This is a genomic window from Kitasatospora sp. NPDC094028 (assembly GCF_049543595.1).
GTDB lineage: Bacteria > Actinomycetota > Actinomycetes > Streptomycetales > Streptomycetaceae > Kitasatospora.
The window spans coordinates 126,161-180,672 of record NZ_JBMVFA010000012.1 but is presented as its reverse complement, the minus strand read 5'-3'; the positions used below and the strand labels follow the sequence as shown (position 1 = coordinate 180,672).

General features: G+C 74.1%; 54 protein-coding genes (1 of these 54 cut by a window edge). 30 read left to right on the top strand and 24 right to left on the bottom strand.

Features of this window, described 5'->3' with window-relative positions; translation table 11 throughout:
• Positions 1-131 precede the first annotated feature (131 nt).
• Positions 132-1,868, top strand: coding sequence for an amidase (locus ACPC54_RS20420; RefSeq protein WP_498966507.1), 1,737 nt, complete (start codon positions 132-134; stop codon positions 1,866-1,868).
• A 153-nt stretch (positions 1,869-2,021) separates the two neighbouring features.
• Here the strand turns inward: ACPC54_RS20420 and ACPC54_RS20415 are convergent, their stop codons facing one another.
• From ACPC54_RS20415 to ACPC54_RS20405, 3 genes are read right to left on the bottom strand one after another with little or no spacing between them, the layout of a single operon-like run.
• A complete protein-coding gene (locus ACPC54_RS20415) occupies positions 2,022-2,933 on the bottom strand; it encodes a 5-oxoprolinase subunit C family protein (protein WP_498966505.1) in 912 nt (303 codons plus the stop codon).
• Between the two features lie 26 nt (positions 2,934-2,959).
• Positions 2,960-3,577, bottom strand: coding sequence for a 5-oxoprolinase subunit B family protein (locus tag ACPC54_RS20410; RefSeq protein ID WP_498966504.1), 618 nt, complete (start codon positions 3,575-3,577; stop codon positions 2,960-2,962).
• Positions 3,578-3,629: 52 nt separating this feature from the next.
• On the bottom strand, positions 3,630-4,373 hold the full coding sequence (locus ACPC54_RS20405; RefSeq protein WP_498966503.1) for a GntR family transcriptional regulator: 744 nt from the start codon (positions 4,371-4,373) through the stop codon (positions 3,630-3,632).
• Positions 4,374-4,566: 193 nt separating this feature from the next.
• Between ACPC54_RS20405 and ACPC54_RS20400 the strand changes: the two genes are divergently transcribed.
• From ACPC54_RS20400 to pcp, 3 genes are read left to right on the top strand one after another with little or no spacing between them, the layout of a single operon-like run.
• On the top strand, positions 4,567-5,298 hold the full coding sequence (locus ACPC54_RS20400; RefSeq protein WP_498966501.1) for a DUF969 domain-containing protein: 732 nt from the start codon (positions 4,567-4,569) through the stop codon (positions 5,296-5,298).
• Entirely contained in the window at positions 5,295-6,263 is a 969-nt protein-coding gene (locus tag ACPC54_RS20395; RefSeq protein ID WP_498966500.1) for a DUF979 domain-containing protein, read from the top strand. Before ACPC54_RS20400 ends, ACPC54_RS20395 begins: the two co-directional genes overlap by 4 nt.
• 58 nt (positions 6,264-6,321) lie before the next feature.
• Positions 6,322-6,963 carry a pyroglutamyl-peptidase I gene (gene pcp / locus ACPC54_RS20390; protein WP_498966499.1) on the top strand — a complete coding sequence of 214 codons (642 nt, stop codon included), beginning with the start codon at positions 6,322-6,324 and terminating at the stop codon, positions 6,961-6,963.
• Positions 6,964-7,023: 60 nt separating this feature from the next.
• Here the strand turns inward: pcp and ACPC54_RS20385 are convergent, their stop codons facing one another.
• The 3 genes from ACPC54_RS20385 to ACPC54_RS20375 all read right to left on the bottom strand — a co-directional run bounded on the left by ACPC54_RS20385 (position 7,024) and on the right by ACPC54_RS20375 (position 9,692).
• Positions 7,024-7,770, bottom strand: coding sequence for a hypothetical protein (locus tag ACPC54_RS20385; protein ID WP_498966498.1), 747 nt, complete (start codon positions 7,768-7,770; stop codon positions 7,024-7,026).
• Between the two features lie 156 nt (positions 7,771-7,926).
• On the bottom strand, positions 7,927-8,703 hold the full coding sequence (locus ACPC54_RS20380) for an ABC transporter permease (RefSeq protein WP_498966497.1): 777 nt from the start codon (positions 8,701-8,703) through the stop codon (positions 7,927-7,929).
• Positions 8,700-9,692 (bottom strand): ABC transporter ATP-binding protein, encoded by a 993-nt coding sequence (locus tag ACPC54_RS20375; RefSeq protein ID WP_498966565.1) that lies wholly within the window; start codon positions 9,690-9,692, stop codon positions 8,700-8,702. Before ACPC54_RS20375 ends, ACPC54_RS20380 begins: the two co-directional genes overlap by 4 nt.
• A gap of 250 nt (positions 9,693-9,942) precedes the next feature.
• Between ACPC54_RS20375 and ACPC54_RS20370 the strand changes: the two genes are divergently transcribed.
• A complete protein-coding gene (locus tag ACPC54_RS20370; RefSeq protein ID WP_498966496.1) occupies positions 9,943-11,160 on the top strand; it encodes a sensor histidine kinase in 1,218 nt (405 codons plus the stop codon).
• Positions 11,160-11,822, top strand: a complete 663-nt coding sequence (locus ACPC54_RS20365; RefSeq protein ID WP_498966563.1) for a response regulator transcription factor — start codon at positions 11,160-11,162, stop codon at positions 11,820-11,822. The genes ACPC54_RS20370 and ACPC54_RS20365 overlap by 1 nt, the downstream gene beginning before the upstream one ends.
• Before the next feature lie 81 nt (positions 11,823-11,903).
• On the opposite strand, the gene ACPC54_RS20360 is transcribed toward ACPC54_RS20365, so the two are convergent.
• Positions 11,904-12,467, bottom strand: coding sequence for a TetR/AcrR family transcriptional regulator (locus ACPC54_RS20360; RefSeq protein WP_498966495.1), 564 nt, complete (start codon positions 12,465-12,467; stop codon positions 11,904-11,906).
• A 102-nt stretch (positions 12,468-12,569) separates the two neighbouring features.
• Here ACPC54_RS20360 and ACPC54_RS20355 point away from each other — a divergent pair, with 102 nt between their 5' ends.
• The 3 genes from ACPC54_RS20355 (at position 12,570) to ACPC54_RS20345 (ending at position 15,759) form a co-directional block, all read left to right on the top strand.
• A complete protein-coding gene (locus ACPC54_RS20355; RefSeq protein ID WP_498966493.1) occupies positions 12,570-13,766 on the top strand; it encodes an MFS transporter in 1,197 nt (398 codons plus the stop codon).
• Between the two features lie 12 nt (positions 13,767-13,778).
• Positions 13,779-14,171, top strand: coding sequence for a nuclear transport factor 2 family protein (locus ACPC54_RS20350; RefSeq protein ID WP_498966492.1), 393 nt, complete (start codon positions 13,779-13,781; stop codon positions 14,169-14,171).
• Positions 14,172-14,397: 226 nt separating this feature from the next.
• Complete coding sequence (locus ACPC54_RS20345) at positions 14,398-15,759, top strand: DUF1254 domain-containing protein (RefSeq protein WP_498966491.1); 1,362 nt, start codon at positions 14,398-14,400, stop codon at positions 15,757-15,759.
• Positions 15,760-15,920: 161 nt separating this feature from the next.
• Here the strand turns inward: ACPC54_RS20345 and ACPC54_RS20340 are convergent, their stop codons facing one another.
• The 5 genes from ACPC54_RS20340 to ACPC54_RS20320 form a co-directional block, all read right to left on the bottom strand.
• Positions 15,921-16,637 (bottom strand): flavodoxin family protein, encoded by a 717-nt coding sequence (locus ACPC54_RS20340; protein ID WP_498966489.1) that lies wholly within the window; start codon positions 16,635-16,637, stop codon positions 15,921-15,923.
• A 222-nt stretch (positions 16,638-16,859) separates the two neighbouring features.
• On the bottom strand, positions 16,860-19,685 hold the full coding sequence (locus ACPC54_RS20335) for an alkaline phosphatase family protein (protein ID WP_498966488.1): 2,826 nt from the start codon (positions 19,683-19,685) through the stop codon (positions 16,860-16,862).
• 90 nt (positions 19,686-19,775) lie between these two features.
• Positions 19,776-21,146, bottom strand: coding sequence for an ABC transporter permease (locus tag ACPC54_RS20330; RefSeq protein WP_498966486.1), 1,371 nt, complete (start codon positions 21,144-21,146; stop codon positions 19,776-19,778).
• On the bottom strand, positions 21,143-22,171 hold the full coding sequence (locus ACPC54_RS20325) for an ABC transporter ATP-binding protein (RefSeq protein WP_498966485.1): 1,029 nt from the start codon (positions 22,169-22,171) through the stop codon (positions 21,143-21,145). Before ACPC54_RS20325 ends, ACPC54_RS20330 begins: the two co-directional genes overlap by 4 nt.
• A gap of 101 nt (positions 22,172-22,272) precedes the next feature.
• A complete protein-coding gene (locus ACPC54_RS20320) occupies positions 22,273-22,638 on the bottom strand; it encodes a hypothetical protein (RefSeq protein WP_498966483.1) in 366 nt (121 codons plus the stop codon).
• A 236-nt stretch (positions 22,639-22,874) separates the two neighbouring features.
• On the opposite strand from ACPC54_RS20320, the gene ACPC54_RS20315 reads away from it, so the two are divergent.
• The 3 genes from ACPC54_RS20315 to ACPC54_RS20305 all read left to right on the top strand — a co-directional run bounded on the left by ACPC54_RS20315 (position 22,875) and on the right by ACPC54_RS20305 (position 26,688).
• A complete protein-coding gene (locus ACPC54_RS20315) occupies positions 22,875-23,894 on the top strand; it encodes a hypothetical protein (RefSeq protein ID WP_498966481.1) in 1,020 nt (339 codons plus the stop codon).
• 84 nt (positions 23,895-23,978) lie between these two features.
• Positions 23,979-25,964, top strand: a complete 1,986-nt coding sequence (locus tag ACPC54_RS20310) for a DNA/RNA helicase domain-containing protein (protein ID WP_498966480.1) — start codon at positions 23,979-23,981, stop codon at positions 25,962-25,964.
• A 145-nt stretch (positions 25,965-26,109) separates the two neighbouring features.
• On the top strand, positions 26,110-26,688 hold the full coding sequence (locus tag ACPC54_RS20305; protein ID WP_498966478.1) for a GNAT family N-acetyltransferase: 579 nt from the start codon (positions 26,110-26,112) through the stop codon (positions 26,686-26,688).
• A 56-nt stretch (positions 26,689-26,744) separates the two neighbouring features.
• Here ACPC54_RS20305 and ACPC54_RS20300 read toward each other — a convergent pair whose 3' ends face one another.
• The 3 genes from ACPC54_RS20300 to ACPC54_RS20290 form a co-directional block, all read right to left on the bottom strand.
• A complete protein-coding gene (locus ACPC54_RS20300; protein WP_498966476.1) occupies positions 26,745-26,999 on the bottom strand; it encodes a hypothetical protein in 255 nt (84 codons plus the stop codon).
• 794 nt (positions 27,000-27,793) lie between these two features.
• Positions 27,794-28,903, bottom strand: a complete 1,110-nt coding sequence (locus tag ACPC54_RS20295) for a DUF6745 domain-containing protein (RefSeq protein ID WP_498966474.1) — start codon at positions 28,901-28,903, stop codon at positions 27,794-27,796.
• A 147-nt stretch (positions 28,904-29,050) separates the two neighbouring features.
• Complete coding sequence (locus tag ACPC54_RS20290) at positions 29,051-29,377, bottom strand: DUF8820 family protein (protein ID WP_498966472.1); 327 nt, start codon at positions 29,375-29,377, stop codon at positions 29,051-29,053.
• Positions 29,378-29,578: 201 nt separating this feature from the next.
• On the opposite strand from ACPC54_RS20290, the gene ACPC54_RS20285 reads away from it, so the two are divergent.
• The 8 genes from ACPC54_RS20285 to ACPC54_RS20250 all read left to right on the top strand — a co-directional run bounded on the left by ACPC54_RS20285 (position 29,579) and on the right by ACPC54_RS20250 (position 37,883).
• On the top strand, positions 29,579-30,568 hold the full coding sequence (locus tag ACPC54_RS20285; protein WP_498966470.1) for an STM4015 family protein: 990 nt from the start codon (positions 29,579-29,581) through the stop codon (positions 30,566-30,568).
• 68 nt (positions 30,569-30,636) lie between these two features.
• Positions 30,637-31,563 carry an STM4015 family protein gene (locus ACPC54_RS20280; RefSeq protein ID WP_498966468.1) on the top strand — a complete coding sequence of 309 codons (927 nt, stop codon included), beginning with the start codon at positions 30,637-30,639 and terminating at the stop codon, positions 31,561-31,563.
• A gap of 14 nt (positions 31,564-31,577) precedes the next feature.
• Positions 31,578-32,696 (top strand): STM4014 family protein, encoded by a 1,119-nt coding sequence (locus ACPC54_RS20275; protein WP_498966466.1) that lies wholly within the window; start codon positions 31,578-31,580, stop codon positions 32,694-32,696.
• 53 nt (positions 32,697-32,749) lie between these two features.
• The gene (locus ACPC54_RS20270; protein ID WP_498966561.1) at positions 32,750-33,601 is read left to right on the top strand and encodes an STM4013/SEN3800 family hydrolase; all 852 of its coding nucleotides are present in this window, start codon (positions 32,750-32,752) and stop codon (positions 33,599-33,601) included.
• The gene (locus ACPC54_RS20265; protein WP_498966465.1) at positions 33,598-34,932 is read left to right on the top strand and encodes an STM4012 family radical SAM protein; all 1,335 of its coding nucleotides are present in this window, start codon (positions 33,598-33,600) and stop codon (positions 34,930-34,932) included. Before ACPC54_RS20270 ends, ACPC54_RS20265 begins: the two co-directional genes overlap by 4 nt.
• An 11-nt stretch (positions 34,933-34,943) precedes the next feature.
• Entirely contained in the window at positions 34,944-35,846 is a 903-nt protein-coding gene (locus ACPC54_RS20260; protein ID WP_498966560.1) for an STM4011 family radical SAM protein, read from the top strand.
• Positions 35,847-36,130: 284 nt separating this feature from the next.
• Entirely contained in the window at positions 36,131-37,297 is a 1,167-nt protein-coding gene (locus tag ACPC54_RS20255) for a methyltransferase (protein WP_498966463.1), read from the top strand.
• A gap of 202 nt (positions 37,298-37,499) precedes the next feature.
• On the top strand, positions 37,500-37,883 hold the full coding sequence (locus tag ACPC54_RS20250; protein WP_498966462.1) for a VOC family protein: 384 nt from the start codon (positions 37,500-37,502) through the stop codon (positions 37,881-37,883).
• A gap of 96 nt (positions 37,884-37,979) precedes the next feature.
• Here the strand turns inward: ACPC54_RS20250 and ACPC54_RS20245 are convergent, their stop codons facing one another.
• Complete coding sequence (locus ACPC54_RS20245) at positions 37,980-38,696, bottom strand: rhomboid-like protein (RefSeq protein ID WP_498966460.1); 717 nt, start codon at positions 38,694-38,696, stop codon at positions 37,980-37,982.
• A gap of 278 nt (positions 38,697-38,974) precedes the next feature.
• On the opposite strand from ACPC54_RS20245, the gene ACPC54_RS20240 reads away from it, so the two are divergent.
• From ACPC54_RS20240 to argG, 3 genes are all read left to right on the top strand, one after another.
• A complete protein-coding gene (locus tag ACPC54_RS20240) occupies positions 38,975-39,706 on the top strand; it encodes a rhomboid-like protein (protein WP_498966459.1) in 732 nt (243 codons plus the stop codon).
• A gap of 211 nt (positions 39,707-39,917) precedes the next feature.
• Entirely contained in the window at positions 39,918-40,706 is a 789-nt protein-coding gene (locus tag ACPC54_RS20235) for an SAM-dependent methyltransferase (protein WP_498966457.1), read from the top strand.
• Positions 40,707-41,065: 359 nt separating this feature from the next.
• The gene (gene argG, locus ACPC54_RS20230; RefSeq protein ID WP_498966456.1) at positions 41,066-42,478 is read left to right on the top strand and encodes an argininosuccinate synthase; all 1,413 of its coding nucleotides are present in this window, start codon (positions 41,066-41,068) and stop codon (positions 42,476-42,478) included.
• 164 nt (positions 42,479-42,642) lie between these two features.
• Here argG and ACPC54_RS20225 read toward each other — a convergent pair whose 3' ends face one another.
• From ACPC54_RS20225 to ACPC54_RS20215, 3 genes are all read right to left on the bottom strand, one after another.
• Positions 42,643-43,449 (bottom strand): hypothetical protein, encoded by an 807-nt coding sequence (locus ACPC54_RS20225; RefSeq protein WP_498966454.1) that lies wholly within the window; start codon positions 43,447-43,449, stop codon positions 42,643-42,645.
• Complete coding sequence (locus tag ACPC54_RS20220) at positions 43,446-44,015, bottom strand: RNA polymerase sigma factor (protein ID WP_498966453.1); 570 nt, start codon at positions 44,013-44,015, stop codon at positions 43,446-43,448. Before ACPC54_RS20220 ends, ACPC54_RS20225 begins: the two co-directional genes overlap by 4 nt.
• 247 nt (positions 44,016-44,262) lie before the next feature.
• The gene (locus ACPC54_RS20215) at positions 44,263-44,736 is read right to left on the bottom strand and encodes a MarR family winged helix-turn-helix transcriptional regulator (RefSeq protein WP_498966452.1); all 474 of its coding nucleotides are present in this window, start codon (positions 44,734-44,736) and stop codon (positions 44,263-44,265) included.
• Between the two features lie 167 nt (positions 44,737-44,903).
• On the opposite strand from ACPC54_RS20215, the gene ACPC54_RS20210 reads away from it, so the two are divergent.
• On the top strand, positions 44,904-45,314 hold the full coding sequence (locus tag ACPC54_RS20210; RefSeq protein ID WP_498966451.1) for an organic hydroperoxide resistance protein: 411 nt from the start codon (positions 44,904-44,906) through the stop codon (positions 45,312-45,314).
• A gap of 117 nt (positions 45,315-45,431) precedes the next feature.
• On the opposite strand, the gene ACPC54_RS20205 is transcribed toward ACPC54_RS20210, so the two are convergent.
• The gene (locus tag ACPC54_RS20205) at positions 45,432-45,860 is read right to left on the bottom strand and encodes an SHOCT domain-containing protein (RefSeq protein ID WP_498966449.1); all 429 of its coding nucleotides are present in this window, start codon (positions 45,858-45,860) and stop codon (positions 45,432-45,434) included.
• A 149-nt stretch (positions 45,861-46,009) separates the two neighbouring features.
• Between ACPC54_RS20205 and ACPC54_RS20200 the strand changes: the two genes are divergently transcribed.
• Positions 46,010-46,381 (top strand): hypothetical protein, encoded by a 372-nt coding sequence (locus ACPC54_RS20200; protein WP_498966447.1) that lies wholly within the window; start codon positions 46,010-46,012, stop codon positions 46,379-46,381.
• A gap of 113 nt (positions 46,382-46,494) precedes the next feature.
• Here the strand turns inward: ACPC54_RS20200 and ACPC54_RS20195 are convergent, their stop codons facing one another.
• Positions 46,495-47,145, bottom strand: coding sequence for a LamG domain-containing protein (locus tag ACPC54_RS20195; RefSeq protein ID WP_498966446.1), 651 nt, complete (start codon positions 47,143-47,145; stop codon positions 46,495-46,497).
• Positions 47,146-47,351: 206 nt separating this feature from the next.
• Entirely contained in the window at positions 47,352-47,981 is a 630-nt protein-coding gene (locus ACPC54_RS20190) for a CBS domain-containing protein (protein ID WP_498966444.1), read from the bottom strand.
• 400 nt (positions 47,982-48,381) lie between these two features.
• Between ACPC54_RS20190 and ACPC54_RS20185 the strand changes: the two genes are divergently transcribed.
• On the top strand, positions 48,382-50,367 hold the full coding sequence (locus ACPC54_RS20185; RefSeq protein WP_498966442.1) for a hypothetical protein: 1,986 nt from the start codon (positions 48,382-48,384) through the stop codon (positions 50,365-50,367).
• Here the strand turns inward: ACPC54_RS20185 and ACPC54_RS20180 are convergent.
• Positions 50,351-51,556: an FAD-dependent monooxygenase gene (locus ACPC54_RS20180; protein WP_498966441.1), complete on the bottom strand. Its 1,206-nt coding sequence runs from the start codon at positions 51,554-51,556 to the stop codon at positions 50,351-50,353. The genes ACPC54_RS20185 and ACPC54_RS20180 overlap by 17 nt on opposite strands.
• Positions 51,557-51,679: 123 nt before the next feature.
• Between ACPC54_RS20180 and ACPC54_RS20175 the strand changes: the two genes are divergently transcribed.
• Together ACPC54_RS20175 and ACPC54_RS20170 are read left to right on the top strand one after the other, a co-directional pair.
• Complete coding sequence (locus ACPC54_RS20175) at positions 51,680-52,411, top strand: TetR/AcrR family transcriptional regulator C-terminal domain-containing protein (protein WP_498966439.1); 732 nt, start codon at positions 51,680-51,682, stop codon at positions 52,409-52,411.
• A gap of 48 nt (positions 52,412-52,459) precedes the next feature.
• Positions 52,460-53,254 carry a HEAT repeat domain-containing protein gene (locus tag ACPC54_RS20170; protein WP_498966558.1) on the top strand — a complete coding sequence of 265 codons (795 nt, stop codon included), beginning with the start codon at positions 52,460-52,462 and terminating at the stop codon, positions 53,252-53,254.
• Positions 53,255-53,276: 22 nt separating this feature from the next.
• Here ACPC54_RS20170 and ACPC54_RS20165 read toward each other — a convergent pair whose 3' ends face one another.
• Positions 53,277-53,642, bottom strand: a complete 366-nt coding sequence (locus tag ACPC54_RS20165) for a hypothetical protein (protein WP_498966438.1) — start codon at positions 53,640-53,642, stop codon at positions 53,277-53,279.
• Positions 53,643-53,877: 235 nt separating this feature from the next.
• Here ACPC54_RS20165 and ACPC54_RS20160 point away from each other — a divergent pair, with 235 nt between their 5' ends.
• Both ACPC54_RS20160 and ACPC54_RS20155 read left to right on the top strand, forming a co-directional pair.
• Complete coding sequence (locus ACPC54_RS20160) at positions 53,878-54,147, top strand: GlsB/YeaQ/YmgE family stress response membrane protein (RefSeq protein ID WP_498966436.1); 270 nt, start codon at positions 53,878-53,880, stop codon at positions 54,145-54,147.
• An 84-nt stretch (positions 54,148-54,231) separates the two neighbouring features.
• On the top strand, positions 54,232-54,512 hold the 5' portion of the coding sequence (locus tag ACPC54_RS20155; RefSeq protein ID WP_498966435.1) for a hypothetical protein. Its footprint extends 43 nt past the window's final position; 281 of the gene's 324 nt are visible here — the first part of the coding sequence; its start codon is at positions 54,232-54,234; its stop codon lies off the right edge, out of view.

Genomic DNA, 54,512 nt, shown 5'->3' with positions numbered 1-54,512 from the left:
CCCCGCCACGCGCTCCCCCGCCGGTTCGCTCTCCCTTGCTGGAACGTTCCAGCAGTGTCTACGATGCGCCGCGCTGGAACGTTCCAGCAAGGGCTGCGCCCGTCCGAGCCGAGCACCTGGGAGACACCCCCATGACCCGCGGATTCGATGTCGTGGAGACCGGAATCGCCGACCTCCGCGCGGCACTGGAACAGGGCGCGACCACCGCGGTCGAACTGCTCGACGCCTACCTCGCCCGGATCGACGCCTACGACCGGCCCGGCACCGCCACCGCGCTCAACGCGCTGGTCGTGATGAACCCGGACGCCCGTGCCGAGGCCGAGGCCTCCGACGCCCGCCGCGCGCGCGGCGAGACGCTCGGCCCGCTGGACGGCATCCCCTACACGGCCAAGGACAGCTACCTCGCCAAGGGGCTCACCGCCGCCGCCGGTTCGCCGGCCTTCGAGCACCTCGTCGCCCAGCGCGACGCCTTCGCCATCGAGCGGCTGCGCGCCGGCGGGGCCGTCCTCATCGGCCTCACCAACATGCCGCCGATGGCGAACGGCGGCATGCAGCGCGGCCTGTACGGCCGCGCGGAGAGCCCGTACAGCGCCGACTGGCTCACCAGCGCCTACGGCTCCGGTTCGTCCAACGGCTCGGGCACCGCGACGGCGGCGTCCTTCGGCGCGTTCGGCCTCGGCGAGGAGACCTGGTCCTCGGGCCGGGCGCCCGCCTCCAACAACGCCCTGTGCGCCTACACGCCCAGCCGCGGCGTGATCTCGGTACGCGGCAACTGGCCGCTCGTACCGACCATGGACGTCGTGGTCCCGCACACCCGCACCATGGCCGACCTGCTCGAACTGCTCGACGTCGTGGTGGCCGACGACCCGGACACCCGCGGCGACCTGTGGCGCGCCCAGCCGTGGGTGCCGCTGCCCGCCGCCTCCCGGGTCCGCCCCGCCTCCTACCCGGCGCTCGCGCCCGCCGACCCGGCGGCGGCCCGCGCCGCGCTCGCCGGCCGGCGCGTCGGCGTCCCCAGGATGTACATCAACGCCGACCCCGACGCCGGCACCAACCCCGAGGGCGGCATCGGCGGCCAGACCGGCGAGCGGATCGACACCCGGCCCTCGGTGATCGACCTGTGGGAGGCCGCGCGCCGCGACCTGGAGGCGGCCGGCGCCGAGGTGGTCGAGGTCGACTTCCCCGTCGTGACGAACTACGAGTCCGACCGCCCCGGCGCGCCCTCCCTGCTCACCCGGGGGCTGGTCGGCCGGGACTTCCTCACCGTCGAGATCGAGGACCTGTCCGCCTGGGCCTGGGACGACTTCCTGCGGGCCAACGGCGACCCGCGGCTCGACACCCTGGCCGAGGTCGACGGCGACCGCATCTGGCCCCCGCACGAGGGTGAACTCCCCGGCCGCTACGCCGGGTTCGAGGACTCGATCGGCGACTACCCGCGCTTCGTGCGCGAGCGCCCGTACGCGTCCTTCACCGACATGCCGCACCTGGAACAGGGACTGCGCGGGCTGGAGGAGACCCGCCGGATCGACCTGGAGGACTGGATGGACGAACTCGGCCTGCACGCCGTGGTCTTCCCCACGGCCGCCGACGTCGCCCCGGCCGACATGGACGTCAACGAGGCCTCCGCCGACCTCGGCTGGCGCAACGGCGTCTGGGTCGCCAACGGCAATCTGGTGCCCCGTCACCTCGGCATCCCGACGGTGACCGTCCCCATGGGCACCATGACGGACACCGGCATGCCGGTCGGCCTGACCTTCGCGGGCCGCGCCTACGACGACAACGCCCTGCTCACCCTCGCCGCGGCCTTCGAGGCGACGGGCAGTCGGCGCACGGTGCCGCCCCGCACGCCCCGGCTCCCGGCGGAGTGACGACGACCGGCGCGCGGCACCGCCCCCGCGGTGCCGCGCGCCGGCCCCTACCTGCTCGGCGACACACGGAAGTTCGGTGCCCGTCAGGGCCGGGGGCCGGGCCGGGGGCCGGGCCGGGGGCCGGGCTGGGCGGCGGCCTCCCAGGTGGGGCCGTCAGCGCAGTCGGGCGGGGGCGAAGCGGACCGGGATCCCGGGGGCGGCCTGGGCGGCCGCCGGGAGGGCCGCGGCGGGGACCACGCCGACGACGGGGTAGCCGCCGGTGGTCGGGTGGTCCGCGAGGAACACCACCGGGCGGCCGTCCGGCGGCACCTGGACCGCGCCCAGGACCATGCCCTCACTGGGCAGTTCGCCCTCCCGGGCGCGCGCCAGCGGCGGTCCGTCCAGGCGCAGGCCGATCCGGTTGCTGGTCGTCGAGACGTGGTAGACGGCGCGCGCGAGGGCGCCGAGGGCCCCGGCGGTGAACCAGTCGTCGCGCGGGCCGAGCAGGAGCGGCAGGACCAGCCCGGCGGGCGGGGCCGCCCAGGGCAGCACGTCCGCCCCGGCCGGCTGGCCGACCGGGGCACCGAGCGGCAGGTCGTCCCCGGCGGACAGCGGCGCGGGGCCCAGGCCGGAGAGCAGGTCGGTCGAACGGCTGCCGAGGACCGGGGCGGTGGCGATCCCGCCCGCGAAGGCGAGGTAGCTGCGGACCCCCCGGGTCGCGGGGCCGACGTCGAGCCGCGCCCCGGCGGGCAGCCGGACCGGGGCACCCCAGGCGGCGGGCCGGCCGTCGACCCGTACGGCGCAGGGCGCCCCGGTCACGGCCACCGTCACCGGCCGGTGCACCCGCACCGCGCAGCCGAGCACCGTGGTCTCCAGGGCGGCCGCCCCGGCGGGGTTGCCGACCAGCCGGTTCGCCAGCCGGTGGGCCGGCCGGTCGAGCGCGCCGGAGCGTGGCACGCCCAGGTGGGCGTGGCCCGGCCGGCCGAGGTCCTGGACGGTCGTCAGCAGGCCCGCGCCGACGACCGTGACGGTCGCGGTCTCCCCGGTCGCGGTCTCCCCGGTCACGTCCTCACGTCTTCTCTCCACGTCCGTTCCCCTCGCGTCTGCCCCGGTCATGCGTCCTCGATGACGAACCGCACCCGCGCCCCGGGGGCGAACAGGGCGGCGGGCTCGCGCCCGGCGTCCCACAGTGCGGCCCCGGTGCGGCCGATCAGCTGCCAGCCGCCCGGGGACGAGCGCGGGTAGACACCGGTGTACGGGCCGGCCAGCGCCACCGAGCCGGCCGGGACGGCGCTGCGGGGCACCGCCCGCCGTGGCACGTGGTACCGCTCGGCGAGGCCGGTGAGGTAGCCGAAGCCGGGGGCGAACCCGCTGAAGCCGACGCGGAATTCGGTCGCGGAGTGGATGCGTGCGACGGCGTCCCGCGCGACGCCCCAGAGCGCGGCGACCTCCGCCAGGTCCGCGCCGTCGTAGCGGACCGGGACGGTCACCACCGGGCCGGCCCGTTCCGGGGCGGGCGGCACGCGCCAGGTGGCCAGTTCGGCGGCCAGGGCGCCCGGGTCCGCCACCCCGTCGATCAGCACGGTCCGTTCGGCCGGGACGATCTCGTCCACCGGCGGCAGGGCGAACGCCGCGCGTCTGCGCAGGAGTTCGGCGTGGAGGGCGGCGGTGCGGTCGGCGTCGGCGAGTTCGACCAGCAGGGCGTGCGGGCCGACTCTCAGCACTCTCATGCGGGGGCCCCGGCGCGCGCCCCGGCCGCTCGCGGCGCCGCCCGGCCGCCCGTCACGGCGCGTCTCCCGGGAAGTGCCCGGCGCCGGGGACGTCCCCGGCGCCCGGGGCCTGCCCGCGCTCCGCCATGGCGCGCACGATCACGGCCCGCGCGTCGTCCAGGTACCCGGTCAACTCGACTTCTGCGTCGTCGATCTCGCCGGACTCCAGCAACCCGGCGAGCGCCTGGTTGCGGCGCAGGAACGGCTCGTGGAACGCGCGGGCGGAGCGGACGGCGGCGAAGGCCAGGCGCAGTTCGGCCATCAGCCGCGCCATGCACTCGTCGATCCGCCCGCTGCCGGCCAGCCCGGCGACGGCCCGGTGGAAGTGCAGGTCGGCGGTGCCGACCGCGGCCCAGTCGCCCAGCTGCTCGGCGGCCTCCGCCCGGACGAGCGCGGCCCGCACCGCGGCCAGGCGTTCCGGTGCCGCGCTGCGCAGCGCGCGTACGCCGGCCATCTCCAGGGCCAGGCGCAGGGTGTAGATGTCGACGACGTCCGCCGGTTCGAGGACCCGGACGAACACCCCGCGGTTGAGCTCGTGGACGACCAGGCGCTGGTCGGCCAGCTGCCGGAACGCCTCGCGGAGCGTGTTGCGCGACACCGCGAGCGCATCGCCCAGCGCTTCCTCCGACAGGCGCGTCCCGGGGACGAGCCGGCCCTCGGTGATGTGCTCGCGCAGCACCTCGGCCACCCGCTGGGCGGCGCTGGCGCGTTCGAGCCGGCTCCGGTCGGCCGCGAGTGCGTCGAAAACCCCGGTCAAGCCTGCCTCCTGCCGCCTCGCGTTCTGTCAGAACGCAATCCTGCCCTGACTCTTGTCGGATTGTTCCACAATCCCCTAGCCTCGCGGCAACCCCCGCGAGGTCGCGGCCCCACCGGGCCGGGCCTCCTGCGTCGTGCGGTGCCGCCGAGAGCCCCGTACACGGCGCGGACCCCTCCGAAAGGCGACCAGGAACATGATCGTTCTTGTCGGCATCCTCATCGTGGTGGCCGGATTCGCCACCCGGCGAAATCCGCTCCTCGTCGTCGGCGCCGCCGGCGTCGTCACCGGCCTGCTGGGCGGGATGAGCCCGATGAAGGTCCTGGAGGCGTTCGGGACGGGCTTCGCCTCCAGCCGTTCGGTGACCGTCTTCGCCGTCACCCTCCCGGTCATCGGCCTCCTGGAGCGCCACGGCCTGCAGAACCAGGCCCGCACCCTGATGAACCGGCTCGCGAAGGTCAGCGCCGGCCGCCTGCTCGCCTGCTACCTGGTGGTCCGCCAGCTCGCCGCCGCCCTCGGGCTCACCGCGCTCGGCGGACACCCCCAGGCGGTGCGGCCGATGATCGCGCCGATGGCGGAGGCCGCCGCCGAACGCCGGCACGGCGCCCTGACCGGCAAGGCCCGCGAACGCCTGCGCTCCTTCGCCGCCAGCGCCGACAACGTCGGCCTGTTCTTCGGCGAGGACTGCTTCCTCGCGGTCGGCTCGATCCTCCTGATCACCGGCTTCGTCAACGCGACCTACCACACCGCCCTGGAGCCGGTGCAGCTCGCCCTGTGGGCCATCCCCACCGCGGTCTGCGCCACCCTCGTCCACGGCCTGCGCCTGCTGCGGCTGGACACCACCCTCGCCCGGGACCTGCGCACCGCTTCCGGCACCCCCACCACCCCCCGCCCCGCCGGCGCCCTCACCGCGGAGGACAGCAAGTGATCAAGGTCGAATGGCTGTACTGGCTCCTCGGCGCCGTCTTCCTCGCGATGGCCGTGCAGATGGCGGCCGACCGCGACAACCCCAAGCGGTTCGGCAGCGCCGCCTTCTGGGGCCTGTTCGGCGCGAGCTTCGTCTACGGCACCCGGGTCGCCGACAAGAGCGCGCCCGCCGCACCCCTGGGCGCGGCCGTCCTGGCCATGATCTGCCTGGGCGGCCTCGGCTTCACCGGCCTGGGCACGCCCAGGACCACCACCCCCGAGCAACGGGCCGCCTCCGCCGCCCGTCTCGGCAGCCGGCTGTTCATCCCCGCGCTCACCCTGCCGCTGGTCGCGCTGATCTGCGCCACCCTCCTCAAGGGCGTGCACCTCGGCGGCGGCCCGCTGCTCCAGTCCGGCGGCGAGGCGCTGCTCGGGCTCGGCATCGGCACGCTCGTCGCCCTGGCCGTCGGCCTCGCCCTCACCCGCGAGCGCAACCCCGTCGTCGCCCTGCACTCCGGCCGCACCCTGGTGGAGGCCGTGGGCTGGGCGCTGCTGCTGCCCCAGCTCCTCGCCGTGCTCGGCTCGATCTTCCAGGCCGCCGGGGTCGGCACCCAGGTCGGCAGGATCACCACCCACTTCCTGCCCGACGGCAGCACGTACGCGGCGGTGGCGCTCTACTGCCTCGGCATGGCCCTGTTCACCGTGATCATGGGCAACGCGTTCGCCGCCTTCCCCGTCATGACCGCCGCCATCGGCTGGCCCGTCCTGATCACCCAGCTGCACGGCGATCCGGCGGTCGTCCTGGCCGTGGGCATGCTGGCCGGCTTCTGCGGCACCCTCGTCACCCCGATGGCCGCCAACTTCAACCTGGTCCCGGCCACCCTGCTCGAACTCAAGGACCAGTACGGGCCGATCAAAGCCCAACTGCCCACTGCCGGCGCCCTGTTGGTGTGCAACATGGCGATCATGTCGCTGTTCGCCTTCTGACCGCCCGCTCCCCGACGACCACAGCCCCGCCACCGCGCCAGAAAGGCCCCACCCGCCCATGACCCGGGTCCTGCTCACCGGCTTCGAACCGTTCGACGGCGCCGCCCTCAACCCGTCCTGGGAGGTCGCCCGCCTCGTCGCCGGCCGCCCGCCCGAGGGGATGACGGTCACCCCCGTCCGGCTGAGCTGCGTCTTCGAGCGGGCGGCCGACGAACTGCGCACGGCCGTACACGGCAGCGACCCCGACGTGGTGGTCTGCCTCGGCCAGGCGACCGGCCGCCCCGACATCAGCGTCGAGCGCATCGCCGTCAACATCGACGACGCCCGCATCCCGGACAACGCGGGCCGACAGCCCATCGACCGGCCCGTCGTCCCCGGCGGCCCCGCCGCCTACTTCGCCACCCTCCCCGTCAAGGCGTGCGTGGCCGCCGTCCGGACGGCCGGCCTGCCGTCCTCGCTCTCCCACAGCGCCGGAACCTTCGTCTGCAACCACGTCTTCTACGCCCTGATGCACCTGCTCGCCACCGAACGCCCCACCACCCGGGGCGGCTTCGTCCACGTGCCCGCCCTGCCCGACCAGGTCCTCGACCGGGCCCAGCCCTCCCTCCCCGCCGCCACGGCCGCGGACGCCCTGCGTGCCCTGCTCACCGCCGCCACCCGCCCCACCGACCTGCGCACGCCGCTGGGGACCGTCCACTGACCCGCCGAGACCCGGCCACGCCGGGGCCCCGGGAGGGCGACCCGGCCGCGCGCCCGGGCCCTACCGGAACGAGGCCGTCCCGTGGCGGCGCATCCTCCGCAGGCCGCCGTACGCCGCCGCGGCCGTCCAGAGCGCCATGATCAGCAGACCGGTCCAGTGCCCGTAGTGGATGCCGGCCTCGGCCCGGGTGCGCAGGGCGTAGCGGCCGGCCCGGTCGGGCAGGAACTGGCCGGCCTCGCGCACGCCGGGGATCGCGGCCAGCCAGGTGGTGCCCAGGAACACCATGGGGGCGAGCAGACCGAGTGCGGCGGTGAAGTTGCCCAGCACGGCGGTCAGGCCGAGGCACAGCACCACCATCAGCGGGTGGTAGAGCACGCCCGCGACGAGGCCGCGGGTCAGGCCCGGGGTGTCGAGGTCCAGACCGGTGGTCACGGCGACGGCGAGGAACGACAGGGTGGTCGAGACCAGCCCGAGGAGCAGCCCCAGGGCGGCGCCCAGCGCGAGCTTGGCGCCGTACAGGCGCTCGCGGCGGGGGACGGCGGTCAGCGAGACGTCGATCATCCCGGTGTTGAACTCCTGCCCGATCAGCAGGATCCCGAGGCAGGCGACGGCCACGTCGCCGAAGTTGAGGCCGAAGTAGAGGGTGTCGGCCGGGTCCTTGCCGGACGTCCCGCCGTGGCCCGCGGCGGCGCCGACGGCGGCGGTGATGCCGACGCTCAGCACCAGCGCGACCAGCGGGGCCGTCCACTGGGAGGGCAGGGTGGTGAACTTGAGCCGTTCGGCGCGCAGGGCGGATGCCATGGTCATCGGGTCCTCGCTTCGCTGGGTTCGCGGGCGGTGCGGGGTGACGGGCCCGGACGGGGGACGGGCCCGGACGGGGGACGGGTTCGGACGGGGGACGGGTTCGGACGGGGTGACGGGTTCGGACGGGGGCGGCGGGTTCGGACGGGGGCGGCGGGCAGGTCAGCTCGCACGCCGCATCGCCCGAAGGCCGCCGTACGCCGCCGCGGCCGTCCAGAGCGCCGTGATCAGTAGGCCCGTCCAGTGCCCGTACGCGACCTGCGGGTCGTCGGCGTAGCGGAGCGCGTACTGCCCGGCCCGGTCCGGCAGGAACTGCACCACCTGCCGCGCCCCGGGAACGCCGCCGAGCAGCGGCGAGAGCAGGAAGACGGTCGGGACCAGCAGGCCCAGGGCGGCGGTGAGGTTGCCCAGCATCGTCGTCACCCCGAGGCAGAACACCACCAGCAGCACGGGGTACAGCACCCCGGCGGTGGCGCTGCGGGCGAACGGGGCGCCGTCCCAGTCCCCCGGGACGGTGGCCGCGTACCCGGCGAAGGCGCCCGCCGTGCCGGCCGCGCCGACGCCGAGGGCGATCAGCGCGCCGAGGGCCAGCTTGGCTGCGTACAGCCGCCCGGGCCGGGGGACGGCGATGCGGGAGACGTCGATCATCCGGGTGTTGAACTCCCCGCCGACCAGCAGGATCCCGAAGCAGGCGAGCGCGGCCTGGCCGAAGTTGAGGCCGTAGAAGACGCCGACCCCGGGGTCGTCCACGAGGCTGTGCTCGGCGCCGCCGAGGACGGCGCCGACCGCGCCGGTGACGCCGGCGGTCAGCAGCAGGGCCAGCACCGGCGGGAGCCAGAGCGGGCGCAGGGTGGTCAGCTTGATCCGCTCGGCGCGCAGGGCGCGGGCGAAACCGCGCAAGGCGGCCGGACCGGCGGTGACGTCGTGAGGTGCGTTCACGCCCGCACCTGCGCCCGGTACTCGACGCTGTCGGCGGTCATCCGCATGAACGCCTCTTCGAGGGAGTCCTGTTGGACGGCGATCTCGTACAGCACCACGCCGTGCGCGGCCGCGAGCGCGGCGATCCGCTCCGCTGCGGCGCCGGTCACCTCCCAGGCGCCGTCCGCCACCGGTTCCGCGGTGACCGGTCCGCCGGCTCCGTCGCCCAGTGCACCCAGTGCACCCAGTTCGCCCAGTTCGCCCGGTTCGCCCAGTGCGCGCGGGGCGTCGTCGCCGCCGAGCAGGGCGGCCAGCTTCGTCGGGTCCACCGCGCGCACCCGGATCCGGGTGCGGCCGTGGCGTTCGATGAAGTCGGTGGTCGCGGAGTCCGCGAGCAGCCGGCCGCGCCCGATGACCACCAAGTGGTCGGCGGTGAGGGCCATTTCGGTCATCAGATGGGAGGAGACCAGCACCGCCCGCCCCTCGGCGGCCAGGTCGCGCAGCAGGGCGCGGATCCAGCGGATGCCCTCGGGGTCGAGGCCGTTCACCGGCTCGTCGAGCAGCAGCGTCGGCGGGTCGCCGAGCAGTGCGGCGGCGACGCCGAGGCGCTGGCGCATGCCGAGCGAGAAGCCGCGGATCCGCCGGCCGGCCGCGTCGGCCAGGCCGACCTGCGCGAGCACCTCGTCCACCCGGCGCTCCGGGAGGCCGTTGCTCGCGGCGAGCCAGCGCAGGTGGCCGCGGGCGGTCCGGCCGCCGTGCAGGGCCTGGGCGTCCAGCAGCGCGCCGACCCGCCGCAGCGGCTCGGCCAGTTCGACGTACGGGCGGCCGTCGACCAGGGCGCGTCCGGCGGTGGGCCGGTCCAGCCCGAGGAGCAGGCGCATGGTGGTGCTCTTGCCCGCGCCGTTCGGGCCGAGGAAACCGGTCACCACCCCGGGCCGGACCTCGAAGGAGAGGTCGTCGACCACCCGCATCCCGCCGTACTCCTTGGTGAGGCCCTGGATCTCGATCACGGCCGTACCGCCCTCCACTCGTCCGTCCTCCTCCGGTGGCGACAGGTGTCCTCCACCGACCGCGCCGGCGACGGGTCTCCCCCACCGACCGCGCCGGCGACGGGTCTCCCCCGCCGACCACCCCATTCGACCGGAGCGGGCCGCTCCCGCGGATCCCGCCGCGGAGGGGGCCGGCCTCCCTCCCGGGAGGGAGCCGACCGGCGGCCGCAGGGGGACGACCGGACCGCCGCCGACCTGGCAGGATGGCCGGATGCCCCGAATCCTCGCGCCACTGCTGGCCGGTGCCACGTACGCCCGTTGGCTGCACCTGCTGATCGGGTGGGTCTTCGCGGGCGTCGTGCTGATGATCTACCCCGGGACGTACCACCGGAGCCTCACCGAGATCCTGGCGGCGAGCATCCCGGTGGACGCCGCGCTGCTCGCGCTGATCGCCCTGCTGCCCGCCGCCCGGCGGGCCGAGGGCATCCAGGCGCGCCTGCTGCTGGTGCCCGACCGGGAGGAGGACATCGCCGCCGAGCCCGCCCGCACCTGGGCCGAACGGCGGCGTACGGCGGCCTGGTTGATCGGGCGGGTCGCGCTCGGTTCGGCGGTCGGGTGCGTGTCGGTGCTCACGCTCACCGCCTGCTACCGGCTGCTGGCCGGCCCCGCACGCGACCTGGCCGGCATCCGACCCGCCTCCCCGGACGTGCCGTTCTGGTACCTGCCGGCGGTTCCCCTGCTGATCCTCGGCTACGGCTGGCTGATGGTCTGCGCAGGGCGCCTCCAACTCGCCATGGCCGTACGGCTGCTGGGCCCGTCCCCGGCCGAGCGGCTGGCCGAGGCCGAACTGCGCGCCGAACGCCTGCTGGAACGCAACCGGTTGGCCCGCGAGCTGCACGACTCCATCGGCCACGCGCTGACGGTGACGGTCATTCAGGCCGGCGCGGCGCGCGAGGTCGGAGACGGGGCGTTCGTCGCCAGGGCGCTCGAAGTCATCGAGGAGACCGGCCGGCAGGCCATGGACGACCTCGAACGCACCCTCGCCCTGCTCGACGAGACGAACGACGGCGCGGCCACCGAGCGCCCCGGCATCGAGCAACTGCCCGCCTTCCTCGACACCGTGCGCGGGGCCGGCAGCCCCGTCCGGGCGTCGATCGACGTGCCGGCCGGCAGACTGCCCGGCGTGCTCTCCCGGGAGTCCTACCGGATCGTCCAGGAGGGCGTCACCAACGCGCTCAAGTACGCGCCCGGCGAGCCGATCAGCGTCCGGATCGCCGTCCGGGAAGGGCAGTTGGAGCTCCGCTGCACCAACCCCACCCCGGCCGCCGGCACCTCGCCCCGCCCCGGCGGCACGGCGCGGCGCAAGGGCGGCAAGGGACTTCGCGGCATCCGCGAGCGCGCCGCGCTGCTCGGCGGCGAGGCCACGGCCGGCCCCGAGTCCGGCACGTGGGTGCTGGCCGTGCGGATGCCCCTACGCTTGGGCGCGTGATGATCGACATTCTGCTCGCCGACGACGAGGAACTGGTCCGCGCCGGACTGCGGGCCGTCCTGGAGGCACAGGGCGACCTGCGGGTCGTCGGCGAGGCCGCGGACGGCGCCGAGGCCATCGCCCTGGCCCGTGCGCTGCGCCCGCACGTCGTGCTGATGGACGTCCGGATGCCGGTCCTGGACGGGCTGGCGGCGACCCGCGAACTCGTCCGGCCCGGCCCGCCCGGCGAGCAGTGCCCCAAGGTCCTGGTCGTCACCACCTTCGAGAACGACGACTACGTCTACCAGGCGCTGCGCGCGGGCGCAGACGGCTTCCTGCTGAAGCGCGCCCGCCCGGCCGAACTCGCCCACGCGGTCCGGCTCGTCGCGGCCGGCGAGACGCTGCTCTTCCCGGCCGCGCTCCGCCGCCTCGCCGCCGGACGGGGCAACCCGGCCGCCCGCGACGCCATGGCCCGGGCGGCACTGACGGAGCGCGAGGCCGAGGTGCTGCGCCTGGTCGCCGGCGGCCTGACCAACGCCGAGATCGCCGAGCGACTGTTCCTCGGCGTGCAGACGGTGAAGACCCACGTGAGCAGCGTGCTGGCGAAACTCGGCGCGCGGGACCGCACCCAGGCGGTGATCGCCGCGTACGAGTCCGGCTTCGTCGAGCCGTCCCCGGAGTAACGCCGGATCTCCGCACCGGATCCCTGCTCCGGATCTCCGCACCGGATCTCCGCACCGATCTCCGCACCGACTCGGAGGGACTCAGCCGGCGGGCTGCCCGGGGAGTGCGCGGACGGCCCGGGAGATGTCGGTGCGCAGGCGGTCGAGGTCCTCGTCCGGGCCGAGGATCATGCGGCGCACCTGGGGCATGGCGAGGCTCCAGCCGACCAGGCCGAGGGTGAGGAACAGCCGGGCGCGCGCGTCCTCGTCGCCGCCACCGGCCTGCACCGTCCGGAGCTTGTCCTCGTAGTGGCGCGCGCGGGCCTCCTCGCCGGGAACGGGCTGGTCGCCGAGTTCGAGGGCCTCCCACAGGAGCAGCCGCAGGGCCTCGGGGTGGGCACGGTGGTAGTCGAACAGGCGCTCGGCATAGGCGGACAGGTCGTCGTCACCGGGAGGGACGGCGTCGGCGAGGTCGGTCATGAGGCGTTCGAGGACGGCGGAGAAGAGGCCGCCCTTGTCTCCGAAGTAGTCGTAGATCGCCCGCTTGTTGGCCTGGGCGGCGGCGGCGATGCGGTCCACCCGGGCACCGGCGACGCCGTGGGCGGCGAACTCGGAGGCCGCCGCGGTGAGGATGCGCTCTTTGGTCGCTGTGGAGTCGTACGCCATGGGGCCATGGTAACGAACCAGTTCGTTTGACGGACGGGCAACGGTCTGCCAGTCTCTGTCCCGTCATTCCGAACCATCTAGTTCGTTCGGTTGGAGCGTTCGATGTCCCGACCCGATTCCACCCCCGTTGCCGGAAAGCTGCCGCTGCTGATGGCCCTGGCCTGCGGCGTCAGCGTGGCCAACGTCTACTTCCCCCAGGCCCTCAGCCCGCTCATCGCCCACGCTTTCGCGATCACCCCGGGAGCCGCCGCCGGTGTCGCCACCCTCACCCAACTCGGTTACGCAGCAGGGATCTTCCTGCTCGTCCCGCTCGGCGACCGACTGCCCCGCCGCCCGCTGATCACCACCCTGCTCGCCACGACGGGCGCCGCACTGCTGGCCGCCGGGCTCGCCCCGACCGTGCCCGCCCTCGTCGCCGCCGGCGCCGTGGTGGGCGTGGCCACCGTCGTGCCCCAACTGCTGCTACCCCTGGCCGCGGGCCTGGTCGCCCCCGAGCGGCGCGGCTCCGTCATCGGCACCCTCCAGGGCGGCCTGATCGGCGGCATCCTGCTGGCCCGCACCTTCGGCGGCGTCCTCGGCGAACACCTCGGCTGGCGCGCCCCCTACCTGGTCGCCGCCGTACTCACCGGCCTGCTCGCCCTCGTCCTCGGCCTGACCCTGCCCGCCGTCCCGACCGTCACCCGCGCCCGCTACCGTTCCCTGCTCGCCGACACCCTGCGCCTCCTGCACACCGAGCCGGCCCTGCGCCGCTCCGCCTTCTACCAGGCCACCCTCTTCGCCGGATTCAGCGCCACCTGGACGGCGATCGCCCTCCTGCTCACCGGCCCGCACTACCGGATGGACGCCCAGGCGGTCGGCGTCCTCGCCCTGATCGGCGCCGCCAGCATGCTCGGCGCCCCCGCCGCGGGCCGCCGCGTCGACCGGGACGGCCCGGACCGGGTCAACACCTGGTGCCTGGCGGCCGTCCTGGGCGCCTCGGCCGTCCTCGCCGCCGGGGCAGCAGGCGGCATGCTCGGCCTGGCGGCCCTCGCGGTGGGCCTGCTCCTGCTGGACGTGGCCGTCCAGTGCAGCCAAGTCGCCAACCAGGCCCGCATCTTCGCGCTCCGGCCGGAGGCCCGCAGCCGGCTCAACACCGCCTACATGACCTGCTCGTTCCTCGGCGGCAGCGCCGGCTCATGGCTCGGCGTACGCGCCTACGCACAGTTCGGCTGGCCCGGCGTGTGCGCCCTCGTCGCCCTCGCCGCCGCCTGCGCGCTCGCCGTCCACCTCGTTCGTACACCCCTGCCCGCACCCCAGTGAGGAGCACCTCCGATGACCTTCCCCGCCATGCCCGCCGCCGTCCTGCAGTTCTTCCGCGCCTCCCAGGAGGGCGACGCCGACACCTGGGCCGCCGCCTTCGCCGAAGCCGGGGTCTTCCACGACCCCATCGGCACGCCCCCGATCACCGGCCGCGCCGCGATCCGCGAGTTCATCGCCTCGGTGCTGCCGAACTTCCAGCCCTTCCTGGGCCTCACTCCCGTCGAGGCGCACACCGTCGGCCGTCACGTCGCCGTCTCCTGGCGGGGCGCGGCCGTGGCGCTGAACGGCCGACCCGTCAACTGGTCCGGCATCAACATCTACGAGCTCGACGAGGAGACGGGATTGATCCGGACGGCCACGGCGTACTTCAACAGCGCCGTCTTCCGCTCCCAACTCGCCGACTGATCACGACGCTTGCACCCCGCCCGCCCCCTCCCGGCAGGCGGGCCCCGTCACGTTCATCATCAGCACTCCACATACGTCCTGACGGATCGTCAACTTCCTTGATCAGCACCGGGAGTGGACTACTCCAATTGCAAAACACCTCCACGTTTGACTTGAACCGGATCTGTGACGCCCCGGAAACAGACGGTAACGTCTGCTCCCCCAACCCCGCCGAAGGGACGATGGCATGACGGCAACGACGCCCGAACACGCCGCGAAGGACCCGGGCAAGGCGACGGAGGCGTACGTCTTCGGGTACCCGCTGGTCACCATGGAGGCCACCCGCCGACTGCAGACGAACACCGTCAAGGTGGGCACCACGCAGGCACCGACGAACCAGCTCCTCCACTACAACGCACCGCCCACCCCGGCGATGAAGGACGTCGTCCGACCCAACGTGGACACGCTCTACACCCAGGGCTGGATCGACCTCGCGGCCGGGCCGATGGTGCTCGAAGTGCCGGTGATGGACCAGGGCCGCTACTGGCTCATGGAAATCCTGGACATGTGGACCAACGTCGTCGGCAACCCCACCAGCCTCGAACCGCTCACCACCCCGGCCACCGACCCGGCCACCGGCGCCGAGGTCTACTCCTACGCGCTGACCGGCCCCGGCTGGGAGGGCGAACTGCCCGCCGGCGTCCACCGGCTGGAGATGCCCACCGACTCGATCTGGCTGATCGGCCGCACGGAGATCCACAACACCAGCGAAGAGGAGATCCAGACCGTCACCGGCTACCAGAATCTGATGCGGCTGCTGCCGATCAGCGCCTGGCCCGACAACGGCAGCTACCTCCCCCCGGACGGCGTCTACGACCCCGACATCCCCGACACGCCGCCCTCCGAGCTGGTCAACGACATGCCCGGCCCCGAGTTCTTCACCGAACTCGCCGCCCTGCTCCCCCACACGCCGCTCAACCCTCCGGACCGCGCGATGTCCGCCCTCCTCGCCGAGCTGGGCCTCCACCCGTACGACGCCGACAAGCTCCCCTCCGCCGAGCAGTTGGAGGCGGCCAGGCTCCGGGGCCTCGACGCCATCAGGAACCACCAGGCGTCCGAGCCGGTCAACGGCTGGACCTTCACCAGGACCGACATCGGCTACTACGGCACGCACTACCTCCAGCGCGCCTACATCACCGCGATCGGCCTCGGTGCCAACCTCCCCGAGAACGCCCTCTACCCCAGCATCACCGCGACCGCGACCGACAGCACCGGACAACCGCTGCGCTACACCCTCACCTTCCCCGCCGGCCAGCTGCCGCCCGTCAACGCGTTCTGGTCGCTGACCGCCTACGACTCCGCCAGCTTCCTGGTCGCCAACCCCGCCGACATCTACGCCATCGGCCACTACCTCACCCCCGCCACGGACCCGGCCACCGACGCGACCACCCTGTACATCCAGGCCGAACCCCCCACCGACACCGACCTGCAGACCGCCAACTGGCTCCCCATCCCCACCAGCGGCAACTTCTCCGTCACCCTGCGCCTCTACGCACCGCGCCTGGCCGACATCCCCGCGAGCTGGCCGCCGCCGCTCGAATCCGCCTGACAGACCGCGGATCAGGGCCCGCCGCCGGCACTCCGGCGGCGGGCCCTGGTCGGCATCGCCCGTCTTCTCACGGTCGAACGCCGATCGTCGGAGTCGCCCCCTTCCCCGTCCCCGTCCCCGCGTCCACCCGGAACCGACCCTCGGAGCCGCCACCCGAACCCTCAGCGGTGCTCCGGGTTCTCGAAGTCGAAGCGGCACCCGGCGTCCCACTCGGAGCGCTGGTTGCCGTACGCCGGGATGCCGCCGGCGTCCTTCAGCATCCGGGCCAGGTGGAGCTGGTTCCACGTCATGAACGTCGCGTTCCGGTTGGTGAAGTCGTTCTCCGGACCACCCGACCCCGGGTCGAGGTACGACGGCCCGGGGCCCGCCTCGCCGACCCAGCCCGCGTCCGCCTGCGGCGGGATCGTGTAACCGAGGTGCTGGAGGCTGTAGAGCACGTTCATCGCGCAGTGCTTCGCGCCGTCCTCGTTGCCCGTGATCAGACAGCCGCCGACGCGGCCGTAATACGCGTACTGTCCCGCGGAGTTGAGGATGGACGAGCAGGCGTAGAGCCGCTCGACGACCTTCTTCATGACGGAGGAGTTGTCCCCGAGCCAGATCGGGCCCGCGAGCGTCAGGATGTCGGCCGCCATCACCTTCGAGTAGATGACCGGCCACTCGTCGGTCTCCCAGCCGTGCTCGGTCATGTCCGGCCAGACGCCGGTCGCGATGTCGATGTCGACCGCGCGCAGGACCTCGACCTCGACGCTCTGGCGCTCCAGGATGCGGGTGCTGACGTCGATCAGGCCCTGGGTGTGGCTGCGTTCCGGGGAGCGCTTGAGGGTGCAGTTGATCACCAGGGCGCGCAGGTCGGCGTAGGAGGTGGTCGGGTCCGGCACGGGGTCCTCCGTCGTGGGGTGCGGGAGGCCGGCCGGACGGGCCCCGGGGCGCTCCCCGCCCAGCTCACCAGCCCCGCCGCGCGGGCGCGCGCCGGGCTGGGCCGGTCGGGTCCGGGGTCCGCCGGTGGGTGGCCGCCGGGACGGGCATCGTGCGGGTTGATGCCCCGGGCCGGCGATGGGGCCGGCCCGGGGCCCGTTCACGGTCCCCTGTGCGGAGCGGGATCAGCCGTCGTTCTCCGCCGACGGCAGGTAGGCGCCGGGCACGTCGTTCGGGGCGAAAATCCCGTCCTCGCCCGGGTACGGGGTGGTCCAGTTGTGGGTCTGGTACCAGGTCAGGTGGTTCATCTGCACCGGGTTCGCGCGGTCGGGCGCGGCGTTCGGGCCGGAGAGGTGCTGCTTCGCCTTCCAGGCGGACCACTGGTCCGCGACGGCCCGCTCGGCCGCCGGCGGCTCGGTCGTGGTCGGCGCCGCCGCGGCGTTGCGGTCCGCGGCCGCGGGCACGTCGACGCCGCAGGTGGGCGGCGTCTTCAGGCCGTCGGTGAGCGAGGTCCGGTTGGGCACCGAGGTGAACGGCGTGAAGTCCGGCTTGTCGGTGAAGGCCGTGGACATCGGGCTGGCCGCGCTGTCCTTCTGGTTCATCGGGTGGATGCCGAGGATCTGCTCGATGGTGCGGACCATCGTGATCTGCGAGTAGTAGCGGCTGTCGACGGCGCCGTGCTGCGCCCAGGGGCTGATGACCTGGATCGGGGCGCGGTGGCCGTCCACGTGGTCGAGGCCGGCCTGGGAGTCGTCCTCGACCACGAAGATCGCGGAGTCCTTCCAGTACTCGCTGTGCGAGATCTCGTCGATGATCCTGCCGGTCGCCAGGTCGTTGTCGGCGACCTGCGCGGCCGGGCTTGCCGGGCCGCCGGTGTGGTCGCTGGACAGCCACAGCATGTTGAGGTCGGCCGGGCCGTTCTGCTCGAAGTCCTGCTTCCAGATCTGGTACCGGTACAGGTCCGGCACGTCGGTGTCGAACTTGGGGAAGCCGGGCACCGACACGTCGTTGAGCGACGGGATCGGCGAGGAGGAGTTGAGGGTGTAGGCGCTGCCCTGCCCCGTCTCGTCCATGGTCTTCGCGTCGCAGTACAGGTTCTGCCAGCTCGCGTCGGCGGGCTTGGTCAGGAACTGGTGGAACTCGCCGAAGTCGCGCACGTCCTTGCCGGCCGCCTGCGCGCCCGACCACAGGAAGCCCGAGCGCTGGTGGCCCAGGCCGTCGTCCTCGGTGTCGTAGCTGCGCTCGTACTCCCCGGCCGAGGACTCGGTGTACTCCGGGTTGTCCGCCTGCATCAGCCAGTTGTGGCCCTCGGCGGAGTTGGTGCCGATGTCGTAGGTGTTGTCGTAGAGCCCGAACTGCTCGGCCAGCGCGTGCTGGTTCGGCGTCACGTTCGCGCCGAACTGGGCCAGCTTCGGGTCGCCGTTGCCCTTCGCGATGTCGCCGAAGACCTGGTCGTAGGTCCGGTTCTCCTTGACGATCAGGAAGACGTGCTTGATCGTCGACGGGTCGCCGATCCGGGCCGGCACCGGCACGGGCTTGGCCTTGTGCCGGTCGGACGCGCTGCGGCCCGAGGCGTTCCGGTCGGACGCGTTCCGGTCGGACGCGTTCCGGTCGCCGGCGTCCTTGTCAGCGGTCCGGGCGGCGCCGCTGGTCCAGCCGTTCTGCTGGAAGACCTTGGCGGTCTGGGCGCGGATCTCCCGGTCGCTGGGCAGGGTGAACTGCGTCAGGCTGGAGGTCGTGTCGTGGGTGTTGTGGGCGCCGCCGGCGCGGGGCCGCCGGGCGTCGATGCCACGGGTGTTGGAGACCAGGACGGTGGAGCCGACGGTGGTGATCTCCGCCGGGAAGTAGTCCGTGGGCAGCAGGCCGACGTAGCTCACCGGCTCCTGCGCGCTCGTGTAGCGGTAGACGGCCACCGCGTTGGCACGGCCGAGGGTGACCAGCAGGTGCCCGTCGTCGGTGAGCGTCACCGCGTCCGGCTCGTAGCCCACCGAGGCCTCCGGCCACGGCTTGGTGGAGATGCGCTGCACGACCTCGTCCCGCGCGGTGTCGATGACGGACACCTGGTCGGAGGCGGTGTCGGTGACGAACAGCGTCCCGTTCTTGGCGTACAGCGCGGTCGGGTGCAGGCCGACCTCGATGGACCGGACCACGGCGGCCGGGTCGCCGAGGTCGATCACGCTGACGGTGCCCGTGGTGGTGGCGCCCGTGTCCGGGTCGGCCGGCACCTGCGTGCCGTAGGAGTTGAGGGTGGTGTCGTCGGCGGTGGCCGGGCGGCCGCCCTCGTTGCCGACGTACAGCTTCCGGCCCACCTGGGCGAGGCCGCGCGGCGCGTTGCCGACCGTCCAGCTCCGCCCGATCGCGCCGGTCGCCGCGTCGATCGCGACCACCCGGTTCTGGCCGTTGACCGCCGCGTACACCGTCGCGCCGTCCACCGAGAACACCGCGCCCGAGGCCAGCGCGTGCTTGTCCCCGTCCGCCGGGATCGGCACCGCCACCGGGTCGGCGAGGGAGCCGTCCGGCTTCACGGTGAACCTGGTGTAGCCGTCAAGCTGGCCCAGCCACAGCTGCTTGCCGTCCGGCGAGTTCACCGGGGCCTCCTGGCCGACCGAGCCCTTGGGCAGGCGCAGGTCGTCCGTCTTGGCCGTGCCGACGCGCTGCTGCACCCGGCCGGTCTTCAGGTCGACGACGACCAGCGAGGCGTCGCCGTCCGCGAGCGAGGCGGCCAGGTGGGCGCCGTCCGGGCTGACCCGGGAGGCCATCAGCTTGCCGTTGTCGATGACGACCCGGCTGCCGTACGGGGCGATGTACTGGTCGCTGGAGACGACCTGGCCGTTCGCGGTGACCTGGCCGACCTGGTCCGTGCCGAACTGGTAGGTGGTCGCGAAAGCCGTGCCGGTGGCCACGGCCACCGCGGTGATGCACGCCGTGGCGAGCGTGGCACGGCGGCCCGTCCCGCGGCCGAGGAGGGTGCGGTGCTCCTTCTGGACACGTCGACGACGTGTGACCTGCATGGCTTCAACCCTTCGTTGGTTTCGGTTCGTTCGGTGCGTGGTCGATCGGGTGGGCGCGCTCGGCGCGGGTTCAGGAGGACAGTCGCAGGCTCAGGAGGAGAGCAGCGCGACCTGGCCGTCGAACTGCCACAGCGGGTTCGGCGCGTCCCCGGTCGGGGTGTGCACCAGGAAGTAGCCGTTCACCTCCTTCGGCCCGTCGCCGTCCGCCGTCAGCCTCCCGTCCGGGGCGATGTCGAGCTGGTAGACCGCCGTCCCCGGCGCCGCCGTGCCCGGCAGGTGCCAGGTGACGACGCAGCGCCAGTCGTTGCCCGGCCCCTCCGGGTCCACCTGGCCGTCACCGCGCTCGCACGCCGCCGCGACCCGCAACTGGTCCTCGGTGACGGCGGGACGGTGCAACTGCTCGGTCTGCAGCCGGTAGAGGTGGGCGAACCCGGTGGCGACCGAACGCTGCACCTTCTCCTGCGAGATCCCCGAGCCCGTCGACGGCGCGGCCACGGCGACCGTCCCGAAGCTCACCGCGAGCAGGCCGGCGAGCGGCAGCACCCCGAAGGCCGGCGCCCGGCGGCCCGGGCCGTCCTCGGCGCCGTTGGTGAAGTCCCGCCGGACGAACAGCCGGTAGGCGACGGCGGTCGCCACCGCGGCCCACACCAGGCTGACCGCGACGGCGATCAGCAGCTCGTCGAGCCGGACGGGATCGGCGAACAGCCCGTTCCAGGAGACGAAGGCGTAACCGGGCAGGGCCAGGCGCAGCGCCACCGGCAGCGGCAGCATCTGCGCGAGCTGCATCGCGACCGCCGTCAGCGCCGGGACGAGCAGGCCCATCGGCGAGCGGCCGAGGAGAACGGAGCCGAGCAGTCCGATCGCCGCCAGTGCCAGGGTGGGCGCCAGCGCGCACCCCCACGCCAGTAGGACGCTGACGGCCGCGTCGGACGGCGCCAGCAGGTGCCCGTCGACGCCGACCAGCGGCTCGTTCCCGACCGCGGCCAGCCCGCCCGCCGTGCTCGACGCCACCAACCCAGCCACCAGCAGCACGATCACGGTCCCGCTCGCCAGCGCCTTCGCCGCGAAGATCCGCCGCGGCGAGCGGACCGTCACCAGCAGGTGCCGCCACGTCCCGAGCCGGTCCTCGGCGGCGAGCACGTCGCCCGCGACCACCGAGGTCAGCAGCGGCAGCGCCCAGGATCCCGCGAAGCCGAGCACCACCAGCGGGCCCGCCCAGCCGGTGGCGTGCATCCAGCGGCCGAACAGCGTGTCGGACGGCAGCGTGCCCTGCTGGGCCACCGCGGCGGTGAACAGGCCCGGCGCGGTCCAGCAGGCCAGCATCAGCAGCCGGATCCGCCATTGGGAGACGAGCTTGACCAGCTCGAAGCGGTAGACGCGGCCGACCGGTACGCGGCGTGCGCCGGCCGCGGCGCCGATGTGGGCGCCGACCGCCGTGGTCCGGGCCGTGATCGTGGTCATCGCTCGTCCTCCTCATGCTCCTCCTGCTGCTGTCCCTCTGTCGGCGTGGTCGGCCCCGGTCGCCCGGCCGGTGCGCTCGGCTCGGCCGAACCGGTCAGCGCCAGGTACGCGGCCTCCAGCGGCGGGACGACGGGGGCGACCTCGCGCACCCGCACGTCCGCGTGCACCAGCTCCGCCACCAGCCGCTCGACCGCCGGCCGCGACGCGCGCACGACCAGCGACTCCGCCCCCCGCCACTCCCCCGCCTCCGCGACGACCCGTACGCCCGCCACCCCGGCGGCCACCCGCCGCGCGGCCGGCGGGTCGGAGGTGAGCAGACGGTGCTCGAACCCGCGGCTCTCCGGAGCCAGCGAGCCCAGCGGGCCGGAGAACCGGACCCGGCCGGTGGCGAGGATCGTGACCTCGGAGCACAGCGCTTCGAGGTCGTCCATGCGGTGGCTGGACAGCACGACGGTCACGCCCTCGTCCGCGAGCCGGCGCAGCGCCCCGTCGACGTGCCGCTTGCCCGCCGGGTCCAGGCCGTTGGACGGCTCGTCGAGCACCAGCAGCCGCGGCTCGGTGAGCAGCGCCGCGGCCAGCCCGAGCCGCTGCCGCATCCCCAGCGAGAAGCCACGTACCCGGTCGTCGGCGACGTCCGTCAGGCCGACCTCGGCCAGCGCGCCGTCGATCCGCTCCGCGACCCGCCGCGCCCGGGTGTCCTCACCGCGCAGCGCCGCCAGCGCGGCCAGGTTCTTCCGGGCGGTCAGCGACGGGTAGAGCCCGGGGCCGTCCACGAACCCGGCCACGCCGTCCGGTGCCGCCAGGGCCCGTCCGACCGGTCTGCCGAGCACCTCCAACTCGCCGCCGTCCGCGACGGCCAGGCCGAGCAGCAGCCCGAGCAGTGTCGTCTTCCCGGCCCCGTTGGGCCCGGCCAGCCCGTGGATCCGCCCGGGCGCCAGGTCCAGCCGGACGCCGTCGAGCGCCACCACGTCACCGAAGCACTTCGTCAATCCACGTGCCCGTACGGCAAGTTGTGAGTCTTCCATGGCCCCTTCTCGCAGTCCCCCAGGGAAGGTAGGGCCCTGACGGGGCGCCGTCAGGAGCGCGCGGTTGAACTCCCATGGAACAGCTGACGCCCGGCGCGGCCTCAGCCCCGCGACTGCGCCCCGTGGCGCAGCACGAATCCGGCCCGCACCTCCACGCTCCCGGCCGCGATCAGCCCCTCGACCGGCTCCGGGCCGCCACCGTCCGCCTCGAAGGCGACCAGCACCGCGGGGCGTTCACCGGCCTGCCGCTCGACCAGCCGCCACTCCTCGGGCGCCGGCGCCCGGAACACCGGGTCCTGGAACATCGCCGGGCACCGGACGTACAGCGGATCGCCGAAGACCAGCTCCAGGCCGTGGTGGTACGTCAGGTCGTAACCCGCCGCGAGGCGCAGCTCACCGGGCGTCCAGGAGAGCACCTCCCAGTCCCACCAGGACCCTGCGGGCAGTTCCACCGGCTCGCCCCCCACGCCCACCCGTCCTCCCCCTCCTACGGAAACCCGCTACCCGCCCCGACCCACCCGGGCGAAGATGGTGCCATGCCGACCCCCCGGGCCGTGCCCCCTCCGCCCGCTCGGCCGTCAAGGGCTTCCAACCCTTCCTCCCCCGCCCGAACCCCCTGACCCAGCAGCGCCCGACCGCTCCGAACCGCCGAGGCCCCCGGTACCATCCGGCAGGGAGAGCCGTAACCCTGGAGGATCACCGCATGTCCGCCGTCGCCGTCTACATCGGCCGATCGTCCGAGAAGAACTTCCGAGTCGGCCTCCGCAACTCCGTCTGGGGGTGGAAGCGGACGACCGCCGACCGGGCCGAGACCCCGGAGGTCCTGGCCGGTCTGAAGGCCGGCGACTACATCCTGTTCGGCCATCGCGGCCCGAGTGTCCGGGTGGGGCCCGGTGGGTGGGCCGACGCCGTGCTCCGCGAGCTCGCCATCGCCCGGGTCACCGGTCCCCGGTACGTCAGCGACACCCCGGTCTGGGAGGACGACACGTACCCCGTGCGGGTCCCCATGGAGGTCCTCGGCGTCGAGGAGCGGTTCGACGGCCGGTTCTTCGGCGCCGAGCTGATGGAGGCCCTGCGTCTGTCGGCCAACAAGCAGAGCTCTCCGGTACCGGTATCCGACCTCGAGGTCATGGCCGGGCTGGTCAACTCCCTCAACCGGCTGGAGAATGACGAGGCTCGCGACGCCCCCACTCCTCCCGGGGCCTCCGACTCCGCCGCTGCCCTCGGACCGGTCGACATCGTCCCCCCTCCGCGTTTCCTCGATCTGGACGACGATCTCGACCGCCTGACGACCGCCATAGCCCGCCGCGAGCAGACCGGCCTTCGGCGCAGGATGTTCAACGGCAGTCCCTCCGCCCGGTGCGACCTCTGCGGCCGGACCCTGCCCTCACGGCTCGTCCGCGCGGCCCACGTCCGGAAGCGGTCGGAATGCGACGCGGACCAGCGACGCGACACCGCCAACCTGATGGCCGCCTGCGTCCTGGGCTGTGACGCGCTGTTCGAGGACCGGTTCATCCACGTCACCGCCGAAGGCCTGGTGGCGCTGTCGCAGGAGACGCTGGCCTCGGAGGACCTCGCCTCGGCGGCGGGGTTCCTCGACGGCAGGCGCTGCACGGCCCACACCTCCGACAGCGAGCCGTACTTCGCCTGGCACCGGCGCGACCCGGCCGGGCCCCGCGGCGACGGGCTCGCACCGGCTCCGGAAGCGCCGCGGGCCGGCTGAGGCGGCCGGGACCTGCGGTCCGCGGCCCCGGCGGGAGCGCGCCCGGACGGTGACACTGCCGGAGGCCAGTGGTATCCATCGAGTATGTACGTACACCGGGGGACCATCGCGGAGGTCGGGCGGCAGACCGCCCGACCGGACTTCGTCGACGCGTGCGTGGCGCACTTCCGATCGCTGCACGGCACGGAACCCGGGAAGGAGGAGGTCCAGAGCTGGCGGCGGAGCTGGCCGGTCCTCCTCGACGCGCTGGTGCGCGCCGGTCTGGGCGAGCTGGAGATCCTCCTGGAACTGTCGCTTCCGGGGACGGGAGAGCGGGTCGACGCGGCCGTCGTCGGCCAGGGGCCGGACGGTGTGCTGACCGTGGTGGTCATCGAACTGAAGCAGTGGTCGTGGGCCGAACGCTCCCCCCGCCACGGCGGAATGCTGGAGGTCGGGCGGAGGACGGTGCCGCACCCGGCCCGCCAAGTCGGCGGCTACGCGACCTACCTCCGGGACTGGGCGGTCGACGGCCGCGGAGTACGGGCGAGGGGTGTGGTGCTGCTGCACAACGCTTCGGCCGATCTGATCGGGCATCTGTGTGGGATGGTCACACCGAACGGGCCGAGCGCGGGATTCCCCCTGCTCGGGCGCGACGACCTCGCGGACGACACCGCCCGCTCCGCTGGTGACGGACCGGCGCACCGGCTCGCGGACCGCTTCGGCTGCGGCGATCTGGTACCGGCGCCCCGGGATGCCGTCGACCGGTTCCTCACCGGCGACCACCGGCCTTCCGAGGACGCCCTACGACGCTTGGCCGACAACATCGAGAACCGTCGGCCGTTCCGCCTCATCGGGGAACAGGACCGCGCCCGCAGGGCGATCCTCGATGCCGTGGCGGCAATCGGGAAGCAGACCGCCGGGGCCCGACGCCCCGGGGCCATAGTGGTCGTCACCGGTGGGCCCGGAACCGGGAAGACCGCCATCGCCACCCGTCTGATGGGCGATCTGTGCCGCATGCCGGCGCGCAACCCCCGTCTGCTGACTCCGTCCGGCACCCTCACGCGGCAGCTCCAACGGCTGCTGAGTGCGGAGTCCAGGGGGCTGGTGGCGACGTTCCTCGAGAGGATCCCCAGCGGACTGGACCAGAACAGCGTCGTCCTCCTCGACGAGGCCCACCGGACCCGCACCTACCCGAACAACCGCAGAAGCGGCTTCCCCGCCGTCCTGCGCAACCTTCTCGACCGGGTCGGCGTCCTGGTGCTGTTCCTCGACGAGCGCCAGATCGTGCGCCCGACCGAGGGGGTCACCCTCGAGGAGCTCAGGCGCCACGCGGACGAGGTCGAGGTCTCGCTCGAGCACATCGACTTGGAGACCCAGTTCCGTTGCAACGGCTCCCAGGCCTACCACCGATGGGTGGACCTCCTGTTCCCGAACTCCGTCCCCGCTTCCGGCTCCCCTTCCGCCCCCGTTTCGGACTCCGGCTTCGACTCCGTAGGGCCGTGGCACGGCAGCGACTACGATCTCGCCCTCGGGGCCGACCCCGACGCCCTCGCCTCCTGGGTCGACGACCACACGGCGCGGGGCCGAAGCGCCCGGATCACTGCGGGCTTCTGCTGGCCCTGGAACGCCGGCGGCGTCCCCCCGTTGGAGCCGGAGGTCGCCATCCGGTGGCACGGTCCCGACGAGGGCCCCCGTTCCTGGTCCCGCCCCTGGAACCTCCGTGCCGAACAGCCGGTCCCCGGTTATCCCGACATCCCGGCCCGCCCGTACTGGGCGACCGACCGGGGCGGACAGGACCAGGTCGGGTGCATCTACACCGCGCAGGGCCTCGAGTACGCCTTCGGCGCGGTCATCCTCGGCGGCGACCTGGTCCGCCGCGACGGCCGCTGGCAGGCCCGGCCGGAGGCCAGCCATGACGTGGCCCAGCTGCGCGCCCTTCCGCCCGATCAGTACTTGCGATACGCCCTGAACACCTATCGCGTGCTCGCCACCCGGGCCACGCACGGCACCCGCTTCTACTCCACGGACGGCGAGACACAGGCGTACCTCGCTTCGCTCCTGCCCGCTTCGGCCGACTCCACCGGTTCCTGACCGGCGGACCGGCTGACGACCCAGGCGCGGGCTCGGGCGTGAGCTCGGGCGTGGGCTCGGGCGGACCAGGAGTGTGTGCCAACGGGCCGCGGATGGAGGGGGAATTCCGTTGCCGTCGCGGGCGTGCGCATGCGAAGCTCCGGGCATGGACCTCCCCTCGCCCGTGATCGAGCTCGACGACCTGACGCTGCGGCGTTTCGACGGCGAGGCCGACGTTCCGGAGCTGTTCCGGGTGATCGAGGAGTCCTTGGAGCACCTGCGGCCGTGGATGCCCTGGGTGGCGGAGCACAGTCTGGGCATGACCACCGAGTTCCTGGCCCGCCGGGCGGAACGCTGGGCGGCCGGCGAGGAGTTCACGTACGCGATCGTGCGGGGCGGTGCGATCATCGGGACCTGCCAGCTGTACCGGCGGGAGGAGTCGGCGGGGGACGGTCTCGAAATCGGCTACTGGCTGCATCCGGCCGCGACCGGCCGCGGGGTGGCGACTCGGGCGGTCCACGCGCTGATCGCGCAGGCCTTCCGGCTTCCCGGTGTCGACTATGTCGAGGTCGTCCACGACCGGGCCAACCGGGCCAGCGGCGCGGTCCCGGCCCGTCTAGGTTTCACCGAGCACCTGCGCCGCCCGGCCGAGGCGCTCGCCCCGGCCGAGTCCGGCGAGGAACTGGTCTGGCGGATCACCCGCGGCCAGGCGGAGGCGTTCACGGCGGAGGCCGGGCAGCTGTAGCCCGACGGGCGCCGCGGTCCGGCCAGGCCTGGCCTGGCCGCGGGTGTCGCGGCCGGTCAGGCCTGCCCAGCCGAGCCTCCGCCCCTGATCAGGCGCAGGGACGGCTTCGGGTACTCGGTCTCCGGCTCGGCGGCGTCGTGGTCGGATGCCAGGCCCGGGACGACGCGGGTGGCCGTCGCCCGCAGCTCGGCCTTGCGCGCCTCGGCGGCCTCTTCACCCGGGTAGAGGGCCACGCAGCGGGCGCCGTTCTCGTCGTCCCAGGCGTAGGCGTGGTACGGCACCGGGTGCCACACCGGTGTCTCGTCCGTCATCAGGAACCTCCGGTTCTCCCCCCGCGGGGTGGATCCTGTGCGAGGCCGTCCGACAGCGGGCGGGCGGGCCGTGGCACAGGATTTCGCGCTCGGCACGCTACCGGCTCCCGCGCACCCGGCGGGGTGAAGTGCCGCATCAGTACCGGTTCGGGGGATCCCCGTCCGCGGGCCGGGTCTCGGTCCCCACGTGTTCGGATCGTCCGACCGCGGCAGTTGAGTGCCACTCCCTCGCGGGGCTCCTCGCTGGACTCCCTTCCGATCGGCTGTCGCGCACCCACACTTGTGCCGGCCCATACGGCACCCCGCTGGTCAGCTCGGCCGGACTCGACAGCCCGATCGCGCTCCTGGTGCAGCACCTGCGGGGCGGCCAACCCAGCGGCGCCTTCCGCCCGTTCAACCCGGAGGCGATGGCCACCGCGATCCGCGCCTCGCTCGGCACCGCCACCTGCCGCGCCGCCGAGGCCGGAGATCCCGGACCAGGACACCCGTCTGTCCGAGCTGCTCCGCGGCCCGAAGCAGCACACCGTCCTGACCGCCGCCCAGGGCGCGGCGGCCACTGCGCCCCCGGGGGCGCCGCTGCTACGGAACGTCGTCGTCCTCGACTGGCGGGAGCGGACACTGGCCTGAGGCCGATCCGGTCCTGAGCCTCGGCTCCCCTCCTCTCGCAGGTCGCTACTCCTTGCCCCTGTCTCCTCCCGCCGGCCTGAACCTGCCGGCCTTCCACCGCACGGCCCGCCCCGGCCGACCGGTCGGTCCTGCCCCGATGCCCGCCCGCCGGCTACCCCCGGTCAGCGTCAGGTCTCACGCTGCGGGTGGTAGTCGGCCTCGGGTATGCCGAAGGTCCAGGCCACGCCGGCTCGCGCGGTGCGGGTGCTGGGCGGCACCCGCAGCCAGTACGTGCGGAAGGTGCCGTCCGGCTCGGCGGTGGAGTTGACCACCTCGACCATCACCGCCGGCTCGTCGTCCGGCAGGACGATCCGCCAGAGCACCCCGGTCTCGTCCCGGTGGATCGGCTCGGCCCCGGAGTCCGCCAGGTAGCGGTCGTAGCCGTAGTGCTCCAGCAGGACCCGGCGCAGTTCCGCGTTCTCCTCGGTGCGGATCCGCTCGACGGTGACGTCGCCCAGGCCCGCCAGGAACCCGGCCGGCACCGGCATGCCCCGCCAGGCGTGCAGGGCGAAGCCGTCCGGGTACTCGACGGCGGGGCCGTCCACCCGGTCGAGCCGCCCGGCCTCGTCCCGGTGCAGTGCGAGCGGCCGTTCGCTGACCAGCGCCACGTCCCGGTACGGCCACCACCAGCCCGCCTCGGCCGCCACCGCGGCGAGCTGCGCCACCGCGTCGGCACCCGCCTCGGCTGCCTCGAAAGCGGCGAACCAGGGCGCGTCGTGCTGGCCTCGGACCGCGTCGAGCAGCGCCAGCCGGACACTGGTGCGCCGGGCCCTGGCGGCCTCGATCGCCTCGTCGCCGGCCTGTTCGCGGTCCGCCTCGGGGGCGAGCCGGTCGACCACGGCATCGCGGATCCGGTCGGCGAGCGGGTTGGTGACCGCGCCGAGCTCGCCGCCGGTGAGGGCCCAGTGCGCCGACCACCCGGCCCGGCCGACCCGTTCGACGGTGCGGCGTCTGGCCGTCTCCCAGGGCGCGGTGCGGACGGCCTCGCGCACGCTCACCGCGCCCTCGGCCCGCAGCTCCAGCGCCGCCTGGGCCGCCGCGAGCGGCGACCCGTACCAGCGCACCGCCGCGGGCTCGTCGAGCCCGGCCTCCCGGTAGGCGGCCCGCACCGCACGCTCGACCGCCGCCCGGTCGCCCGGCCCGGTGGCCGCCGCCGCGGCCCGCCAACGGGCCGTCACCCCGGCGGGCCCGGCCGCCGTCTCCGTGCCCCGCACGTCCTCGGGGATCACCGTCCGCATCACCTGCTCCGTTCCCGGCCGGGCTCCCCACCCGGCCGTCCGCTCCCGTTCCGTACCTCGGTCCGCGCCCGCCGCCGGCCGCCTTCCGCGCCTGTCACCCGCCCGTCCGCCACCGCGGGCCGCCCGCCGCACCGGGCGGTGGCGGTGTCAGTCCGCGACCATCCGCACCGCCCCCGGGGTGTACTCGCGCTGGCGGACCACCCGGTACCAGCCCTTGGGCAGCGATATCGCCGCGTGCTCCTCGTGCACCACCCGGCCGCCCTCGGGCAGGTGCAGCCAGGCCGAGCCGAACGGCCCGGCCTCCCGGCGCAGTTCACCCGGGCCGACCACGGCGTGCGCGTGCCCGGTGACCTCGCCGAGCGCGAGCACCATCCGCCCCCGCGCGTCCCGGGGCTGCACGGGCAGCTCCGGCACCCTCGGCGGCACGGCGCTCTTCTCCACCGGCACGATCAGCACGTCCCCCTGGCGGTACATCGGTCCTCCCTCGCCGTTCCACGGGACCCGGCGAACGCCGGAGCCCCGGGCTCCGCACCGCCGTCGACGGTCACGCTCCGGAGCCACGATCGGACCATAGGGCATGGGTCTGACAACGCGCCCGGACGGCGACCCGGCCGCCGGTTTGTCAGTCCCTGCTGGTAGACACGTGTTCGCCCCAGACCACCGAAGGAGCAGCGCATGACCGTCAACCAGCACATCGAGCAGTTCCACGGTCTCCCCGTCTTCGAGTTCGTGCCCGCCCTGGAAGCCGCCGCGGAGGCCGCGGAGGAGAACGGAGGCGCCGTCTCCGTCGAGCTGCCGGACGCGGCCGCGGTCGCCTGGAAGATCGGTGTGTACTACGACAGCGACCGTTCCTTCGTCGAGTGCTGGCAGCGGTTCCTCGACACCGTCGACACCGAGCGGGTCTCGGCCGTGGTCATCGGGCTCTGGTCCCAGGAGGAGCCGGAGGGCTTCCAGGAGGCGATGGACGCGATCGTCGGCGCCGCCTCCGAACTTCCCGCGCTGCGCGCGCTGTTCGTGGGTGACATCACCTACGACGAGTGCGAGATCTCCTGGCTCCAGCTGTGCGACGTGACGCCGCTGCTGGCCGGCTTCCCGGCCCTCACCGAGTTGGTGGTGCGCGGCGCCGCGCAGGACTGGGAGGGCAAGGGCGGCCTCGCCCTCGAACCGCTGCGGCACCCGGCGCTGAAGGCGCTGCGGTTCGAGGCCGGGGGCCTGCCCGCCGGCGTCGTCCGCGCGGTGGCCGCCTCCGAGTTCCCCGCCCTGGAGCGGCTGGAGCTCTGGCTGGGCGTCGACAACTACGGCGGCGACAGCACGATGGCGGACCTCGCGCCGTACCTGGACGGAACGCACTTCCCGGCGCTGCGCCACCTGGGCCTGCAGAACAGCGAGTTCCAGGACGACATCGCCGCCGCGGTGGCGCACGCCCCGGTGGTCGCCCGGCTGGAGTCGCTCGACCTGTCCATGGGTGTGCTGACCGACCAGGGCGCCACGGCGCTGCTTGAGGGCCAGCCGCTGACCCACCTGCGCTCGCTCGACCTGCACCACCACTACCTCACCGAGGAGATGCAACAGCGCCTGCGTCAGGCCCTGCCCGAGGTGGAGCTGGACCTCTCCGACCCCGGCAAGCCCGACGACGAGTGGCGCTACGTGGCCGTCGCCGAGTAGCCGCGCCCGGCGACCGGGCGTCCGGCCCGCCGGACCTCGCAACCCCCATCTCCGTCCCTGGAGCCGCCATGGCCATCTCCCGTCACCTCGAACACTTCCACGGGCTGCCGATCCACGACTTCACCCCCGGGCAGGACGCGCGCCGCCGGCCCGCCGCCGGCGCCGTCGCCTGGCGGCTCGCGCTCACGTGGGGGTCGAAGCTCGACTTCGGCCAGCTCTGGCAGTCCTTCCTCACCACGGTGGACCCGGCCGAGGTCCGTGCCGTGGTGATCGGCCCCTGGTGGCAGGACGGCTACGACTCCGTGCGGACCACGGTCGAGACCGTCGCCGCGACGGCCGACCGCCTGACGGCTCTGGAGGCACTGTTCCTGGGCGAGGTCACCTACGACGAGTGCGAGATCTCCTGGCTGGTGATGGGGGACGTCACCCCGCTGCTCACCGCCTTCCCGGGCCTGGCCTCGCTGACCGTGCGCGGCGGCACCGGCCTGCGCCTCCGGCCGCTGCGGCACGACCGGCTCGTCTCCCTGCGCTTCGAGTCCGGCGGCCTGCCCGCCGACGTGGTGCGGGCGGTCGCCGCGTCGGAACTGCCCGCGCTGGAGCGGCTGGAGCTCTGGCTGGGTGTGGGCGATTACGAGGGCGACACCACGCTCGACGATCTCGCGCCCTTCCTGGACGGTTCGAGGCTGCCGAGCCTGCGCCACCTCGCGCTCGCGAACAGCGAGTTCCAGGACGAGATAGCCGCCGCGCTCGCCCATGCCCCCGTGGTGGCCGGGTTGGCGTCGCTCGACCTGTCCATGGGCGTGCTCTCCGACGAGGGCGCCGCCGCCCTGGTGGAGGGCCAGCCCCTCACCCACCTGCGCTCGCTCGACCTGCACCACCACTACCTCACCGAGGAGATGCAACAGCGCCTGCGCCAGGCCCTGCCCGGCGTGGAACTCGACCTCTCCGAGGCCGAGGACATCGACGACGACCGCTACGTCGCGGTCGCCGAGTAGCCGGGGAGGGCACCATGACACTGCGACTGACCGTCCTCGGCAATCCCGGGCACCGACGGGTGACGCTGTTCGCGGCCGCCGCCCGGGCCGCCGGGCTCCCCGAGCCCACCGTCCTGCCCTGGCTGGACGTGCTGCGCGGCGGCTACCGGCTGCCCGCGCCGTCCGAGGGCGCTCTGCTGCGCATCGAGTCGCCCGGCGAGGAGCCGCGGGTCGACGAGTTGCTGCGCGGCCCGGTGCTCGGCGCCGGCTACGCGCCGACCCGGGTCGAGGGCACCGCCGCCTGGTACGCGGGGGTGATGGCCGCGCTGCGCGAGCTGGCCGCCCGACCGGACGTGCGGCTGCTCGGCGCTCCGGAGGAGATCGCGGTGATGTTCGACAAGCGCCGCGCGCACGCCCTGCTCGACGCTGCCGGGGTAACGGTGCCCCGGGCGCTCGGCGGGGAGGTGACCGGTTGGGAGCACCTTCGGGAGCGCCTGGCCGAGGCCGGGCTGCGCCGGGTCTTCGTCAAGCCCGCGCACGGTTCCTCCGCCTCCGGGGTGATGGCGCTGGAGTTCGGGCCGCGCGGCCAGGTCCTGGCCACCACCTCGGTCGAGCTGGCCGGCGGGCAGCTGCACAACTCGCTCCGGGTCCGCCGTTACCGCGACGAGCGGGACGTCGCCGCGATCGTCGACCGCCTCGCGCCGGACGGCCTGCACGTCGAGCAGTGGGTGCCGAAGGCCACGCAGTCCGGGCGGTCGGCGGACCTGCGGGTGGTGGTGGTCGCGGGCCGGGCCACCCACGTGGTGGTGCGCACGGCCGCGCAGCCGATGACCAACCTGCACCTCGGCGGCGCCCGGGGCAGTGTCGACCTCGCCCGGGAGGCGGCCGGCCCGGCCTGGCCGGCCGTGCTGGAAACGGCCGAGCGGGCTGCCGCCTGCTTCCCCGGTTCGCCGATGGTCGGCGTCGACGTCCTGCCCACGGCCGGCTGGCAACGAGCCCTGGTCGGCGAGGTGAACGCCTTCGGCGACCTGCTGCCCGATCTCACCGGCCTGCCCGGCGGCCCCGCCGAGGGCCTGGACACCTACGGCGCCCAGCTCGCCGCCCTCACCCGGCCCGATCCGACGAACGACCAGATCCTGGAACCCTCCCGATGAACCACCAGAACGCCCTCCCGGCCCCGCGCACGGATCCGGACCTCGCCCCCGACATGAACGCCGTCGTGGGCAGTCACGACCTGCTGCTCGTCACCCTCGACACGCTCCGCTTCGACGTCGCGGAGGAGCTGGCCGCCGCCGGGCGGATTCCGAACCTCGCGGCCCACCTGCCCGGCGGCCGCTGGGAGCGCCGGCACGCACCCGGCAGCTTCACCTACGCCTCCCACCAGGCGATCCTGGCCGGGTTCCTGCCCACGCCGGCCTCACCCGGCGGCCCGCACCCCCGCCTGTTCGCGGCCCGCTTCGCCGGCTCGGAGAGCACCGCCTCCCGCACCTGGGTGTTCGACGCGCCCGACCTGCCGACCGCGCTCGGTGCAGCCGGGTACCGGACGGTCTGCATCGGCGGTGTCGGCTTCTTCAACAAGCAGGGCCCGCTCGGCTCGGTCCTGCCGGGGCTCTTCCAGGAGAGCCACTGGGAGCCCGGGATGGGCGTGCCGTCCCCGACCTCCTTCGAGCAGCAAGTCGCCCGCGCCGAGCAGGTCGCCGCCGAACAGCCCGCCGGGCAGCCGCTGTTCCTGTTCCTGAACGTCTCGGCGCTGCATCAGCCCAACTGGTTCCACCTGCCCGGTGCCACCCGTGAGGCGGGCGACTCCCGGGCCAGCCACGCCGCCGCTCTGGAGTACGTCGACGCCCACATCGGTCGGCTGTTCGCGGCGATGAGCGGCCGCCGACCCTGCTTCGCGATCGTCTGCTCCGACCACGGCACGGCCTACGGCGAGGACGGCTACACCGGGCACCGGATCGGCCACGAGGTGGTCTGGACCGTCCCGTACGCCCACTTCACGCTCCCCGCCCGGCCGCCCGCCGAGCCCCTGCCCGCCGCCACCGTCGAGGAGCGCGCATGACCACCGCACCCGCCCCGCGCCCCGACTCGCCGTACCTGTCGTACGTCTACGCCTACCCGCACAAAACGGCCTACCGCCCGCTGGACGACCGTCCGCGGCTGCGCGAGCTGTGGTCGGGCGAGGCGCAGCACGCGCTCTCGCTCTACCTGCACATCCCGTTCTGCGAGGTGCGCTGCGGCTTCTGCAACCTGTTCACCCGGATAGGAAGCCCGGACGGCCTCACCACCGCCTACCTGGACGCCCTGGACCGCCAGGCCGTCGCCGTGCGGGCCGCGCTGGACGAGGGGGCCCGGTTCGCGCTGGCCGCGTTCGGCGGCGGCACGCCCACCTACCTGACGGCCGCCGAGTTGGAGCGGCTCTGCGACATCGCCGAGCGCCGGATGGGCGCCGACCTGCGCGCGATACCACTGTCCGTGGAGGCCTCCCCCGCCACCGCGACCGCCGACCGGCTCAAGGTGCTGGCCGCCCGCGGCACCACCCGGCTGAGCCTGGGCGTGCAGTCCTTCGACGACGCCGAGGCCCGCTCCGCGGTGCGCCCGCAGAAGCGCGCCGAGGTGGAGGCCGCCATCGGGCGGATCCGCACGGCCGGGTTCCCGGTGCTCAACCTCGACCTGATCTACGGCATCGACGGCCAGACCGAGGCGAGCTGGCTGCGCTCGCTGGACGCCGCCCTCGCCTGGCAGCCCGAGGAGCTGTACCTGTACCCGCTGTACGTCCGCCCGCTGACGGGCCTGGCCCGACGCGGCGAGCGGGAGAGCGAGGCCGCGTGGGACGAGCGCCGCCTCGTCCTCTACCGCTCCGGCCGCGACCACCTGCTCGCCCACGGCTACCAGCAGGTGTCGATGCGGATGTTCCGCCGCACCGCCTCCCCGCAGGCCGGGGCGAGCGAGTACGCGTGCCAGACCGACGGCATGGTCGGCCTGGGCTGCGGCGCCCGCTCCTACACCTCGCGGCTGCACTACTCGTTCGACTACGCGGTGAACGCGACGGAGGTGCGCGGAATCATCGACGAGTACGTCGCCACCGAGGACTTCCACAGCGCCCGGCACGGTTTCCCGATGGCCGGCGACGAACCGCACCGCCGCCACCTGGCCCAGTCGCTGCTGCAGGCCGAGGGCATGCCGCTGGCCGAGTACCGGGAGCGGTTCGGCGCTCCGCCGTCCGACCACTTCCCGGCCGAGCTGGCCGAGTTCGCCGAGCACGGGTGGCTGGCCGACGACCGGGACCGGCTGCGGCTCAGCCCGGAGGGGCTCGCGTACTCGGACGCGGTCGGGCCGATGCTGTTCTCGCCGCAGGTCCGGGCCCGGATGAAGGAGTACCAGGCGAAGTGACCTTCCTCGGCATGCCGTCCGCGCCGTCGCCCGAAGGCACGGACGGCGGACGTGACCTCACCCTGCTCTACCGCGGCCCGCTCGCCTCCTGCGACTACGACTGCCCCTACTGCCCGTTCGCCAAGCGCCGCGACACCCCCGGCCAACTGCGCGCCGACCGCGCCGCGCTGGAGCGCTTCACCGCCTGGGCCGCCGGCCGGGCGGGCAGCGGCGACACGCTGTCCGTGCTGTTCACGCCGTGGGGCGAGGGCCTGGTGCGGTCCTGGTACCGGCGGGCGATGGTGGAGCTGAGCCGGCTGCCGCACGTGCGCCGGGTGGCGATCCAGACCAATCTCAGCTGCCGCACCGGCTGGCTCATCGAGGCCGATCCCACGGCCCTGGCGCTCTGGGTCACCTACCACCCCGGCGAGGTCGACCGCGAGCGTTTCCTGGCCAGGTGCCGGGAACTGGACGCGCTCGGCGTGCGGTACAGCGTCGGTGTGGTCGGCCTGCCCGAGCACCTGGCCGAGGCCCGCCGGCTGCGGGTCGAACTCGCCGAGTCCGTCTACCTGTGGGTCAACGCCGCCGAGGGACGCGGCTACACCGACGCCGAGGCCGCCGGTTGGGCCGCCCTGGACCCGCACTTCGGCTACAGCCGTCACGCCCACCCCAGCGCCGGGCGCCCCTGCCGCACCGGGGATTCCGTGCTGTCCGTGGACGGCGACGGCACGGTGCGCCGCTGCCACTTCGTCCGGGACGTGCTCGGCAACCTCTACGACGGCTCGTACCGTGCCCGACTCGGGCCGCGCGCCTGCCCGTTGCCGGTCTGCGACTGCCACATCGGCTACGTCCACCTGGAGACCCTGCCGCTGTACGAGCTGTTCGGTGCCGGCGTCCTGGAGCGCGTACCGCGGGGCTGGCCGGAGCACGGGTGAAAATCGCTTGCGGGCAGCGCACTTGATGTGAAAGCGTACGAACCACCTCGCAGGACCAGCACGTTGAGGAAGGAGGCCCGCTATGACGGGCGGTATAAGACTCGCCGCAGTGCCGGGCCTCGTGCTTGGTGACACCCCGGCTCGCGCTTCGACGCGTGAGCCGCGCCTGCCCTGAGGTCCGCGTCCGCCACTTCGCGGCGCCACTGTTCGGCGTACCCGCTGCTCAACTCCTCGTCGAAGTGCTCCTTCGTGCCCCCTTGCACGTTCGACCACGAGGAGCCCCGGTGTCCGACACTCATCGGTTCGCCATCACCCAGTCCGCGATTCCCCTGTCCACCCTCTCCGCCCAGTGGCACAGCGAGAACGGCGCGCCGCCACCGCGCCGCTTGATCGCCGCCGATTCCACCCTGTGCGCCGACGCCGCCTACCGGCTCGCCTGCGAGGGCACAGCCCTGCTCTGGCACGGCGACTACCCCGGCGCACTCCGACTCCTGTCCGCCATGCGCCGCCGCGCCGAGCGGCGCCGATCCCCGTCCACTGCCAAGACCGACGACTCCCCCGCCGAGGCATTCCATCGGCACCGCCGGGAGCGCGCCCGCCTCGCGCGTGTCCTCGGCATGCTGCTGGTCCCCCTCGACGCCGACCGCCGGATCCGGCTCGACCGCGCCCCCGATGTCCGGGCGGCGTGCCTGGCCGCCTACGGGCCGTTCCTTGACAACAGAATCCTGTCCCTGCGCGCACTCCTCGGGGTGATCGGCGCCTACCAGTGGCGCCTGCGAGGCGTCGAGGTCCCGGCCCTCGGCGCCCGCATCCACCCCCACTACGGCGTCTTCTCACCGGTGCGCGGCGAGTACGTGGACCTCGTCGCGCAGGCACCGCTGCCCCCGGCCGTCCACCGCCACCCCGTCGCCCACGACCTCGGCACCGGGACCGGCGTCCTCGCGGCCGTCCTCGCCCGGCGGGGCCTCGGACCCGTCCTGGTCACCGACACCAATCCACGCGCCCTCGCCTGCGCCGACGACAACGCCCGGCGCCTCGGCCTCGCCGACCGCATCCGGTCGGCCGGCACCTCGCTCTACCCGCCGGGCAGCGACCCTGCCGCACTCGTGGTCTGCAATCCGCCGTGGCTGCCGCACCGCCCGACCTCCGACCTGGACCGGGGTGTCTACGACCCGGGCGGCCGGATGCTGGAGGGCTTCCTGACCGGCCTCGCAGCCCGTCTGCTACCCGACGGAGAGGGCTGGCTGATCCTCTCCGACCTGGCCGAACACCTCGGTCTGCGCACCCGCGCCGACCTGCTCGCCGCCATCGCCGCCGCCGGATTGCACGTCCGGGGCCGGCTCGACACCCGCCCGCGCCATCCACGCGCGTCCCGCCCCGACCCCACTGACCCACTGCACGCCGCGCGCGCTCGCGAGACCACGTCGCTCTGGCGTCTGGGCCCGGCCTGACGTTCGCCCGATCTGATGTCCACCCGCTCCGGGGTCCGCACCCGGGAAGCCGCCCGGGCCGACCGTCCGACGCAGCACCGGGCCGCCGATAGGCCCGGCCACGCCCGGCCACCGCCTGCGCACAGCACGAATCCACCCCACCCGCCGCGTGGGCAACCCGGCCAGACGTACCTAGCCTGGAGGAAGGAGGAGGCGAATCACCATGCTGGGAGACGCACCTGTGCTGGCCATGATCCCCGCCGCCGATCTGGCGCGGGCCAAGGCCTTCTACACCGACACCCTGGGCCTGAAGCTCGTCGAGGAGACGCCCGAAGACGTCACCTTCGAGAGCGGCGGCACCCAGTTCGGCATGTACGAGACACCGAGCGGCGGCCAGGCCGCGCACACCCTGGCCAGCTTCAAGGTCGCCGACCTCGACGGCGAGATGGCGGCGCTCCGCGCGCGCGGCATCACCTTCGAGGAGTACGACTTCCCCGGCCTGAAGACGGTCGACGGCGTCGCCGCGGGCAGTGACGGCCTGCGCGCCGCCTGGTTCAAGGACAGCGAGGGAAACATCCTCTGCGTGGCCGAGCGGCCCACCAAATAGCGCCGTTTTCGAGTAGCACCCCGCTCGCCCGACCCACTCCCGGCCGCCGCACCCGCTCCGGTCGGGGGTGGAGAAGCGGCTGCCCGTCAGCCGCGGTCAGCGCCCCGGCCCCCGCACCCGCTGCCAGGCGGCGCGGGTCGTCGCGACCGGGTCGAAGGAACCGGGCCGTCCCCGGGTGAGCGGGTAGCAGGCCAGGCCGATCAGCACCGCGCTGAAGTGCCCGACGCTGGTGTAGTCCCGGTTCTGGACCAACCCCAGCCCGTAGACGGCGAGGACCCCGGCCAGGTACGCGTACCGCCAGGGCCGGGTGATCAGGTAGGTCAGCACCGCCACCACCCCGGCCAGCGCGTAGCTGACTCCGTAGTCGAGGGTGTAGACGGCCTTCGGCGGCGCGAGGCCCCGGTGGATCGCCCAGCCCAGCACACCCTCGCTGAGGTAGGTCGCGCCGACGTGCGCGATCACCGCCACCGAGATCCACCGCAGAGTGCCGAGCCAGCGCTCGGCCGGGACGTGGAACAGGTTGTAGAGCACGAAGTAGCCCAACCAGCCGCCACCGGCGATCCACAGCGCGCTGGTCGCCAGGACCCGGACGGGCGACACCTGCAGGTGGTGCAGATTGGTGGATCGCCGCTCCAGGATGCGGTCGGCGGTCACGGGGTCGACGTGCCGGATCACCTGGGTGGTGACGAGCAGGATCGCCAGCCAGGCGTAGCTGCCCGGGGCCCGCCGCACGTAGGCCCACACCGCGCGACCGGCCCGCGCCCACCGGGGCCGCCGGGACGCCCCGGTCGCCCGGCTGGTGCTCCCGGTCATCGGCGTCCTCCTCGGCGGACCTCGCCCTGGCCCCGCAGTCTCCCCCACCCTCGCCCCGCAACGCCGCCGATGCGTCGGCGCGCTGCCCTCTTCGGGTGAGCGACCGCACCGCCAGCGGCACCGGTGGGCGCTCCAGCGCCGCACGCCCTCCGCACGCGCCCAGCGCTCGCGCATTCGGCGGAGTCACCACCCGCACCTGGCGTAACCTGGCGATCTGACCTTCCGGGCCCGCCCCGGGCCCGGCGCCGGAGAACCGCAGAACAAGGGCATCAAGCACGATGAGGGACCGCCTCAAGGCACGCAGGCACACCGGGAACGCCCCCGACACGGGCACAGGCACGGGCCGCGTCGTCGGCACCATCGGCACCAGCAGCACTTCCGGTCCTGCCGACGCCACCGGTCGGAACCCACTGCTCCGCACGTTCGCCCGACTGCGGCTCACCACGGTCTACGTTCTCCTCCTCACCGCCACCGCCGCCTGGCTCGCCAGCCAGGGCCATGCCGAGAGGGCCCGCTTCGTCCGCCACAACAGCAGCAATGTGCACCACATGGAAGTGGGCAAGTGGTGGACCATGTTCACCAGCGGCCTGGTGGTCGACGGCGTGCCGGCCTGGGCGGGCATCGCGGCGGTCGCGGTCGTGTTGGGGGCGGCCGAGTGGCGGTGGGGCCCGGCCCGCGCGGGAGCGGTCTTCCTGTTCGGGCACCTGGGTGCCACCCTGCTCACCGAGGGCGCGATGTGGGCGATGCTCACCCTCCGGATCCCGGGCGCGCTGTCCCGTGCCAGGGACGTCGGCATCAGCTACGGACTGGTCGCCACAGCCACCTGTCTGCTCGCCCTCGGCCCGGCCCGGCTGCGCCGGTACGGCCTGCCGGTGCTCGCCCTGGCTCTGGCCTCGGCCTGGGCCCTGGACCAGGAACTCGCCGACGCCGGGCACCTGGTGGCCTTCGGCCTGGGCGTGCTGGCCTCCCGCACGGTCTGGATCCGCTCCCGGGCCCGCGCACCCCGCTGACCCCCACCGGAATCCCTCCCTCCCCTGACCGGGGGGAGGTGGTCGACCGCCGAGAATCGCCCGCTATCATGCGTTCACGTCCAACCGGCTGTCGGCGTAGGCCTGGTGACAGCCGCTCAGGCCTTTGGAGGGGGACCGGATGCTCAAGCCCGGTGACAGCACGGACACGACCGACACGGGGAGCACGCAGCGGACGGCCGGGAGGTCCCCGATGGAGGACCTCGCGCAGCCGGTCTCGCTGCAGACCGACCGGCCGCACCCGGCCCGGATCTACGACTACTGGATCGGCGGCAAGGACAACTTTCCGCCCGACCGCATCGCGGCCGAGCACGCCATCTCCGTCTCGCCCGACATCCCGCAGGCCGCCCGGGAGAACCGCGGCTTCCTGCGCCGCGCGGTGCGGCACTGCGCGGAGGCGGGCATCCGCCAGTTCATCGACATAGGCTCCGGGCTGCCGGCCCAGGGGAACGTGCACGAGGTCGCGCAGGAGGTCGCGCCCGACAGCCGGGTGGTCTACATCGACAACGACCCGATCGTCCTGACCCACGGCCGGGCCCTGCTCGCGGACAACCGCACCACCACCGTCCTCACCGGTGACCTCCGGGATCTCGACGAGCTGCTCGACCGGCCCGCCCTGCGCGAGTTGATCGACCTCTCGCAGCCCGTCGCCGTCCTGCTCGTGGCGGTCCTGCACTTCGTGAACGACGAGCAGGCCGCGGCGGCCGTCCGGGCGGTCCACCAGCGACTGGCCCCGGGAAGCTTCCTGCTGGTCTCGCACAGCACCGCCGAGGGCAACCCGGTGCGCGCCGCCGAGGCCGCGAAGACCTGGGACAACACCGACTCCCCCATCCGCCTGCGCGGCCGCGCCCAGGTCGAGGGCCTGCTCGAAGGCTGGGAGCTGCTGGAGCCCGGCGTGGAGTTCGTGCCGCTCTGGCGCCCGGACGGGCCCACCGAGAACTCCACCCGCTGGATGTACGCGGCCGTGGGCCGAAAGGCCTGACCCCTCAGTTCTGACATCTCAGTCCTGACGCCTCGCCGCGACGGCCCGCCGTCGCCTCGGGCCGGGTTCCCCATCGGGGGCCCGGCCCGAGCCGTCTCCGGCGCCAACCGGGAGCGCCGCCAAGCGAGTTGAGCCGACCGCAGCGGTCCCGGCCACCGGGTCGGGGCGCCTTCCCCAGCAGACGTGATCGTATTGTCTTGCATTGCTCTGCAAATGTATGCCAGAGTTCAGGCATCGGATACGTCGAGATCCCAGACGTCGCTCACACCGACATCGCCAGGGTCCACGTCGCCCGGTCCACGTCGCAAGTCAACATCGCTGAGTCAGGAGCCCGCGCCGCGCGGGTCTAGGGTGCACCCATGTCGAAGGTCTTGAGCAAGCTGCCGGTCGGTGAACGGATCGGTATCGCATTCTCCGGTGGTTTGGACACCTCGGTCGCCGTCGCGTGGATGCGCGAGCACGGCGCCGTTCCCTACGCCTACACGGCCGACATCGGCCAGTACGACGAGCCGAACCTCGCCGACGTGCCGGCCCGTGGCCGCGCCTACGGCGCCGAGCAGGCGCGGCTGGTCGACTGCCGCGCCGCCCTGGTCGAGGAGGGCCTGGCCGCCCTCGCCTGCGGCGCCTTCCACATCCGCTCCGCCGGGCAGACCTACTTCAACACCACCCCGCTCGGCCGTGCCGTGACCGGCACCCTGCTGGTGCGGGCGATGCAGGAGGACGGCGTCTCGATCTGGGGCGACGGTTCCACCTACAAGGGCAACGACATCGAGCGGTTCTACCGCTACGGCCTGCTCGCCAACCCCAACCTGCGGATCTACAAGCCGTGGCTGGACCAGCGCTTCGTCACCGAGCTCGGCGGCCGCAAGGAGATGTCCGCCTGGCTCGCCGAGCGCGACCTCCCGTACCGGGACTCCGCCGAGAAGGCCTACTCCACCGACGCCAACATCTGGGGTGCCACCCACGAGGCCAAGCGGCTGGAGTTCCTGGACGCCTCGATGGAGATCGTCAGCCCGATCATGGGCGTGGCCTTCTGGGACCCGGCCGTCGAGATCGCCACCGAGGACGTCACCGTCGAGTTCGAGTTCGGCCGCCCGGTCCGGATCAACGGCCGGGTGTTCGCCGACGACGTCGCGCTGGTGCACGAGGCCAACACCATCGGTGGGCGGCACGGTCTGGGCATGTCCGACCAGATCGAGAACCGCATCATCGAGGCCAAGAGCCGCGGCATCTACGAGGGCCCGGGCATGGCGCTGCTGCACATCGCCTACGAGCGGCTGCTCAACGCCATCCACAACGAGGACACCCTCGCCACCTACCACACCCAGGGCCGCCGGCTCGGTCGGCTGCTCTACGAGGGCCGCTGGTTCGACCCGCAGGCGCTGATGCTGCGCGACAGCCTGCAGAAGTGGGTCGGCCAGGCCGTCACCGGCAGCGTCACGCTGCGGCTGCGGCGGGGCCAGGACTACTCGGTCATCGACACCCAGGGCCCCAACTTCAGCTACCACCCCGAGAAGCTGTCGATGGAGCGCAGCGTGGACGCCGCGTTCGTCCCGGACGACCGGATCGGCCAGCTGACGATGCGCAACCTGGACATCGCCGACTCCCGCAGCAAGCTGGAGCAGTACGCGGTGCACGGCCAGCTGGCGCCGTGGAGCGGTCTGATCGGCGAGCTGTCCCTGGGCGGGGCCACCCCGATCGCCGCCGGCACCGGCGACGCGGCGGAGTCCACCGCGCTGGACCACGCCGCGATCGAGTCCGGCACCGACTGACCCGTACGGCCCGCCCTGACCGGGCCGTACTCGCCGGGGGCCGCCGCACCGCAGGAGGTCCGGCGGCCCCCGGCCGTCCCGCTCCACCCATCGGCGGCACACCCGCCACGCGTCGGCGGCGCACCGACCGCACGCCAGCGGACACCTACCGCGACCGCCCCCGGTCACCGGATCCGCACGACGCCCCGGCCGCGCACCGCCCGCTCCCCCAGCCGCGCGGCCGCCACCCCGGCAACCGCCGCAGTCGCGCCTCCGGCCGCACCCGCGCCCACCCCCGCACCAGAACCCGCAGCAGAATCCGCTGCGGAGCCCACTGCGGCCGCCGAAGAGGCGCCCGCCACCGGCCGCGCCACCACAGCGTCCCGCAGCATCAGCAGGATCTCGCCGTCGTAGTGCTCCGCGAGCAACCGGGCCAGCCGGGCCGCGCCGCCCGGTCGGGCGTCCGGGGCCAGCTCCGGCAGCCGGCCCGGTTCGCTGAGGTCCTGGGCCCGCCCGGCCCAGCGCGCCGCGTCGCCCGGCTCGCCCTCGGCCACGTAGTGCACGGCGAGGCAGTGCACGGCCAGTTGGTCCCCGTACTGGGCGGCGATCCGCCACCAGAAGACGCCGTCGCCGGGCCGCCCCATGCCGTAGAGCAGGCAGCCGAGGGTGCGGAGGGCGGTCTTCTCGGCGAGTTCGAGGTCGAGGGCCAGTTCGCCCGGCTCGGCCGCGCCGGCGACGCCGGCGCACAGGTGCCGCAGGTCGCGCCGCAGGTCGGCCCGGCCGCCGGTCCACGGCGGGTCCCCGGAGCCGAAGGCGTGCGGCGGGCGCGCGGCGGAGGGCGGACGGGCGGGCCGCTCGCGGGGCGGCTGGGCGGGCCTGCGGGCGGCGGCGAGGCGTTCGGCGAGCCGCCGGGTGAAGGCCACCGGGTCGTGGTCGCGGAACTCCCGCTCCAGCGCGGCGGCGTGGGTGTCGAGCAGGTCGGCGATCCTCATCCGTCCGCCTCGCCTTCCGGGTGTTCCAGCAGGTACTCCAGGTGGCGCCGCCCGAGGCTGTAGTAGGTGCGGGCGGTGGTGTGCGCGAGGCCGAGCGCCCGGCCGATGTCGGGGTAGGAGAGCCCCGCCTGGCGCAGCCGGACGACGTCGGCCTGGACGGGCGCGGCGCGCGCGAGTTCGTCCATCGCCCAGTCCAGGGCGTCGAGTTCGGCGAGTTCGTTCAGCTCGTCCTGGCTGGTGTCGGGGCGGCGCTGCGCGATGACCCGCTGTCGTTTGCGCTCGGTGCGGCGGCGGTCGCGCAGGACGTCGACGACCGCGTCCTTGACGATCTTGAAGGCGTAGGCCTGCGGGTCGGCGCTGGCCAGGGCGCGGCGCCAGTTCTTGTACAGCGCGGCGCCGGCATTCTGGACGGCGTCCTGCGCGTCCTCGCGGTGGCGCAGGCGCTGCTGGGCGTAGCGGAGGTAACCGGGGTTCTCGTGGGTGAAGAAGGCCTCGAAGTCGGCCGGCAGGTCGGCGAGCGGGTCCGCCCGCAGGGCCCGCTCCTCGCCCGGCCCGGGGGTGCTCACACCCGTCCCCCTTTCGTGGGTCAGCTGGCCGGCCCACCGGGTGGCACGCCGACGGCCCGTGGAAGGGCTCGTGGTGTAAACCGTCCCGGAGGGGGCGAATGTTGACCGGATCGGGCCGACAATCGGCGAACGTTTCCGTTCACTTTCGAACACCACCGCTGACCTGCCGATTCAGGTCGATCGACCACCACCGGACCGCACGGGAGTGACCCAGATCACACCCCGCCGCCCGCCGACTTGACAGGCCCTACGGCACCGGGTCCACCGCGGCCGAGTCCAGCGCGCCCGTGACCCGGTCCAGCAGCACGCGCAGCGCGGCCATGTCCTCGATCGGCAGGCCGGTCGCGGTGAGCAGCCGGCGCGGCACCTGCCCGGCCCGCGCGCGCAGCTCCGAGCCCTCGGCGGTGAGCCGGACGGTGACCGACCGCTCGTCCTCCGGACTGCGCTCGCGGCGCACCAGTCCGGCCGCCTCCAGCCGCTTGAGCAGCGGCGACAGGGTGCCGGAGTCGAGCCGCAGGCGCTCGCCGATCCGCTTGACCGGCAGGTCGCCGTCCTCCCAGAGCACGAGCATGACCAGGTACTGGGGGTAGGTGAGACCCAGGTCCTTGAGCAGGACGCGGTAGACGCCGCCGAACGCGCGGGAGGCCGCGTTCAGGGAGAAGCAGATCTGCTGGTCGAGGCGGAGCAGGTCCTCGTCCGTCATGCCGGGAAGCGTCGTCATGCCTCCATCCTACCGATCGCTTTCGCGTCATTGAGTTGTGCGCAATTGAATTGCGTGCTTTACTAAATGCACGGCAGGGACGGCCCGGGAAACCGGCCGGCTCAGCCCCTGCCACGGCAGGAACAGCAACGACAGCAGCACTCCGACCGAAGAGCGAAGGAACCGACATGGACGCGATCTACACCGCAGCAGCCACCGCCAACGGCCGTGAGGGCCGCGCGGTGAGCTCGGACGGCCGGCTGGACCTCGCGCTGGCGATGCCGGCCGCGCTGGGCGGCGACGGCAACGGCACCAACCCCGAGCAGCTGTTCGCGGCGGGATACGCGGCCTGCTTCGCCAGCGCCCTCGGCCTGGTGGGCCGCCAGTCCCGGGTGGACACCAGCGAGGTCTCGGTCACCGCGGAGGTCTCCATCGGCAAGGACGGCGCCGGCTTCGGCCTCGCCGTCGTCCTGCGCGTCGAACTCCCCGAGGCGCTCGCGGACGGCAGCGGCGAGCTGCTGGTCAAGCAGGCGCACGAGGTCTGCCCGTACTCCCGCGCCACCCGGGGCAACATCCCGGTCGAGCTGGTCGTCGAGTAACCCTCACGGGGCCGCCCCGGGGGGTCGTGTCCCCTGGGGCGGCCCCGCGGTCACCCGAGCCCGGCGCGGTCACCCGTCACCCGTCACCCGTCACCCGTCACCCGTCACCCGACGCAGTCACCCCGCACCCGGCGCACCCGGCCCGTTCGCCGAGCGCAGCGTGTCGAGTCTGTGCCGGTACTCGTCCGCGTCGATCTCGCCGCGGGCGAATCGCTCCGCGAGCAGTTGCTCCGGCGTCGGCCCGTAGACCCCCGGCGGGCCGACCGCGCCGGAAGGACCTCCGCTCCCACCGCCCCCGGTGGGAGCGGCCGCACCGGCCGCCCAGCCCGGCGACCCGGCCCCGCCGGGGCCCGCCGAGCCGTGCGGGACCGGTTGCCGCGAGCGCGACACGTACCGGAACAGCGCGACGGCCAGCAGCACCAACAGCGCCAGGACCAGCAGTGAGCCGACCGTCATCAGCCCGATGCCCCAGCCGCTCAGCCCGTGGCCGCGCCCGAAACCGTGACCGTGCCCGAAACCGGGCCCGAATCCGTGCCAGTGCCTCATCAGGACCTCCTCCTCCGGCCCCTTCGGGCCCGCCGAGGCGATCAGCGCCTTATCACCATCGTGCGCCCGCGACGGCGGGAAGCGGCATGAGGAAAGCCTGAGAAATCGTTTCGGCACGGAGACCGGGCCTGGCGGGGTACGTTGCGGCCATGACCCACCACCCGCCGCCCGACGAGCGCTCGCCCGAGCGGCTCGTCGCGGCCGGGGTGCTGCGCCGCCTCGGGGACGCCGGCCCCCACCCGGCGCTGGGCGGCTCCCCGATCGGCTACGTCTCGATACCCCTCTGGGCCGAACTGACCGCCTTGGCCATCGCCCCGAACGCGGCCGAGGCGACCGCCACCGCCCTGCTGCGCGCGATCGCCGACCAGGCGGTGGACGCGGCGCTGGCCCCCGGCAACGAGCGCGCACCCCGCGACGACCTGTACGTGGCCGATCCGGCGCACATCGGCCCCTACCGGCGCACCGTCTGGTTCCAGCGCAGCGGCCCGCACGGGCCGATCACGGCCTCCTTCCCGCCATGATCACGGCACCCCGCAGCCCACCTCCACGCCGGGAACGAATGCCACGGGCACCGGAACCGGAACCGGAACCGGCGCCCCGGAATCGGCACCGACACCGGCACCGCCGCCACCCGTCACCGCTCGACCTGCAGGCTGTGGCAGACCCAGCTGAGCCGGTCCGGCCCGTCCAGCGGCGGCCGGTCGTGGTAGATCCCGTCCGCCACCGACAGGTTGACGATCAGGTAGGCGTGCCAGCCCGCCCCGACCCCGTGCAGGTCCGCGTAGACCAGCTCTTCCTCCACGTACCAGTCCACCGAGTGCGCGCCGAGCACCACCCGCAGGCCGAAGGTGGCCCCGGGGCCGACCCCGGCGCTGCCGCCGTGCCAGTAGCGGAAGCCGCCCCGGACGTGGTTGGAGATCTCCAACAGGTCCGGGTTGTCGGGGTGGTACTCGAAGACGTCCACCTCGTTCCCGCCGTCCCGCCAGGTCCAGATCGCCGGCCAGGCGCCCAGCTCGACCGGCAGCGTCACCCTCGCCGAGAGCACGTCCCCGGTACGCAGCTGGAAGCCCTCCGGACTTCCCTCCGTGGTGAGCAGGTTGCAGGTCCACAGGCCGCCGGCGCGCCGCCGGCGGGCGGCGAACACCCCGCCGGGGCAGTAGCCGTGGCTCAGGTAGTCGAGCTTGTGGTCGCTCCGGTTGGTCGGCCCCATTCTCGGGTAAGCGCTGGTGCGCCCGGCGATCCACTGTCTGGTCGAAGTGAAGTCCGCGTCGAACACGACTGTCACGGCCGCCTCCCCATGCCTCCGGCGCCCCGGCAGTCCGACCCGCCGGGCACACAGAGTGAGTTACCCGATACACTCCGCAGTATGCGAAGTGGACCACTCAGGTCCGCACCGCGCGCCGTCGAACCACCCCAGCCGCGCCGTCGACCGGCCGTCGACACCGCCCGCGCCGTCCGGGCACCTCTCAGGTCCGGCCACCCCGCGGGCCGTCATCCGACCGGGGTCGGCGCGTCGCCCGCCTCCAGCCGGTCGGTCACCGAGACCACGCCGTCCACCGAGCGGCACAGGTTGAGCACGATCGGCACCAGGTGCGGCTCCGGCACCGTCCCGCTGAGCACCACCCGGCCCTGGTCGACCTCCACCCCGACCTGCGCCGGGCTGACCCCCTCGATCCGGCCGAGCACCTCCTCGACGATCTCCCGCCGGATCACCACGTCCTCGCGCAGGAACACCCGCAGCAGGTCCCCGCGGCTGACCATGCCGATGACCCGCCCCTCCTCGTCCAGCACCGGCAGTCGCTTCAGCCCGTGCCGGCTCATCAGCCGGGCGGCCGCGACCACGCTGGTGCCGGGCGTGGTGCAGACCGGCTGCGCGGTCATCAGATCGGCGGCGGTGACGGCGCCGCCGCGGCCCGCCCGGGCCGGTTCGGGGGCCGGCAGCAGGCTGTGCGGGTCCTCCTGCGCGGCCAGGGTGCGCAGCAGGTCGGCCTCCGAGACCACGCCGAGCGGCCGCCCGTCCGGGTCCACCACCGGCATCCCGGTGATGTCGTACTCGGCCAGCAGCGCGACGATCTCCCGGAACCCGGTCTCGGGCGCGATCCGCACCACGGGGCTGGTCATCACAGATTCGACGGTGGCATGCCGCACGCCGGTTCACCTCGTCCACCACGCTGGTCCGGCCGGGCGCGGATCGGCCCGGACGGCACCGGCCCCCGGCCGGTACCGGCAGCATCGCGCCCGGCGGCCCGAAAGGCCAGGGGCCAAGGGGCCGAACGGGTGGGACCTTGGCCCCTGAGCTGCGAACACGCGCCGAACGCGGCATTCCACCGGCCTCCCGCCCCCGCAGACCGCCGCCGCCGAATCGCCGGCGGCAAGGACGACGGCACCGGGCGGGGCGAGCACGCCACGGAGCCCCGGTGCGCGGCCGCGGACCGGCGGACTCCACGGACGACGCAACCGTCACATGATCGACTCGTTGGACCGTCCACCACGACAGTACGGGCGGATCCGGGAGGGCCTGTTGGCAGGACGGACGGTGGGCGCGCCACGGCTGCGCCCGGGCGTGGCGGAGCGCCCGGTGGCCCGGGCGGAGGCCGCGTTGGTGCGCCACTACCGCCGGCTGGTCCGGCTCGCGTACCTGGCGTTGCCCGCCGACCGGGACCGGCACAGCCGGGTGCTGGCGGCGCACGCCGCCGTCCAGCACGCCCTGCCCTCCCGCTGGTCCCGTCGCACCGGGGCGCCGCCGCCCGCCGGCCCCCCGTCCACCACGACGCCCACGACGCCGGCAGCTCCGGCAGCTCCCACCGAGGACGAGATGTACGCGGCACTTCGCCTGCGGGTGCTGCGCGCCGCGCTGCGGCCGCGGCCGGTGCGGCGGGTGCTGGCGCCCCGGGTGTGGGGTCTGCGGCTGTTCACGCCGCACGGCGGGGAGGAGGACGCGGCCCTGGACCGCGCGCTCGCCGCGCTGGACGCCCAGGCTCGGGCCGCGTTCGCGCTGCGCGCCGTGGAGGGGCTGGGCGCCGGGGCCGCCGCCGACGTGCTGCGGCAGGCCGGCGCGGCGGGGCCGGAGGCGGCGGTGGCGGTGGCGGCCGCCGCCGAGGTGCCCGCCGGGCCGGGGCCGGACGCGCCCGCCTTCGACCCGTGCGCGGTCCGGGTGCAGCCCACCGACCTGCTGCGCCGCCGCCGTTCGCTGACCGCCGCGCTCGCGGTGGGCGTGCTGGGGCTGACCGGCCCGGCGGCGGTGCTGGGCGCCGCCGGCCCGGCCGGGCCCGCCGCCGGACCGCAGGCCGCGCCGCCACCGGGCGGAGCGACCGATCCGGGCCGGCTGGTCCGGGTGGCACCGGACGCGTGGCAGCACACGACGCGGGTCGACTTCTCGGCCTGGCCCGCCCGGGGCAACCGCCGGGACGACGGGGCACTGCTGGGCCGCGCGCTGGCCGCCTGGGCCCAGCCGGGCCCGCGGACCCGTGCCGAGCCGGGTACCGACGCCTCCCCGCCGACCGCGCCGCCGCACCTGCTGTTCGCCGACACGGTGGACGGAACCGGCGTGGTGGTGCTGTTCGACGGGCAGCGGATCGCCCGGTACAGCGACGGCCGGGACGGCGGCCTGGACCTCGCCCGCGCCGACGACGCGGACCCGGCGACGGCGGGCGCCGTGGTGCTGCGCCGTCAGGGCACCGCCGTCCGGTACCTGCTGGCCCCCTGGGTGGAGGACGCGGACACCCGCCGGATCGACCAATCCGACGCCCCCGCCCACCCGTTGGAGCGCCCGGACGGGGTGACGGCCGCGGCGCCGGGCGGCGGGTTCGCCGACTGCCGGGGCGCCACCGTGCTCCACCTGCACTCCGCGCCGCAGCTCGCGGAGCGGTCCGGCTTCCTGCTGGCCGACCTGGGCGGCCTCGTCCCCGCACACCTCACCTGGTCCCCGCCGCCGGACCGCACCCAGCCGCAGTCACCGCCCCCGGCCCAAGCCCAGCCCCCGACCCAGTCCCTGTCCCAGTCCCCGCCGCAGTCCCCGTCCGAGGCCACCGGCCAGGACGCCCTGCAGGCCTGGGCCCGCGCCGGCTGCACCGCCCCGGACGGCACACCGGGCGTCCGGCAACTGAGCCTGTGGGCCTTCGCGAACCAGCAGCTGCCGCAGAACGCGGGGGCCGCCGCCTGGTACTGCCTGCGCGCCGACCGCTGGGACGGCACCGGCAGCGCCGCCACCGCCGTCCTGCTGCCGTCCTCCCGCACCCCGCAGCGCACCGGCGGCGGCCCGGGCCGGGCCTGCAGCCGCTTCGAGCCGGACGTGGCGGCCTGGGCCTGGTGGCGCTCCCCGCAGGGGACGGAGTTCCTGCTGGCGGCGGGCAGCCGGCGGGTCGCCCGGCTCACCGTCAAGGGCCCGGACTGGTCGGCCGACCGGGCCGTCCCGGACCGCACCCTGGCCGTCGAACGCCCCGGGCCCGCGGCCGTCCAGGTCGAGGCGGTGCTGGACGGCGGCGCCCGCATCACCCCGCCGCACTGACCCGCGACGCCCCGTCGTAGTCCGGCAGTTCGACGCTCGACACCTGCTTGCCCAGTTCCAGCATCCGCCGCAGCACCCAGCGCCGGTTGAGCAGCCCGTTGCGCAGCCGCAGCCCGGTCGCCGTGCGCGGCGCCAGGAACGGCCCGGTGCGGTCGCCGCCCTTCTGGCAGCCCCGGGCGTAGTCGCGCAGCAGCCGCTCGTACCGGGCGAAGGCGGTGCGGTGGTCGCCGCGGGCCCGGGCGAGTTCGCCGGCCAGCACGTACGCGGCCACCACGCCGGTGCCGGTGCCCATGCCGCCGATGGTGGCACCGCAGGCGGCGTCGCCGAGCAGGGCGATCCGGCCATTGGACCAGGCGGGCAGGTCGGCGCGGCTGATGGCGTCGAAGTACGGCTCGGGCGCGGCGTCCAGGCTCGCCAGCAGTTCGGGCACCCGCCAGCCGAGGCCCGTGAAGGCCTGCCGGACCAGGGCCTTCTGCTGCTCGGGGTCGTGCCGGTCGTACGCGACCTCGGGCGAGGCGAAGAGGCAGAAGGCCCTGGCCCGGCCCGGGTCGCGGTGGTCGGCGCCGAGCGAGGCGAGCCGGCCGGGCACGTTGAGCCCGACCGATCCGGTGGGCGGCGGCGTGCCGTCGTTCGGCAGTTCCCAGGTGGCCGCGTAGTAGCCGAGGTGGCGGACGTAGCGCTGTTCCGGGCCGAAGGCGAGCCGCCGGACGGTGGAGTGCAGTCCGTCCGCGCCGATCACCAGGTCGACGTCGCGCGGCGCGCCGTGCCGGAACTCGACCCGGACGCCGCTCGCGTGCTCGGCCAGCGCGGTGATCGAGTCGCCGAAGACGTACTCGGCGCGGGCGCTGCTGTGCCGGTGCAGCAGCCGGGCCAGTTCGCCGCGCGGGAGTTCCACCTCGCCGCCCGCGAACTCGGCGGGCAGGTGGAGCAGTCGGCGGCCGTCCGGGTCGACGAAGGTGATCGGGCTGCCGCCGGTGTCGAGTGCGCGCAACTCGTCGAGCACGCCCATCCGTTCCAGGACGGTCAGGTGGGTGCGGCCGCGGAAGTCGACGTTCTGGCCGCCGCCGCGCAGCGCGGGCGCGCGTTCGACGACGGTGACCGCGAAGCCGTACCGGCCGAGCCAGTGGGCCAGGGCAGGGCCGGCGATGCCGGCACCGGAGATCAGGACCGTGGTGTTCACGGCGCTCATGGAGGTCCGCTCCGTTCGACGATCGGGGAGCACAGCAAAAACTGCGTCCACTGGACACTATTTCTTGCTGTGTACGGTAGACGCAGTTGGGTCGAACAGACAATCCCCGGACGGGAGCGGCACGTGAGCGAGACGGCGGACGACACCCTGCGACTGCTCTGGGGGCCTCCGGCACGACCGACCCGCGGCCCGAAGCCGGCGCTCAGCCTGGAGCGGATCGCGGCGGCGGGCGTCGAGATCGCCGATGCCGAGGGCCTCGCCGCGGTCTCCATGCAGAAGGTGGCCGGGCAGCTCGACTTCACCAAGATGTCCCTGTACCGCTACGTGCCCGGCAAGGCCGAACTCGTGGCGCTGATGGTCGAGTCGGCGTCCGCCGAGCCGCCCGCGGCCCCGGACGGGGCCGACTGGCGGGAACAACTCACCGCCTGGGCACTCGCGTTGACCGAATGCTTCGCCCACCACCCGTGGCTACTGGACGCCACGGTCGGCCCCCGGCCGGTCGGACCGCGCGAACTCGCCTGGCTGGAGCGGGTGGTGGCGGTACTGGAGGGCAAGGGCCTCACCGGCCCCGAGCGGATGGACGCCGCCGCCCTGCTCGCCGGACACGTCCGCGGCATCGCCCTCCAGACGCGCGCGGCCGGGCCCGGCGGCTCCCCGGAGGCCGAACTCCTCGCCGCGCTCGGGTCCGTGGTGCGGCAGAACGCCGACCGCTACCCCGCGCTGGCCGACGCCATGGCCGACCCGGACGGCCGCGACCGGGCCCTCGGCTTCGGCCTGGAGCGCATCCTGGACGGCCTCGCCGCGCTGATCGACCGGCGGACCGGCTGCGGCGGACCGGCCGACGACGCGCGATAACCGCTGGGGCCAGGGGCGTTCGACGCACTAGCATCGGCCGCCGTGGCCATGTTCGTGCATCTGACCGCCGCCGCGAACACACCGCGCATCCGCCGCACCGGCATCCGGGCCGACAGCCGGGGCCAGGGCGACGTGCGCGGGGTGTACTGCTTCCCGGTGCTGCCCTCCTACACCCTGACCCACCAGTGGCTGCGCGAGCTGGCCCGGTTCCACCCGAAGGGCGCGCTCGCCGCGGTGCACGTCCGGCTGGACGACGCGCAGGAGGTGCTGGTCGGGCACTACCGGGACCGCGCCAAGGACGCCCAGCGGTGGCTCACCGCCGCCGAGGCGGTCGCGCGGATCGCCGCGCTGCCCGACCCGCGCGGGTGGGAGGTGGTCCTGCCGCGCGCGGTGACGGCCCGCGAGGTGCACCGGGTCCGCGCGGTGCCCCAGGTCGCAGGCTGGCGCTACCTGCCGAACGCGCACGGCACCCGCCCCTGCACGTGCTTCGGCTGCCGACTGCGCGGCGGCTACGGCGACCGCCGGCTGCGCGAGCGCCACCCGCACCCGCTGGACGGTCCGCCGCCGCCCGTCCCGGTGCTGCTCGCCCGGATCGCGGCGGCCGGGGACCCGGGCGACCCGGACGAACTGCGGGCCGCCCTGCACTGGTTCGGCCTGCGCCGGCGCGGCCCGCTGGACGCCCTGGCCCGGCTGGCCGACCACCCGGACCCGGGCGTGCGCAGGGAACTGGTCTGGGCCGTGTACAACTGGTCCACCCCGGGCGTCACCGAGCTGCTGGACGGCCTCGCGAAGGACCCGCAGCCGGACGTCCGCGAGGCCGTCGAGGCGGTCCGGGACTTCTGAGCCGCCCCGCCGCGAGCAGCCGTCAGGAGGTGCGCTTCAGCTGCCAGGAGTTGTTGTTGAAGCTCGGCACCGAGGAGTACTGGCAGCCGGAGCTGTAGAAGCTGCTGACGATCGTCCAGCCGGCCGGCGGGTAGGTGGACGAGCAGGCGTTGACGACCGTGCCCACCGGGAGCCCGGTGAGCTGCTTGATCTGCTTGGAGTTCGGGGCGAAGCCGGAACCGCAGCCGGCGCTGTTCCACCACTGGACGTCCACGAAGCCGGCCGGGGTCAGCGTGGAGGCGCAGACGTTGCTGGTGTCGCCGGGCGCGGCCTGCGCCGGACCCATGGTCAGGGCGAGGGCGGCGGCGGTACAGCCGAGGGTGACGGCGACGGCGCGAAGTCGGGTCATGGGGCGGTTCCTCTCGGAAGTCACGCGGGGTGTCCGCGTCGTGGCCCCCTTTTCTATGCCCGCGGCATACTCCGCGGACAGTGTCTTTCCGGCCCACCCGGCGGCCCAATCTCGCCCCACCCCACCGGGCCCGGGCCTCACTCCCGGTTCCGCCCCCCGCTCCTCGACGTGCCCGTCCGGCCGACCCGGGCGATCATGGGACGAACCGCGTCTTCGACGGGGAAGGTGGACCGCGATGTTCCAGCTCCTGTGGATCCTGATCATCGGCTTCGTGCTGGGCGTGATCGCCAAGCTGATCCTGCGCGGACCGCAGTCGATCCCCTGGTGGCTGACCATGCTGCTCGGCGCCGCCGGGGCCTGGCTCGGCAACGCCGTCTCCGGCTGGATCGGCGTCCGCCACACCTCGGGCATCGACTGGATCCGCCACTTCCTCCAGATCGGCTTCGCCGTCGCCCTGGTGGCCTTCGTCGCACCGGCCTGGACGAAGTCCCGCCCGCCCCGCTGAACCGGCACCGGCCGGAATTGTCAGTGGCAGGTGCAAGACTCCCCTCCGGGCTCGCCGAACGGGCCCGGACGGGAGAACGACGCGATGCGGACGGGCACGACGTGGCGACTGCTGCGCGGCGAGGAACTGCTCGGCGAGATCGTCGTGGAGGAAAGCGACTTCGCCTGGACGGACGGCCGGTTCCTGCCGCGACCGGGCTTCGCCGAGGTGAAGCCGTGGTTCGACGAATCGGCCGCACTGGTCGACGCCGAGGAGTACGAGGCGTTCGAGCTGGCCTACGACCGGATCGACGGCGCCCTCACCCTGGTCGGCCCGGCCGGGCCCGCCGCCGAGTTCCTGCTGCACATACGCGGCGACCGCGCGAG

Bases quoted from the DNA above. Each gene is read 5' to 3' on its own strand.
- argG (WP_498966456.1), top strand. From the start codon at position 41,066: ATGTCGAAGGTCTTGAGCAAGCTGCCGGTCGGTGAACGGATCGGTATC.
- ACPC54_RS20360 (WP_498966495.1), bottom strand. From the start codon at position 12,467: ATGGCGTACGACTCCACAGCGACCAAAGAGCGCATCCTCACCGCGGCG.
- ACPC54_RS20310 (WP_498966480.1), top strand. From the start codon at position 23,979: ATGTACGTACACCGGGGGACCATCGCGGAGGTCGGGCGGCAGACCGCC.
- ACPC54_RS20345 (WP_498966491.1), top strand. From the start codon at position 14,398: ATGACGGCAACGACGCCCGAACACGCCGCGAAGGACCCGGGCAAGGCG.
- ACPC54_RS20205 (WP_498966449.1), bottom strand. From the start codon at position 45,860: ATGAGGCACTGGCACGGATTCGGGCCCGGTTTCGGGCACGGTCACGGT.
- ACPC54_RS20355 (WP_498966493.1), top strand. From the start codon at position 12,570: ATGTCCCGACCCGATTCCACCCCCGTTGCCGGAAAGCTGCCGCTGCTG.
- ACPC54_RS20235 (WP_498966457.1), top strand. From the start codon at position 39,918: ATGGAGGACCTCGCGCAGCCGGTCTCGCTGCAGACCGACCGGCCGCAC.
- ACPC54_RS20325 (WP_498966485.1), bottom strand. From the start codon at position 22,171: ATGGAAGACTCACAACTTGCCGTACGGGCACGTGGATTGACGAAGTGC.
- ACPC54_RS20215 (WP_498966452.1), bottom strand. From the start codon at position 44,736: ATGACGACGCTTCCCGGCATGACGGACGAGGACCTGCTCCGCCTCGAC.
- ACPC54_RS20370 (WP_498966496.1), top strand. From the start codon at position 9,943: ATGCCCCGAATCCTCGCGCCACTGCTGGCCGGTGCCACGTACGCCCGT.
- pcp (WP_498966499.1), top strand. From the start codon at position 6,322: ATGACCCGGGTCCTGCTCACCGGCTTCGAACCGTTCGACGGCGCCGCC.
- ACPC54_RS20420 (WP_498966507.1), top strand. From the start codon at position 132: ATGACCCGCGGATTCGATGTCGTGGAGACCGGAATCGCCGACCTCCGC.
- ACPC54_RS20315 (WP_498966481.1), top strand. From the start codon at position 22,875: ATGTCCGCCGTCGCCGTCTACATCGGCCGATCGTCCGAGAAGAACTTC.
- ACPC54_RS20280 (WP_498966468.1), top strand. From the start codon at position 30,637: ATGGCCATCTCCCGTCACCTCGAACACTTCCACGGGCTGCCGATCCAC.
- ACPC54_RS20200 (WP_498966447.1), top strand. From the start codon at position 46,010: ATGACCCACCACCCGCCGCCCGACGAGCGCTCGCCCGAGCGGCTCGTC.
- ACPC54_RS20180 (WP_498966441.1), bottom strand. From the start codon at position 51,556: ATGAGCGCCGTGAACACCACGGTCCTGATCTCCGGTGCCGGCATCGCC.
- ACPC54_RS20300 (WP_498966476.1), bottom strand. From the start codon at position 26,999: ATGACGGACGAGACACCGGTGTGGCACCCGGTGCCGTACCACGCCTAC.
- ACPC54_RS20335 (WP_498966488.1), bottom strand. From the start codon at position 19,685: ATGCAGGTCACACGTCGTCGACGTGTCCAGAAGGAGCACCGCACCCTC.
- ACPC54_RS20350 (WP_498966492.1), top strand. From the start codon at position 13,779: ATGACCTTCCCCGCCATGCCCGCCGCCGTCCTGCAGTTCTTCCGCGCC.
- ACPC54_RS20170 (WP_498966558.1), top strand. From the start codon at position 52,460: ATGTTCGTGCATCTGACCGCCGCCGCGAACACACCGCGCATCCGCCGC.
- ACPC54_RS20190 (WP_498966444.1), bottom strand. From the start codon at position 47,981: ATGACCAGCCCCGTGGTGCGGATCGCGCCCGAGACCGGGTTCCGGGAG.
- ACPC54_RS20165 (WP_498966438.1), bottom strand. From the start codon at position 53,642: ATGACCCGACTTCGCGCCGTCGCCGTCACCCTCGGCTGTACCGCCGCC.
- ACPC54_RS20290 (WP_498966472.1), bottom strand. From the start codon at position 29,377: ATGTACCGCCAGGGGGACGTGCTGATCGTGCCGGTGGAGAAGAGCGCC.
- ACPC54_RS20270 (WP_498966561.1), top strand. From the start codon at position 32,750: ATGAACGCCGTCGTGGGCAGTCACGACCTGCTGCTCGTCACCCTCGAC.
- ACPC54_RS20400 (WP_498966501.1), top strand. From the start codon at position 4,567: ATGATCGTTCTTGTCGGCATCCTCATCGTGGTGGCCGGATTCGCCACC.
- ACPC54_RS20295 (WP_498966474.1), bottom strand. From the start codon at position 28,903: ATGCGGACGGTGATCCCCGAGGACGTGCGGGGCACGGAGACGGCGGCC.
- ACPC54_RS20285 (WP_498966470.1), top strand. From the start codon at position 29,579: ATGACCGTCAACCAGCACATCGAGCAGTTCCACGGTCTCCCCGTCTTC.
- ACPC54_RS20385 (WP_498966498.1), bottom strand. From the start codon at position 7,770: ATGACCATGGCATCCGCCCTGCGCGCCGAACGGCTCAAGTTCACCACC.
- ACPC54_RS20210 (WP_498966451.1), top strand. From the start codon at position 44,904: ATGGACGCGATCTACACCGCAGCAGCCACCGCCAACGGCCGTGAGGGC.
- ACPC54_RS20250 (WP_498966462.1), top strand. From the start codon at position 37,500: ATGCTGGGAGACGCACCTGTGCTGGCCATGATCCCCGCCGCCGATCTG.
- ACPC54_RS20330 (WP_498966486.1), bottom strand. From the start codon at position 21,146: ATGACCACGATCACGGCCCGGACCACGGCGGTCGGCGCCCACATCGGC.
- ACPC54_RS20160 (WP_498966436.1), top strand. From the start codon at position 53,878: ATGTTCCAGCTCCTGTGGATCCTGATCATCGGCTTCGTGCTGGGCGTG.
- ACPC54_RS20305 (WP_498966478.1), top strand. From the start codon at position 26,110: ATGGACCTCCCCTCGCCCGTGATCGAGCTCGACGACCTGACGCTGCGG.
- ACPC54_RS20225 (WP_498966454.1), bottom strand. From the start codon at position 43,449: ATGAGGATCGCCGACCTGCTCGACACCCACGCCGCCGCGCTGGAGCGG.
- ACPC54_RS20240 (WP_498966459.1), top strand. From the start codon at position 38,975: ATGAGGGACCGCCTCAAGGCACGCAGGCACACCGGGAACGCCCCCGAC.
- ACPC54_RS20275 (WP_498966466.1), top strand. From the start codon at position 31,578: ATGACACTGCGACTGACCGTCCTCGGCAATCCCGGGCACCGACGGGTG.
- ACPC54_RS20365 (WP_498966563.1), top strand. From the start codon at position 11,160: ATGATCGACATTCTGCTCGCCGACGACGAGGAACTGGTCCGCGCCGGA.
- ACPC54_RS20245 (WP_498966460.1), bottom strand. From the start codon at position 38,696: ATGACCGGGAGCACCAGCCGGGCGACCGGGGCGTCCCGGCGGCCCCGG.
- ACPC54_RS20410 (WP_498966504.1), bottom strand. From the start codon at position 3,577: ATGAGAGTGCTGAGAGTCGGCCCGCACGCCCTGCTGGTCGAACTCGCC.
- ACPC54_RS20260 (WP_498966560.1), top strand. From the start codon at position 34,944: ATGCCGTCCGCGCCGTCGCCCGAAGGCACGGACGGCGGACGTGACCTC.
- ACPC54_RS20265 (WP_498966465.1), top strand. From the start codon at position 33,598: ATGACCACCGCACCCGCCCCGCGCCCCGACTCGCCGTACCTGTCGTAC.